The 57,671-nt window shown below is 64.1% G+C and carries 50 protein-coding genes (1 of these 50 running past the window's edge); 33 read left to right on the forward strand and 17 right to left on the reverse strand.

What is annotated here, in order from left to right; genetic code table 11:
• Window positions 1-262 precede the first annotated feature (262 nt).
• Both queF and ilvA read right to left on the reverse strand, forming a co-directional pair.
• Window positions 263-1,099 carry an NADPH-dependent 7-cyano-7-deazaguanine reductase QueF gene (queF, locus tag AC56LY_RS22190; protein WP_499583213.1) on the reverse strand — a complete coding sequence of 279 codons (837 nt, stop codon included), beginning with the start codon at window positions 1,097-1,099 and terminating at the stop codon, window positions 263-265.
• Between the two features lie 12 nt (window positions 1,100-1,111).
• Window positions 1,112-2,650 carry a threonine ammonia-lyase, biosynthetic gene (ilvA, locus tag AC56LY_RS22195; protein WP_499583215.1) on the reverse strand — a complete coding sequence of 513 codons (1,539 nt, stop codon included), beginning with the start codon at window positions 2,648-2,650 and terminating at the stop codon, window positions 1,112-1,114.
• Between the two features lie 183 nt (window positions 2,651-2,833).
• Here ilvA and AC56LY_RS22200 point away from each other — a divergent pair, with 183 nt between their 5' ends.
• The 7 genes from AC56LY_RS22200 (at window position 2,834) to AC56LY_RS22230 (ending at window position 10,303) form a co-directional block, all read left to right on the forward strand.
• A complete protein-coding gene (locus AC56LY_RS22200; protein WP_499583217.1) occupies window positions 2,834-3,337 on the forward strand; it encodes a YqaA family protein in 504 nt (167 codons plus the stop codon).
• Window positions 3,338-3,353: 16 nt separating this feature from the next.
• The gene (locus tag AC56LY_RS22205; RefSeq protein WP_499583219.1) at window positions 3,354-3,662 is read left to right on the forward strand and encodes a DUF1272 domain-containing protein; all 309 of its coding nucleotides are present in this window, start codon (window positions 3,354-3,356) and stop codon (window positions 3,660-3,662) included.
• A gap of 31 nt (window positions 3,663-3,693) precedes the next feature.
• On the forward strand, window positions 3,694-4,266 hold the full coding sequence (locus tag AC56LY_RS22210) for a flavin reductase family protein (RefSeq protein WP_499583221.1): 573 nt from the start codon (window positions 3,694-3,696) through the stop codon (window positions 4,264-4,266).
• 219 nt (window positions 4,267-4,485) lie between these two features.
• On the forward strand, window positions 4,486-8,499 hold the full coding sequence (locus AC56LY_RS22215) for a DUF3683 domain-containing protein (protein WP_499583223.1): 4,014 nt from the start codon (window positions 4,486-4,488) through the stop codon (window positions 8,497-8,499).
• Entirely contained in the window at window positions 8,496-8,927 is a 432-nt protein-coding gene (locus tag AC56LY_RS22220; RefSeq protein ID WP_499583225.1) for an HIT family protein, read from the forward strand. The genes AC56LY_RS22215 and AC56LY_RS22220 overlap by 4 nt, the downstream gene beginning before the upstream one ends.
• Before the next feature lie 13 nt (window positions 8,928-8,940).
• On the forward strand, window positions 8,941-9,381 hold the full coding sequence (locus AC56LY_RS22225) for a gamma-butyrobetaine hydroxylase family protein (protein WP_499583227.1): 441 nt from the start codon (window positions 8,941-8,943) through the stop codon (window positions 9,379-9,381).
• A gap of 190 nt (window positions 9,382-9,571) precedes the next feature.
• Window positions 9,572-10,303, forward strand: coding sequence for an Npun_F0296 family exosortase-dependent surface protein (locus AC56LY_RS22230; protein WP_499583229.1), 732 nt, complete (start codon window positions 9,572-9,574; stop codon window positions 10,301-10,303).
• Between the two features lie 332 nt (window positions 10,304-10,635).
• Here AC56LY_RS22230 and AC56LY_RS22235 read toward each other — a convergent pair whose 3' ends face one another.
• The 7 genes from AC56LY_RS22235 to AC56LY_RS22265 all read right to left on the reverse strand — a co-directional run bounded on the left by AC56LY_RS22235 (window position 10,636) and on the right by AC56LY_RS22265 (window position 18,017).
• Entirely contained in the window at window positions 10,636-10,842 is a 207-nt protein-coding gene (locus AC56LY_RS22235) for a cold-shock protein (protein ID WP_183554103.1), read from the reverse strand.
• A 193-nt stretch (window positions 10,843-11,035) separates the two neighbouring features.
• Window positions 11,036-12,442, reverse strand: coding sequence for a hypothetical protein (locus AC56LY_RS22240; protein ID WP_499583231.1), 1,407 nt, complete (start codon window positions 12,440-12,442; stop codon window positions 11,036-11,038).
• Window positions 12,443-12,479: 37 nt separating this feature from the next.
• The gene (locus AC56LY_RS22245) at window positions 12,480-12,992 is read right to left on the reverse strand and encodes a hypothetical protein (RefSeq protein ID WP_499583233.1); all 513 of its coding nucleotides are present in this window, start codon (window positions 12,990-12,992) and stop codon (window positions 12,480-12,482) included.
• Between the two features lie 9 nt (window positions 12,993-13,001).
• The gene (locus AC56LY_RS22250; RefSeq protein ID WP_499583235.1) at window positions 13,002-13,685 is read right to left on the reverse strand and encodes a C39 family peptidase; all 684 of its coding nucleotides are present in this window, start codon (window positions 13,683-13,685) and stop codon (window positions 13,002-13,004) included.
• 2 nt (window positions 13,686-13,687) lie between these two features.
• Window positions 13,688-14,089 (reverse strand): hypothetical protein, encoded by a 402-nt coding sequence (locus tag AC56LY_RS22255; protein ID WP_499583237.1) that lies wholly within the window; start codon window positions 14,087-14,089, stop codon window positions 13,688-13,690.
• Between the two features lie 99 nt (window positions 14,090-14,188).
• Window positions 14,189-16,306 carry a hypothetical protein gene (locus tag AC56LY_RS22260; protein WP_499583239.1) on the reverse strand — a complete coding sequence of 706 codons (2,118 nt, stop codon included), beginning with the start codon at window positions 16,304-16,306 and terminating at the stop codon, window positions 14,189-14,191.
• Between the two features lie 376 nt (window positions 16,307-16,682).
• A complete protein-coding gene (locus AC56LY_RS22265) occupies window positions 16,683-18,017 on the reverse strand; it encodes a sigma-54 dependent transcriptional regulator (protein WP_499583241.1) in 1,335 nt (444 codons plus the stop codon).
• Window positions 18,018-18,509: 492 nt separating this feature from the next.
• On the opposite strand from AC56LY_RS22265, the gene ubiE reads away from it, so the two are divergent.
• The 12 genes from ubiE (at window position 18,510) to AC56LY_RS22325 (ending at window position 29,459) form a co-directional block, all read left to right on the forward strand.
• Window positions 18,510-19,244: a bifunctional demethylmenaquinone methyltransferase/2-methoxy-6-polyprenyl-1,4-benzoquinol methylase UbiE gene (gene ubiE / locus AC56LY_RS22270; RefSeq protein ID WP_183554091.1), complete on the forward strand. Its 735-nt coding sequence runs from the start codon at window positions 18,510-18,512 to the stop codon at window positions 19,242-19,244.
• A 33-nt stretch (window positions 19,245-19,277) separates the two neighbouring features.
• The gene (locus tag AC56LY_RS22275) at window positions 19,278-20,264 is read left to right on the forward strand and encodes a Tim44 domain-containing protein (protein WP_499583243.1); all 987 of its coding nucleotides are present in this window, start codon (window positions 19,278-19,280) and stop codon (window positions 20,262-20,264) included.
• A 131-nt stretch (window positions 20,265-20,395) separates the two neighbouring features.
• Entirely contained in the window at window positions 20,396-21,085 is a 690-nt protein-coding gene (locus AC56LY_RS22280) for a ubiquinone biosynthesis accessory factor UbiJ (RefSeq protein ID WP_499583245.1), read from the forward strand.
• On the forward strand, window positions 21,082-22,638 hold the full coding sequence (gene ubiB / locus AC56LY_RS22285; RefSeq protein ID WP_499583247.1) for a ubiquinone biosynthesis regulatory protein kinase UbiB: 1,557 nt from the start codon (window positions 21,082-21,084) through the stop codon (window positions 22,636-22,638). The genes AC56LY_RS22280 and ubiB overlap by 4 nt, the downstream gene beginning before the upstream one ends.
• Window positions 22,639-22,969: 331 nt before the next feature.
• Window positions 22,970-23,335 carry an FmdB family zinc ribbon protein gene (locus AC56LY_RS22290; protein ID WP_499583249.1) on the forward strand — a complete coding sequence of 122 codons (366 nt, stop codon included), beginning with the start codon at window positions 22,970-22,972 and terminating at the stop codon, window positions 23,333-23,335.
• A 47-nt stretch (window positions 23,336-23,382) separates the two neighbouring features.
• Window positions 23,383-24,009 carry a DUF502 domain-containing protein gene (locus AC56LY_RS22295; protein ID WP_499583251.1) on the forward strand — a complete coding sequence of 209 codons (627 nt, stop codon included), beginning with the start codon at window positions 23,383-23,385 and terminating at the stop codon, window positions 24,007-24,009.
• 67 nt (window positions 24,010-24,076) lie between these two features.
• Complete coding sequence (gene aspS, locus AC56LY_RS22300; protein WP_499583253.1) at window positions 24,077-25,879, forward strand: aspartate--tRNA ligase; 1,803 nt, start codon at window positions 24,077-24,079, stop codon at window positions 25,877-25,879.
• A 47-nt stretch (window positions 25,880-25,926) separates the two neighbouring features.
• Window positions 25,927-26,382, forward strand: coding sequence for a dihydroneopterin triphosphate diphosphatase (nudB, locus tag AC56LY_RS22305; protein WP_499583470.1), 456 nt, complete (start codon window positions 25,927-25,929; stop codon window positions 26,380-26,382).
• A 355-nt stretch (window positions 26,383-26,737) separates the two neighbouring features.
• Window positions 26,738-26,947, forward strand: a complete 210-nt coding sequence (locus tag AC56LY_RS22310; protein WP_499583255.1) for a hypothetical protein — start codon at window positions 26,738-26,740, stop codon at window positions 26,945-26,947.
• Window positions 26,948-27,080: 133 nt separating this feature from the next.
• Window positions 27,081-27,893 carry an endonuclease/exonuclease/phosphatase family protein gene (locus AC56LY_RS22315; protein WP_499583257.1) on the forward strand — a complete coding sequence of 271 codons (813 nt, stop codon included), beginning with the start codon at window positions 27,081-27,083 and terminating at the stop codon, window positions 27,891-27,893.
• Window positions 27,894-27,897: 4 nt separating this feature from the next.
• Window positions 27,898-29,058, forward strand: coding sequence for a cardiolipin synthase ClsB (gene clsB / locus AC56LY_RS22320; RefSeq protein ID WP_499583259.1), 1,161 nt, complete (start codon window positions 27,898-27,900; stop codon window positions 29,056-29,058).
• Window positions 29,059-29,069: 11 nt separating this feature from the next.
• Complete coding sequence (locus AC56LY_RS22325; RefSeq protein ID WP_499583261.1) at window positions 29,070-29,459, forward strand: RNA-binding S4 domain-containing protein; 390 nt, start codon at window positions 29,070-29,072, stop codon at window positions 29,457-29,459.
• A 12-nt stretch (window positions 29,460-29,471) separates the two neighbouring features.
• Here AC56LY_RS22325 and AC56LY_RS22330 read toward each other — a convergent pair whose 3' ends face one another.
• Window positions 29,472-29,882, reverse strand: a complete 411-nt coding sequence (locus AC56LY_RS22330) for a hypothetical protein (RefSeq protein WP_499583263.1) — start codon at window positions 29,880-29,882, stop codon at window positions 29,472-29,474.
• 349 nt (window positions 29,883-30,231) lie between these two features.
• On the opposite strand from AC56LY_RS22330, the gene AC56LY_RS22335 reads away from it, so the two are divergent.
• The 6 genes from AC56LY_RS22335 (at window position 30,232) to AC56LY_RS22360 (ending at window position 37,577) form a co-directional block, all read left to right on the forward strand.
• On the forward strand, window positions 30,232-30,849 hold the full coding sequence (locus AC56LY_RS22335) for a TetR/AcrR family transcriptional regulator (RefSeq protein ID WP_332530595.1): 618 nt from the start codon (window positions 30,232-30,234) through the stop codon (window positions 30,847-30,849).
• 47 nt (window positions 30,850-30,896) lie between these two features.
• Window positions 30,897-32,687, forward strand: a complete 1,791-nt coding sequence (locus tag AC56LY_RS22340; RefSeq protein ID WP_499500572.1) for an acyl-CoA dehydrogenase C-terminal domain-containing protein — start codon at window positions 30,897-30,899, stop codon at window positions 32,685-32,687.
• 33 nt (window positions 32,688-32,720) lie between these two features.
• Window positions 32,721-35,117 (forward strand): 3-hydroxyacyl-CoA dehydrogenase/enoyl-CoA hydratase family protein, encoded by a 2,397-nt coding sequence (locus AC56LY_RS22345; RefSeq protein ID WP_258837254.1) that lies wholly within the window; start codon window positions 32,721-32,723, stop codon window positions 35,115-35,117.
• Window positions 35,118-35,141: 24 nt separating this feature from the next.
• On the forward strand, window positions 35,142-36,338 hold the full coding sequence (locus AC56LY_RS22350) for an acetyl-CoA C-acyltransferase (protein ID WP_258837255.1): 1,197 nt from the start codon (window positions 35,142-35,144) through the stop codon (window positions 36,336-36,338).
• 113 nt (window positions 36,339-36,451) lie between these two features.
• Window positions 36,452-37,225, forward strand: a complete 774-nt coding sequence (locus AC56LY_RS22355; RefSeq protein WP_499583265.1) for an enoyl-CoA hydratase — start codon at window positions 36,452-36,454, stop codon at window positions 37,223-37,225.
• A gap of 115 nt (window positions 37,226-37,340) precedes the next feature.
• Complete coding sequence (locus AC56LY_RS22360; RefSeq protein ID WP_183554058.1) at window positions 37,341-37,577, forward strand: hypothetical protein; 237 nt, start codon at window positions 37,341-37,343, stop codon at window positions 37,575-37,577.
• A gap of 39 nt (window positions 37,578-37,616) precedes the next feature.
• Here the strand turns inward: AC56LY_RS22360 and AC56LY_RS22365 are convergent, their stop codons facing one another.
• From AC56LY_RS22365 to AC56LY_RS22385, 5 genes are all read right to left on the reverse strand, one after another.
• A complete protein-coding gene (locus AC56LY_RS22365) occupies window positions 37,617-38,063 on the reverse strand; it encodes a phosphate ABC transporter substrate-binding protein (protein WP_499583267.1) in 447 nt (148 codons plus the stop codon).
• Between the two features lie 2 nt (window positions 38,064-38,065).
• Window positions 38,066-39,319: a hypothetical protein gene (locus AC56LY_RS22370; protein ID WP_499583269.1), complete on the reverse strand. Its 1,254-nt coding sequence runs from the start codon at window positions 39,317-39,319 to the stop codon at window positions 38,066-38,068.
• 21 nt (window positions 39,320-39,340) lie between these two features.
• Complete coding sequence (locus AC56LY_RS22375; RefSeq protein WP_499583271.1) at window positions 39,341-40,780, reverse strand: methyl-accepting chemotaxis protein; 1,440 nt, start codon at window positions 40,778-40,780, stop codon at window positions 39,341-39,343.
• Between the two features lie 307 nt (window positions 40,781-41,087).
• Window positions 41,088-41,195, reverse strand: a complete 108-nt coding sequence (locus AC56LY_RS22380) for a PEP-CTERM sorting domain-containing protein (protein WP_499583273.1) — start codon at window positions 41,193-41,195, stop codon at window positions 41,088-41,090.
• A complete protein-coding gene (locus AC56LY_RS22385) occupies window positions 41,196-42,092 on the reverse strand; it encodes a PEP-CTERM sorting domain-containing protein (protein WP_499583275.1) in 897 nt (298 codons plus the stop codon).
• Window positions 42,093-42,576: 484 nt separating this feature from the next.
• Between AC56LY_RS22385 and AC56LY_RS22390 the strand changes: the two genes are divergently transcribed.
• The 8 genes from AC56LY_RS22390 to AC56LY_RS22425 all read left to right on the forward strand — a co-directional run bounded on the left by AC56LY_RS22390 (window position 42,577) and on the right by AC56LY_RS22425 (window position 55,972).
• A complete protein-coding gene (locus AC56LY_RS22390) occupies window positions 42,577-43,932 on the forward strand; it encodes a sugar MFS transporter (protein WP_499583277.1) in 1,356 nt (451 codons plus the stop codon).
• Window positions 43,933-44,008: 76 nt separating this feature from the next.
• Entirely contained in the window at window positions 44,009-46,663 is a 2,655-nt protein-coding gene (locus AC56LY_RS22395) for a TonB-dependent receptor (protein WP_499583279.1), read from the forward strand.
• A gap of 73 nt (window positions 46,664-46,736) precedes the next feature.
• Window positions 46,737-48,458 (forward strand): hypothetical protein, encoded by a 1,722-nt coding sequence (locus tag AC56LY_RS22400; RefSeq protein WP_499583281.1) that lies wholly within the window; start codon window positions 46,737-46,739, stop codon window positions 48,456-48,458.
• 13 nt (window positions 48,459-48,471) lie between these two features.
• A complete protein-coding gene (locus tag AC56LY_RS22405) occupies window positions 48,472-49,716 on the forward strand; it encodes an ABC transporter substrate-binding protein (protein WP_499583283.1) in 1,245 nt (414 codons plus the stop codon).
• A gap of 37 nt (window positions 49,717-49,753) precedes the next feature.
• Window positions 49,754-52,330 carry a family 20 glycosylhydrolase gene (locus AC56LY_RS22410; RefSeq protein ID WP_499583285.1) on the forward strand — a complete coding sequence of 859 codons (2,577 nt, stop codon included), beginning with the start codon at window positions 49,754-49,756 and terminating at the stop codon, window positions 52,328-52,330.
• A 91-nt stretch (window positions 52,331-52,421) separates the two neighbouring features.
• Window positions 52,422-53,810 (forward strand): ABC transporter substrate-binding protein, encoded by a 1,389-nt coding sequence (locus AC56LY_RS22415; protein ID WP_499583287.1) that lies wholly within the window; start codon window positions 52,422-52,424, stop codon window positions 53,808-53,810.
• Window positions 53,782-54,489: a response regulator gene (locus tag AC56LY_RS22420; protein ID WP_183554044.1), complete on the forward strand. Its 708-nt coding sequence runs from the start codon at window positions 53,782-53,784 to the stop codon at window positions 54,487-54,489. Before AC56LY_RS22415 ends, AC56LY_RS22420 begins: the two co-directional genes overlap by 29 nt.
• A complete protein-coding gene (locus AC56LY_RS22425; protein ID WP_499583289.1) occupies window positions 54,452-55,972 on the forward strand; it encodes an ATP-binding protein in 1,521 nt (506 codons plus the stop codon). The genes AC56LY_RS22420 and AC56LY_RS22425 overlap by 38 nt, the downstream gene beginning before the upstream one ends.
• Window positions 55,973-56,011: 39 nt before the next feature.
• Here the strand turns inward: AC56LY_RS22425 and AC56LY_RS22430 are convergent, their stop codons facing one another.
• Window positions 56,012-57,289, reverse strand: coding sequence for a ComEC/Rec2 family competence protein (locus AC56LY_RS22430; protein ID WP_499583291.1), 1,278 nt, complete (start codon window positions 57,287-57,289; stop codon window positions 56,012-56,014).
• Window positions 57,289-57,671, reverse strand: partial view of a TonB-dependent receptor gene (locus AC56LY_RS22435; protein WP_499583293.1) — the final stretch only. 1,972 nt of this gene lie beyond the right edge of the window; 383 of the gene's 2,355 nt are visible here — the last part of the coding sequence; its start codon lies beyond the right edge, outside the window — the gene reads right to left on this strand; its stop codon occupies window positions 57,289-57,291. The genes AC56LY_RS22430 and AC56LY_RS22435 overlap by 1 nt, the downstream gene beginning before the upstream one ends.

The raw sequence follows: 57,671 nt of genomic DNA on the forward strand, positions 1-57,671 counted from the left end.
ACAGTCGCGCGGTACCCGTAAAAACGGGGTGGTGATGGTGTTGATGCTTGTTAAGCCCACCACGCAATTTTTTTAATAAATTGCATGGCGTAGCCAGTAAATACATGCTTGCGCTGAAATTAGCCGATTTTTGCACACGATCTGCTGAAAAAACAAGCAGTTTCAGCAGATCACCATACCGGGGTGTGTGAGACCCTCCAGCGCACGGTTGTCGCCAAAAACGTACAGGCGTGCGAATCGCATCCTGTCAGAAACGCGATATTTACTGGCGCGCGCCACGCAGATTGGGCGGTTTGCCGGTTGAGAAGTTGGCGCGCCATGGGTTGATATCCAGACCGCCGCGCCGGGTGTAGCGGGCGTACACGGCCAGCTTGGTCGGCTTGCACTGGCGTAGCACGTCCATGAAGATGCGCTCGACACATTGCTCGTGAAACTCGTTGTGTTCGCGGAAGCCAATCAGGTATTTCAGCAAGCCTTCCTGGTCGATCTGCGGGCCCACATAGCGGATCTGCACCGTGCCCCAGTCCGGCTGACCCGTGACCAGGCAGTTCGACTTGAGCAGGTGCGACACCAGCGTTTCTTCGACTTGCCCGTTCTCGTGGTCTGCGCTGAGCAGTTCCGGGGACGGCGAATAGCCGTCGATCTCGACATCGAGACGATCCAGCAGCACGCCGTCGAGTTCGCCCATCTTGATCGCACCGAACGCGTCCGGGCTGGTCAGCGTGACGTGGACCGGTGCACCGAAACCGTCCGACAAATCGTCGCGCAGCAGGGCCAGCAGGGCTTCCGGACCGGCCAGGCGGGTCTGGTTGAACGAATTCAGGTACAGCTTGAACGATTTCGATTCGACGATGTTCGGCGAATCGGCCGGGACCGTGATCGTTGCAATCGCCACCTGCGGCTTGCCGCGCATGTTCAGCCACGACAGTTCGTAGGCGTTCCAGATGTCGACACCGAAGAACGGCATGGTGCCGGCATCCGCGAACAGGCCGAGCTCATCGCGCTTTTGCTGGCGCGCGATCGGGAACAGCAGCTCGGGCGCGTACTGGCTCTGGTAGGCGGAAGATTTGCCGAGGGGCGATTGGTCAGGGGTATTCATAGGAGTGGGGCGTCAGGCGCCCAAAAACAATTTATAGACGGGATTGCTGCTTTCATCCCAGTAACGGTAACCGAGCGACGCCAGAAATTGCCGGAACTCGGCCATTTCGGTCGGCGGCACTTGCAGTCCCACGAGAATGCGGCCCACATCGCCGCCCTGGTTGCGGTAGTGAAACAGCGAGATATTCCAGTTCGGCGCCATGCTGTCCAGGAAGCGCATCAGCGCGCCCGGCCGTTCAGGGAACTCGAAACGATACAGCAATTCATCGTGGGCCAGCGAACTTTTGCCGCCGACTAAGTGGCGGATATGCAGCTTGGCCAGCTCGTCGCCGGTCAGGTCGAGCGTCTTGTAGCCATGCTCTTCAAACGTGCGCGCCAATAGCCCGGACTCAGTGCGGCTGCCCACCTGCACGCCGACGAACACGTGCGCTTCGCTGGCATCGCTGATGCGGTAATTGAACTCGGTCACGTTGCGTGGCCCGACCAGCCCGCAAAAGCGGCGGAAGCTCCCGCGCTGCTCCGGCACGGTCACGGCAAACACGGCTTCACGCGATTCGCCCAGTTCGGCGCGCTCGGCAACGAAGCGCAGGCGGTCGAAGTTCATGTTGGCGCCGCAGGCCACGGCCACCAGCGTTTCACCTTTGACCGGCTCGCGGTCCATCTGCGAGCGTTCGATATACGCCTTGGCGCCGGCGATGGCCAGCGCGCCGGCCGGCTCGAGAATGCTGCGCGTGTCCTGGAACACGTCCTGGATCGCGGCGCAGATCGCATCGGTGTCGACCAGGATGATCTCGTCGACCACCTTCTGCGCGACGCGGAAGGTTTCTTCGCCCACCAGGCGCACCGCGGTGCCGTCGGAGAACAGGCCGACATCGTTCAGCGTCACGCGGTGCCCGGCTTTCAGGCTGCGCGCCATCGCGTCCGAATCGAGCGTCTGCACGCCGATGATCTTGATGTCGGGGCGAATCTCCTTGACGTAGGCGCCGATGCCCGCGATCAGGCCGCCGCCACCGATGGCGACGAAGATCGCGTGAATCGGGCCGGAATGCTGGCGCAGGATTTCCATGCCGATCGTGCCCTGGCCTGCGATCACGTCCGGATCGTCGAACGGGTGCACGAAGGTCATGCGCTGTTCTTTTTCCAGCAGCAGGGCGTGGTTGTAGGCGTCGGTGTACGAGTCGCCGTGCAGCACGATCTCGACGCTGGCGCCGCCACGCGCCTTGACGGCGTCGATCTTGACGCCCGGCGTGGTTGTTGGCATCACGATCAGCGCGCGGCAGCCGAGGCGGCAGGCCGACAGGGCTACGCCCTGGGCGTGGTTGCCGGCCGAAGCGCAGATCACGCCGCGGGCGCGCTGCTCGGGCGTCAGGTTGGCCATCTTGTTGTAGGCGCCGCGCAGCTTGAAGCTGAACACGCTCTGCATGTCTTCGCGCTTGAAATAAATGCGGTTGCCCATGCGTGCAGATAGCGTGGGGGCCAGATCGAGGGGCGTTTGTTCGGCAACGTCGTAGACGCGCGCGGTCAGGATTTTTTTGAGATAGTCGGTAGTCATGGTCGAAACACAAGGGTCAGGCCAATGCAACTGGCGGGACGGACGACGCAAACTGTTCCGCTAGGGTGGGTGACCATGGCGCGCAGTACGATCCGGCGCGCTGGGTGACAGGCGATCGTATCGTGTCGTGACGAAAGTTCCGGACCATTATAATGGACGCCTATTTCCCTCGCCTAAGCTCGCATGATCGAAACTGCTGTCCAATGGCTGCTTGACCTCGTTGCGGTGCCGACGGTCGGGCTGACCTCCGTCTTCGTCATCAGTTTTATTTCCGCCACGCTGCTGCCGCTGGGTTCCGAGCCGGCCGTGTTTGCGGTGATCAAGGCCAATCCCGCACTGTTCTGGCCGGCGATTCTGGTCGCGACCCTTGGCAATACGCTGGGCGGCGCGGTCGATTATTTTCTTGGCTATCGCGCCAAGGTGGCGTTTGCCAAAGAGCGCCAGAGCCGCTGGTTCGGCTGGCTCAAGCGTTATGGCGCCAAGACCATGCTGTTGTCGTGGCTGCCGGGCGTGGGCGATCCGCTGTGTACACTGGCCGGCTGGCTGCACCTGCCATTCTGGCCGAGCCTGATGTATATGGCGATCGGCAAGTTTGCGCGCTACATGACCATGACGCTGGCGCTGCTGTACGTGCCGGACAGTTTCTGGAAGTCGCTCGTCGACATGCTGACGCGCATTACCGGATAGACCGAAGGAGTTTGCCATGCTTGAACTGCGTCCTACCTGCGAACACTGCAACGTCGCGCTGCCACCGGCGTCGGAACAGGCACGCATCTGCTCGTACGAATGCACGTTTTGCGCCACCTGTGTCGATACCATTTTGCTGAACGTGTGCCCGAACTGTGGCGGTGGCTTCGTGCCACGGCCCATCCGGCCGGCGCAGGACCGCAAGGATGGCAATTACCTGGCCAACGACCCGGCGGGCACGACGGTGAAACACCGCCCCGTCGATCCGGCCGCGCATGCCGTGTTCGCCGCGCCGCTCACGGACATCCCGCCGGCGCAGCGCTGAGCGCCGGCACCATCAATTCAAGGACTCCGGCATGACTGACCGCGTTCCCGTACCTCTCGCCAAAGCCTACCGCCTGATGAACCACGGCCCGACGGTCCTGGTGTCCAGTCGTCACGGCGACGCCGTCAATGTGATGGCGGCCGCCTGGTCGATGCCGCTCGACTTCGATCCGCCGAAGGTGGCGGTGGTGATCGACAAGAACACACTGACCCGCAGCATGATCGAGGCGTCCGGCGAATTCGCGCTGAACGTGCCGTCGCGCGAGCTGGCGCGCCTGACCCTGCAGGTGGGTTCGACGTCAGGCCGCGAGGCAGACAAGTTCGCGGCTTTCAATGCGGGCGCCTGGACCGGCGAACAGGTCGGTGCGCCGCTGCTCGACGGCTGCCTGGCCTGGCTCGAATGCCGCGTCCTCCCCGAACCGCATATCCAGGACACGTATGACCTGTTCCTGGGCGAGGTCGTGGCGGCTTGGGCCGACCCGGCGGTGTTTGCCGATGGCCACTGGAATATGGCAGCGGGGGGCAAGAAAAGCATTCACTATGTGGCCGGTGGCCATTTCTTCGAGATCGGCGAGGCGTTCGAGGTGCCGGACAGTCCACGATAACGGTGCAAACCAGGCCGGACGACGTATGTCATTCCGGACATCGTGCTTGATAAATGCCGTGTACCGACGTCCGCGGGTGAATAATGTTTGCATACCGTGCACAGTATGAAAATTTTGTTGCGTCTTGCGCAACGGCGGACGGGGCCGCGCCAAGCGTGGTGCAACGCAATACGATAGAATGAACGTCCTTCGGGCCTGTCCGACTGTCGACGAGTATTCATGAACGCCCCCGCACACATCCATACCCTGCTAGCCGATAACGCCCCCGCGCGCCTGCGCGAGATTCCCTACAACTACACCTCGTTCTCGGACCGCGAAATCGTGATCCGGCTGCTCGGTGAGTCGTCGTGGGAGTTGCTGGGCAGCTTGCGCGGCGCCCGCCAGACCGGCCGCTCCGCGCGCATGCTGTACGAGGTGCTGGGCGACATCTGGGTCGTGCGGCGCAATCCGTACCTGCAGGACGACATGCTGGACAACCCGAAGCGCCGGGCCAACCTGATCGAGGCGCTGCACCACCGTCTGGCCGAAGTCGACAAGCGCCGCACGACGGTTGACGCGCAGGATGACGGCGACCCGGCCGTGGCCGCAGCGCGCAGCAGCGCCGTCGAGCAGTTGCTGGCGGCTGCGCGCCGCGCGGTCGACGACTTCGGCCGCGAATTCTCCGAGACGTACGACCTGCGCAAGCGCGCCCTGAAGGTGCTGGGCGCGTACACCGACAAGCGCAATATCCGCTTCGACGGCATGCACCGCATCTCGCACGTGACCGACGCCACCGACTGGCGCGTCGAATATCCGTTCCTGGTGCTGGTGCCGGATACCGAAGACGAGATGGCCGGCCTGGTCAAGGGCTGCATCGAACTCGGTCTGACCATCATCCCGCGCGGTGGCGGCACCGGCTACACGGGCGGCGCGATTCCGCTCACACCCATGTCGGCCGTGATCAATACCGAAAAGCTGATCGGCATCGGCGAGGTCGAAATGACCGCCATGCCGGGCCTGGAACAGGATTACGCGACCATCCACACCTATGCGGGCGTGGTCACGCAGCGCGTGTCGCAGGCGGCCGAGAAGGCTGGCTTCGTGTTCGCGGTCGATCCGACGTCGGCGCACGCGTCCTGCGTGGGCGGCAATATCGCGATGAACGCGGGCGGCAAGAAGGCCGTGTTGTGGGGCACTGCGCTCGACAACCTGGCCTCGTGGCGCATGGTCGACCCCAACGGCGACTGGCTCGATGTCACGCGCATTGCCCACAATCTGGGCAAGATCCACGATGCGCCGCAGGCCGAATTTTTGCTGGAATGGACGCATCCGTCGGTCAAGGGCGCACCGAAAGGCGCGCCGTTCCGCACCGAGACGCTGACCATCGACGGCAAGCGCTTTCGCAAGGAAGGCCTGGGCAAGGACGTTACCGACAAATTCCTCTCGGGCCTGCCGGGCATCCAGAAAGAGGGCACCGACGGCCTGATCACGTCGGGCCGCTGGATCCTGCACAAGATGCCGAAGTTCACGCGCACCGTGGCCCTCGAATTCTTCGGCCAGGCGCGCGACGCGATTCCGTCGATCGTCGAGATCACGAATTACCTCAATGGCTTGCCGAAGAACGGCGACCCGGCGTTTTCCACGCTGCGCCTGGCGGGCCTGGAACACCTGGACGAGCGCTACCTGCGCGCGGTCGGTTACGCCACCAAATCCAAGCGCGGCGTGCTGCCGAAGATGGCGCTGTTCGGCGATATCGTCGGTGACGACGAAAACGCGGTGGCGCTGGCTGCCTCGGAAGTCGTGCGCATCGCGAATACCCGCGTGGGCGAAGGCTTTGTCGCCGTCAGCCCCGAAGCGCGCAAGAAATTCTGGCTCGACCGCGCCCGCACGGCGGCCATCGCGCGCCACACCAACGCCTTCAAGATCAATGAAGACGTGGTCATTCCGCTGCCGCGCATGGGCGAATACACCGACGGCATCGAGCGCATCAACGTCGAGCTGTCGATCAAGAACAAGCTGCAGCTGGCCGACGGCCTGCGCGACTACCTGGCGAGCGACCATCTGCCGCTGGCCAAGAGCGACGATGCCAGCAGCGGCGAAGGCGTCGAGCGCGACGAGATCATGGGCGACCGTCCGCTGCAGGCGCGCGCGCTGGTCGACCTGGTGACCAAGCGCTGGAGCTTCATCCTGGCCAACCTGGATGCGCCGCTGGCGGACGTGCGCGAGGGGCTCGAATCGCTCGGGCTCGATCATCTGTCGGCCGCCTTCGATGCGCGTCTGGCGATCCAGCCCGATGCACGCCTGTTTGACCTGGTGCAGGACCACACGGTGCGCATCTCCTGGAAGCAGGAGCTACGTTCCCCGCTGCGCCAGATCTTCAACGGCAGCGCCTATACCTGCATCCTCGACGAGAGCACGGCGATCCACAAGCGCATCCTGCGTTCGCGCGTGTTCGTCGCGCTGCACATGCACGCTGGCGACGGCAACGTCCACACCAATCTGCCGGTGAACTCGGACGACTACGACATGCTGCAGGATGCGCACAAGGCGGTCGAGCGCATCATGAAGCTGGCGCGCTCGCTCGACGGCGTGATTTCGGGCGAACACGGGATCGGCATCACCAAGCTCGAATTCCTGAAGGACGAAGAAATCCAGGAATTCCGCGACTATAAAATCCGCGTCGATCCGGAAGGGCGCTTCAACAAGGGCAAGCTGCTCAATCTGGAAGGCGCCCACGCCGACCTGCGCAACGCCTATACGCCGTCGTTCGGCCTGATGGGCCACGAGTCGCTGATCATGCAGCAAAGCGATATCGGCGAGATCGCCCACAGCATCAAGGACTGCCTGCGCTGCGGCAAGTGCAAGCCCGTCTGCACGACCCACGTGCCGCAGGCGAACCTGCTGTATTCGCCGCGCGACAAGATCCTGGCCACGTCGGCGCTGATCGAAGCGTTCCTGTACGAAGAGCAGACCCGCCGCGGCGTCTCGATCCGGCACTGGGAAGAGTTCGAGGACGTCTCGGACCACTGTACCGTGTGCCACAAGTGCGTCACGCCATGCCCGGTCAATATCGACTTCGGCGACGTGTCGATGAACATGCGTAACCTGCTGCGCAAGATGGACAAGCGCAGCTTCAAGCCAGCCAACCGCGCGGCGATGTTCTTCCTGAACGCCACCGATCCGACCACCATCAATGCGACGCGCAAGGTGATGGTCGATTTTGGCTTCAAGGCGCAGCGCTTCGGTAACCGCATGCTCAAGGGCTTTGCCAAGCCGCAGCTGGCGGCGCCCGCGCCGACGACCGGCAAGGCGCCCGTGCGCGAGCAGGTCATCCACTTCATCAACAAGAAGATGCCGGGGAACCTGCCGAAGAAAACGGCGCGCGCGCTGCTCGATATAGAAGACGACAAGATCGTCCCGATCATCCGCAATCCCAAGAAGACCAATGCCGACACCGAGGCCGTGTTCTACTTCCCGGGCTGCGGATCCGAGCGCCTGTTCTCGCAGGTGGGCCTGGCCACGCAGGCGATGTTGTGGGAAGTGGGCGTGCAGACCGTGCTGCCACCGGGTTACCTGTGCTGCGGTTATCCGCAGCGCGGCGCCGGCCAGTTCGACAAGGCCGAGAAGATGGTGACGGACAACCGCGTGCTGTTCCACCGGATGGCCAACACGCTCAACTACCTGGACATCAAGACGGTGCTGGTCTCGTGCGGCACCTGCTATGACCAGCTCGCGACGTACCAGTTCGAGAAGATCTTCCCGGGCTGCCGCATCATGGACATCCATGAATACCTGCTCGAAAAAGGCGTCAAGCTCGAAGGCGTGAACGGCACCCGCTACATGTACCACGAGCCGTGCCACACGCCGATGAAGCTGCAGGATTCGATCAAAACGGTCAACGCGCTGGTCTCGACGGTGGACAACGTGAAGATCGAGAAGAACGACCGCTGCTGCGGCGAGTCGGGCACGTTTGCCGTTTCGCGGCCGGATATCGCGACCCAGGTCCGCTCGCGCAAGGAAGGCGAGATGGTCAAGGGCGCCGACAAGCTGCGCGAAGACGGCTTCAAGGGCGACGTCAAGATTCTCACCAGCTGCCCGTCGTGCCTGCAGGGTCTGAGCCGCTACAACGACGATTCGGGCACCACTGCCGATTACATCGTCGTCGAAATCGCCAAGCACCTGCTGGGCGAGAACTGGCTGCCCGAGTACGTCGCACGCGCCAATGCGGGCGGCATCGAGCGGGTGCTGGTATGACGGCGCTGCGTGAACCGGGTTGCGAGCTGTGCGACCTGTTGCTGCCTGCTGTCTGGGCTGGCGAGAAGTTCAGCGTCATCGTCGTCGACGACGCCAATTATCCCGGCTTTTGCCGCGTGATCTGGCACGACCATGTGCGCGAGATGAGCGACCTGTCGGCGGACGATCGCTTCTTGATCAACGACGCCGTGTTCCAGGTGGAGACGGCGGTGCGTGAGGTGATGCAGCCATTGAAGGTCAATGTGGCCAGCCTCGGTAACGTGGTGCCGCACCTGCACTGGCACATCATCCCGCGCTACGCCGACGATGCGCATTTCCCGGCGCCTGTATGGGCGCAGGCGGTGCGTGCGACGGAACCTGCTATCCTCGCGGCGCGTCGTGCGCTGCACGACCAATTGGGCGCTGCCATCGCGCGCCGTTTTTCCTGATATAGAGAGTCCCATGCCACATCCAACCGAATTGACTGTCCACCAGAAATCGCGCGTGCTCGACGTTGCCTACGACGACGGCAGCGCCTTTTCGCTCCCGTTTGAATATCTGCGCGTGTATTCGCCATCGGCCGAAGTGAAGGGCCATGGCCCGGGCCAGGAAGTGCTGCAACTTGGCAAGCGCGAAGTCGGCATCGCCGATGTCGAGCAGGTCGGCAACTACGCGATCAAGCCGACCTTCTCGGACGGCCACGACACCGGCATCTTCAGCTGGGATTATCTGTATGAGCTGGGCCGCAGCCAGGAATCGCTGTGGAAGCAGTACGTGGCGCGCCTGCAGGCGGCTGGCTACGATGAAGAGAGCGGCCGCGCGCCGGTGACGCAGTTCGCAGAAGTGGCGGCGTCAAAGAAGTCGGGCGGCGGCGGCTGCGGCTCGGGTAGCTGCGGCTGCTGATCCGGCGGCTGACCTGCTGTCTGCGGGACCGGCATGGAGGCAATGTAACAGCAAGTATGTAACAGTAATATACTGTCGATAACAATTACGTTTCCGCAAAGATTTATCGCTAAGTAATTGTTTATCATAGGTTTTTACCGGTGGCATGGTTAATGCTAATTACCAAGTCTCAACCCACCGGAGACCTATCATGAAAAAAGCATTGGTTCCTTGTCTGGCATTGGTATTGCTGATGTCGGCTTCCGTGACAAACGCAGTAGAAATCACGTACGCATCGGGAGTTGCCGCAGACGGGTCTGGCAAGACCAGTCTGCAAACGAACAACGTGTTCGTCGAAACGTTCGATGCGCCTGGTGGGGGAGCAACGATGCCCGCTGATATGGTCGCTATCTCGACCGTGTCAGGCGGCGCGCTCGGCTATGCGCAAGGGCACCTCCCGGGCGTGTATGCGGCTCCGGCCAACGACACGACCTATTTTGCCTACGGCCCCAGCGTCGGCAGCGGCACGACCAGTTCGGAAATCAATTTCAACTATACGGGCCTGCTGAACGCTCTCGGCAACGGAGCGAGCCTGAATTACCTCGGCCTGTATTACGGGTCGATCGATACCTACAATGACCTGATCTTCTACAACGCTGTCGGCGCCATCATCCAGACGGTGACGGGGGCTTCGCTCATCGACATGTTCCATGGCGAGCCGGGTAACCAGAACGCGGATACCTCAAACATCTATGTCAATCTGTTCTTCACGCCGGAAGAAGAGTTCACGTCGTTCAGTTTCCGGACCACCGCCCGCGCGTTCGAGATCGATAACCTGGTGGTTGGCTACAACGTTGCGCCGGTCCCTGAACCGGCCTCGCTCGCATTGCTCGGGCTTGGCCTGGCGGGTCTCGGCGCGATGCGTCGTCGCAACCGCAAATAACCTCGCCGTCACCGGTATGGAAAACCTCCCTCACGGGAGGTTTTTTTTCGTGAAGCACGCAAGCGCGGACCCACAGCCGGGGTCAGGTCTGACATTCAGACACGACCTCAACCTTAACCACTTCCACTGGTGCCTCGCCAAATGTCAGCATACCCCGGTTCCAGCTGGTTCCAACTAACCGACTGTCGAGACCGTGTCCAAATGTCAGACCTGACCCTCGCTTTTTTTTTTGGGCATGCAAGTGCCGGCAAAGGTGGCCCCCAAACGACAAAGAGCACATCCGAAGATGTGCTCTTTTGTGTTGCGTGCCCGCCGTAGCGGGCCAGCGGACCTTAAGCTTGCGGCTGGATGTTCGAAGCCTGCTTGCCTTTAGGACCGGTGGTGACGTCGAACGTCACGCGCTGGTTTTCTTGCAGCGACTTGAAGCCGTTGGCGTTGATCGCCGAGAAGTGCGCGAACAGATCTTCGCCACCGCCGTCAGGCGTGATGAAACCGAAACCTTTTGCGTCATTGAACCACTTAACAATGCCAGTCGCCATTTTTATTCCCTCAAAAATTAATTTTACGTTGATGCCCTGTTTGCGTACCTAGGACAAAAACCAGGGTGACGCCTTACATTGCGAATCTGATTATAGGGCAAACTCTTAAATTGGAAGCAAGATTTTTCAATCGTCTCCGTATTTACCACAAGTTATCCCCGCTGCATCACCGATTTCGATTATAAATTTCCGCTCAGAAAGTCATTGGTAAACGCAGCGTCAATGTCACGTCCGGCGTGTCGCGCGTGACGCCAGCGCCGACCGCGATATTGAGCGAGCGCTTCGCACTCAGGCGATAAGAGTAGCCCAGCAGCAGTGTGCCCAGCTGTGTGCGCACCGAGCCGATCGAGGTTGCGCCGTTCTGGCGCATGCGTCCAATCGTGCTGTGGTCGTATCCCAGGCTGAGCGAAGCCTTGTCGTTCAGCGCCAGGCCCATGCCGAAGTTAAAGCCCAGCACGGCGCCCGGTTGCAGCGAGCCGAGCGGTTCGCGCTCGCCATTGCGCACCAGGCGCGTCACGTCGTCGCGCTTGAAGTTGTGCACGTAGCTCAGGTTACCGAAGAACACGGCCGGATCGGATGGATACAGCCAGGTCAGCGTGGCTTGCAGCGAGTGGAAGCCCGAGCCGGTGGGCAGGTCCAGTGGCAGGCCGGTGCCGGTGACGTTCTCGCCGATGCAGCGGCGCTCGCAATCGGTGACGACCTCGAACGGGTCGCGCCCGGTGCGGCTCTTGTAGCGCAGGCCGGCGATGTAATAGCCCTTGTCGGCGCCGCCGTTATTGAGCTGGTAGCGGCCGGCGACTTCGACGTCGCCCATGCCCTTGCCGGTCGTATCGAACACGCGCTCGACCGCCGTGCCGGTGAATATTTCCCGGCTGACGGTGGCGTCCGAGCGGTACACATACGGCACCTTGACCTCGACTTCCATCCGGTTGTTGATGCCGGTGCGGCCGGTGATCGCGGTGGTGAAGGTATTGCGCTTGATTTCACGCACGTCCACCAAGCCGATCAGCAGGGCCGGAATCACCGTGTAGCCGACCAGGGCCACGCGGTTGCTCGACGAGTAGCCGTATTGCATCGATGGCTCCAGCACGTAGGTGCCGCGCGCCGTGAGCACGCCCGGCTGGTCGCCGATCGGTGCGACTTCCGGCGGGCGGTTCGGTTGCTCGCGGGCGGTATTTTGTGCCTGCGCCGGTGCGCTGGGGCGGGCTGGCGCCGGGACGGGCACGCCGGGCTGGTCCGGGCGCGGTTGCGGTGGCAGCGGCGCCGGCACGCCGGTCACCGCCGGCGGCAACACGGGCGGCTCGGCCACCGGGGCCTGGCCGCTCATCGCGCCGCCCATGCCGCGCTGCTGCGACAGCAGCATGCCATCGGTGGCGGTTCCCAAGCGCTGCAATTGCTCGCGCTGCGCCTGCACTTCCTGCAGCAGGCGATTGACCAGCGCACGCTGCTGCGCCAGTTCGTCCTTCAACTGCGACAGTTCGGTATGGGATGGCGGTGTGCCATTGTTCGACAGGGTGGCAACCTGTTGAGCGAGAACGGGCGGTGCCAGAAAGGCAGCCGCCAGGCCCGCAGCGCCGAGCCGCGCAACGTGTGGATGCATCCAGATCTCCAGAGTGATGGTTGGTGGTGTGAAACGTTCATAGTCCGCCCGGCGAACGCACGACGGCGTCACGGATCGTCGACTGGAAATTGATGTCCTTGATCAGCGACATGCTGTTGACCGTCGACGAAATGGTGGTCGCGGTACGGATGTCCTGGCCGCTGAGCGTGTTCTGGAGCAGCGTTGCGCCGTTGGGCAGGTTGAGGTCGGCGGCAGCATAATTGTTGCCGCCGATCTGGATCATCCGCGCGGCGCCCAGCGCATCCTGGGTCAGGCGCGCCTGCTCGGCCGTCATGGCCGCCAGGTCAGGGATGGCGATATTCGTGCGTGCCATGATTTCGCCATTGACCGAGACAACGCGCTCGATGCCGAGCGACAGCGACAGGCCGCCGGCCACCTCGAAGCCGCCACGGGCGGCGTCCAGGGCCGCGGCGGCCACAGGGGTGCCGAACACCGGTACTGCCGGTTCGGCGGCCTGCGCGAGCGGCAGGGTGCTTGCCAGCACGCCCATCAGGGCAATCTGCAAAGGGTAGGGTGGAAAGCGCATCATCGGTCCCCGTTAAAAATCGCCCGGCCCGAACTTGGGCAGCGTCGCGCTGAGCTGGTCCTGGTGCATGCCGGTACCCAGCGGCGCACGCGGCGCGCCGCGCCAGTCTTCCGGCGTGTTGAAGGCAACCTGGTCCTTGTGGCTGTGGATCACGAACAGAATCTTGTTGCGCCAGATTTCCTGGAACCGTTCCATGCTCACGACGCGGTTGCCGGTGGACGGATCGCCAATCAGGATGCGGCCGTCTTCGGCGCCCTTGACGACGACGAAATGGTTGAAGCCGCGGTCGGTGATCAGGACGATGGCCGGCAATTGTTCGGCGATCAGTTTTTCAATCGGCAGCCTGAAGCCGTCGGCGCGAAAGCCGCGCGTGGCCAGAAAGCGCTGCATGTCGAGCAGCGAAAACCCTTCCTTGTGAATCTTGGCCTGGTCACCGCTGGCGTACATCTGCTGGAACACGTCCTGCTCGGGCGTGGGCGTGTGATAGTGGTGCGACAGCAAGGTGGCCAGCGCGGCCGCGCCGCAGCTGTAGTCGTACTGCTGGCGCAGCGTGCGCTGGAACTTGATGTCCTTGAGACTGGTCACCGGCACGTTGACGCGTCCGACCCCGGCCAGGTCAAGCGCATTCGCACCCTGCGGCGCCAGCAGGGCGCCGCACAGTGCGAGAAGCAGCATCAAGGGCAGGCCTGGTGTCATGCTTATTGCAGTTGCAGGTTGATGACGGTCGCGTTCTGGATCAGGACGTTCGCGCCGGAATTCTGGATCACGACCGGCAAGCCCGATGCATTGGCGAACGAGCCGCCAGTGATCACGTTCATGCCGGTGGTCACGTTGGTGGCCGTGTTGTTGCCGACCGTGCCGCCCAGCGTCGCTTCGGTGGTGATGATGTCGGTGCCGCCACGCAGGTCGCTCAGGACCGCAGCGTCGGTGGTCTTGCCCCAGCCACTCGCGAGATCGTCGCCGGCGGCCGGCGTCACGTGCACTGTCGACAGCAAGGGCACCGCCACCGGCAGTCTGGCGGGCTCGGTAACCTGGGCGGCCGCTGGCAGGGCAGCGCCTGCCGTCAGCAAGAGAAATCCGATATGGTGTAAGAGTTTCATGATGCCTCGCCCGAAAGAGCCGCCATGCGGGCAAAGCGCCGCACGGCGGGAGCGCAGAGCGCGCAGCGTAATGGCTGCGCGCCCCGGCCCATTGCCTGATTACTGGCCTGCGCCGCCGACGTTCATGTTCGACTGCACGTTGACGCTTTGCTGGATCAGCGAGGAGAAGCCGTTGTTCTGGCTGATGATCGAGATGCCGGCTGCCGACTGGGCGATGTTGTTCATCGAGTTCGACATGTCGAACGAGCCCGAGCTGACGTTGTTGGTGCCGCCATTGCCGCCCGTGCCGGCGCCGCCGAAGCCGCCGGTACCTGCACCGGCCGTCATTTCGCCGCCCGAGCCACCTGCGCCGGACGTGGTCGCACCGCCTGCACCGCCGCTGCCGCCAGCCCCCGAGCTTGCATCACCCGAGGTGGCCGAGCCCCCCGTGGCCGAACCGCCCGTGGCCGCGCCGCCCGCGCCGCTGGCGCCGGTCGAGGCGGTCGCTTCCGCGCCCGAACCGCCCATGCCGCCTGCGCCGGCCGTGCCGCCCTGGCCGGCGCCGCCCGCGCCGCCGGTGCCGGTTGCACCGCTGCCGCCCATGCCAGCCGTGCCTGCTGCGCCCGAACCACCGGCGCCTGCCGTGCCGGTGGCGCCGGCGCCGCCCGTGCCGGCCAGTGCCGCGCCTGCGCCACCGGTGCCGCCGGTCGAGGTGCCGCCTGCCGCGCCGCTACCCGAGGTATTCGACGAGGCAGCGCCCGAACCGCCCGCGCCGCCAGCCGAGCCGGCACCACCCGTACCGGCCATCGAGTCGCCTGCGCCGTTGGTGCTGGCGCCGCTGGTCGGGTTGCCGGCCGTGCTGGTGCCGCCGGTGTTGGTCGACGCGCCGCTGGCGCCGCCGGCCGCTGCCGGATCGCTGCCCGGCGTGCCGCCGGCACCCGTCGATGCCATGGCATCGCCAATGCTGGCCGAGCCGCCGCTCGCGCCGTTCGAGGCATTCAGGCTCGAGCCTGACGAGGTGCCGCCCATGCCGCCAGCGCCGCCCATGCCGCCTGCACCGCCTGCGCCACCCCATGCCGAACCGGTGTTGCCACCCGCTCCGCCTGCGCCGCCTGTCGCCGAACCGGTGCGGCCGCCATTGCCGCCAGCCAGCGAGCCGGTCGAGCCGCCTGCGCCGCCGGTGGCTCCGCCACCTGCCGCGCCCGAGCCGCCATTGGCCGCGCCACCCTCTGCACCTGCACCACCCGTGCCGACGCCGCCTGCTGCACCGTTGCCGCCGGCAGCGTAGCCGCCCATGGCGCCGGAAGCACCTGCGCCGCCCGTGGCGCCCGCAGCACCCGTGGCGCCGCCTCTGCCGCCAGCGGCGTTACCGACGCTCGACGAGCCGGTCGAGGCCGTGCCAGCAGCAGCGTAGCCGCCCGCACCGCCTGCCGCGCCGGCGGCACCCGAGGCTGCGCCGCCGGCTGCGCCGGTACCGCTGGCCGAGCCGCCATTGCCTGAACCGCCTGTGGCGCCGTAACCGGCTGCGCCGTTGGCGCCGCCGTTGTTCTGGGCGGTGTTGCCGATGTTGCTGATGGTGTTGCCGCTGACGTTGCCGGTCAGGGCGCTGGTCGACGTTGCCGACGAGGTGTTGAACGAATTGGCCACCGACGAACTCGCGGTGCCGCCGTTGTTGGCCGCTGCAGCGCCGGCCACTTCGGCAGTGGCGTCACCCGAGCTGTTGTTCTGGCCCGAGCTGTCACGGCTGCTGTCGCTGGTGTTGGAGGTCGTGTTGCTGGTGGTCGACGTGTCGTTGCTGTCGACCTGCATGGTGCGGGTGTCGGACTGGTTGCTGGTCTGGCTGTTGTTGTTGGTCGTCGTGTTGTTCGTGACGCGGTTGTCCGAGTTGTCCACCTGGTTGTTGGAGGTGGTCGTGTTGGTGCGCTGGCTGTTGTCGGTCTGCGTGTTGGTGTTCGTGTTGTTATTCGTGGCCGTGTTGTTGCTGTCGGTCTGGCTGTTGTTGGTATTGGTCGCAACGTTGTTGCTGTTCGCCTGGCTGTTGTCGGTATTCGTGGTGTTGGTGGTCGCAGTGTTATTGCTGTTGCTGGAGTCCGTCAGCGTGCTGCTGTCCGTGTTGGTGGTATTGGTGATCGTCGACGTCTGGGTATTGCCGCCACGGACGTCGTTCACGGTGTTCTCTTGGGCTTGGGCCATGCTGAAAGCCAGGGCGATCGCGGTTGCCAGGATAGTGCGCTTCATTATTGCTCCCCTAATATCACGGTTTAAGTATCCCGAGGTCTCGTGACGCCCGGTCCACTTCGGTATTAGCAGGTCTTGTGCCAGCACAGGCCGCTTGAGCAAGTCCTTGATTTTGTAGGACTAATTTGATGAGTTCGCAAGGTGGATCACAGAACGATGAAAGACACCAATAGCTGAAACGACAAGTGTCTCTGTCCTGTTACACAGTTGTAGAATTGATCAGGAAACTGTATCAAATTGCAACCGAAAGACCGGGTTTACAGAGTGAACAAGGCACATCAGCGTGCTGCCTGTTGGCAAGCACGCTGCATAAAAACCCTGTGAATTCAAGGAGAAGCGCGGTAGGACGAGGCCGACGCCGGGCGAGGAATGACGCCTACACCGAAATCTCGTGCTTGGCCATCAGGCGATACAGCGTCATGCGCGATACACCCAGTTCGCGCGCTGCCCGGCTGATGTTGTTGCCGCTGCGGGCCAGGCTCTCGCCGATGGCCACGCGTTCGGCGCTCAGGCGCGATGTGCCCAGCCCAACGCCGTTCGGGCAGATGGGACCGACCCCCGGCAAATCGAGGTCTTCCGGCATCACGAGGCGATGCTCGGCCAGGACCATGGCGCGGCGCAAGCGGTTGATCAGCTCGCGGACATTGCCGGGCCAATCGTAGCGCGTCATGGCCTGCAAGGCTTCGCGGCTCACGCCCTTGAGTTGCGGGCTGCGTTCGCTGGCGAACTTGTTGAAGATGAGGTCGGTCAGCAGCGGCAAGTCTTCCTTGCGTTCCCGCAGCGCCGGTACGCGGATGGGAAACACGCTGAGGCGGTAGTACAAATCTTCGCGGAAGCGGCCTTCGGCCACGGCCTGGGGCAGGTCGACGTGGGTGGCGGTGATCACACGTGCATCGACCGCGATGGTGCGCGTGCCGCCGACCCGGTAGATCACGCGCTCTTGCAGGAAACGCAGCAAGCTTGCCTGGAGGTCCAGCGGCAGGTCGCCGATCTCGTCGAGGAAAATGCTGCCCCCCGATGCCGCTTCGAGCAGGCCCTGCTTGTCACGCATGGCGCCGGTGAAGGCGCCCCGTTCGTGGCCGAACAGTTCCGAGTGGATCAGCGCCGGCGCCATGGCTGCGCAATTAATGGCGATGAACGGGCCGGTGGCACGCGGCGAGCGCAGGTGGATTTCCTGCGCGGCCAGCTCCTTGCCGCTGCCGCTCTCGCCGCAGATCAGGACCGGCGCGTCGACGGCGGCGATCTTGTCGATGTGCGAGCGCAGGCGGGCGATCGCGGCCGAGGTGCCATCGATGTGGCTCACGCGCAGTGCGCCCTCGTGCGGCGCCGGCCGCGTGGCCATGGACGCCATGCCGTGGGCGTGGCCCAGCGAGTGCTGCAGCCGCAGCGTATCGACCGGCAGCGTATGAAAGTCGACCAGATGCGCCGCGATCAGTTCACGCAGGGCCGGCTGGACGAGGCGGTGCGCGTCGAACACGCCGACCCAGCGCACATGGTGGTGCTGGTGCAGGAAACGTTCGAGCTCGGCATCGTCTGCGCTGTCGCTGCTGTCGAGCACCAGGCCGACGCCGTAGTGTTGCTCGGACAAGACCTTGCGCGCCGCCGCCAGATGCTCGACGACGCAGACGTCCCAGCCGGGCAGGGCACCATGGCAGGCACGGGCGTGCGCACTGCCTTCACGTGTAATGCAGATAAGACGTTTTACAGGCACCGGTATCCTCATCAGACTGGTTGGCACCCGCTACGCTGTGATGCATCCCGGCACACCATGGGGACCATGCAACGTCGATGGGCGCAACGACCGGCGTTTGCCGGCTGAAAGATCGTGTCAATTAAACCAAAAACGCGGCACGCATGGCGCACGGCTATTGATAAAAATCTAATGAGAAATGCAATATTGAATCGAAAGTTTGAGTTTTCGCATAATTATTTGAAAATAGAGTTTGTCTGTTGCTAATGATCTTAGTCGCGGCGAGCGGCTTGGAAAAGAGGCACGTGCGATGATTCTGGCCTAATTGCACGCTGTCGGGCAGATGCGTTGTGGGTAACCAACAAGCGCAAAAAGTTGAATCCAAACGGGCGCAGGGCGCGTAATTGGCCTTGCTGGCGCCTGTGTGGAACCCATTGGCGGGAGTCAGCTCAGCGGCGCGGCCCTCGCGCCGGGTCCTTGTATAATGTGGCAACCCCCAACCTGCATGCCACTATGACAAACACCACCCACTTCGGCTACAAGACCGTCGCCGAGGACCAGAAGGTCCAGGAAGTCGCCAAGGTCTTCCACTCGGTCGCCGCGAAGTACGATGTCATGAACGATCTGATGTCGGCCGGCCTGCATCGCGCCTGGAAACTGTTCACGATCGCGCAGGCGGGCGTGCGGCCCGGCTTCAAGGTGCTCGATATCGCTGGCGGCACGGGCGACCTGGCCAAGGCCTTCGCAAAGCAGGCCGGCAAGACGGGCGAAGTCTGGCTCACCGACATCAACGAGTCGATGCTGCGCGTTGGCCGTGACCGTCTCTTGAATAAAGGACTTGTCACCCCAACCATGTTGTGTAACGCCGAAAAGTTGCCGTTCCCGGACAATTACTTCGACCGGGTCAGCGTTGCCTTCGGCCTGCGCAACATGACGCACAAGGATCAGGCGCTGGCCGAAATGCGCCGCGTGCTCAAGCCGGGCGGCAAATTGCTGGTGCTCGAATTCTCGAAAGTGATCGCGCCACTGCAAAAGCCGTATGACGTGTATTCGTTCTCGGTACTGCCGTGGCTGGGCCAGCGGATTGCCGGCGATGCCGAAAGCTATCGCTACCTGGCCGAATCGATCCGCATGCATCCCGATCAGGACACCCTGAAGGGCATGCTGGAAGACGCGGGACTGGAGCGGGTCCAGTATTTCAACCTGACGGCGGGTGTGGCCGCTTTGCACACCGGTATCAAGCTGTAGTTTTAACTGAAGTTCCAATCAAGGACGGAGACAATGAAAAAATTCCTGGTCACGACGCTTCTGGCAGTCACCGCATTCTCGATGGTGGCCGAGGCCTACGCACGCCCGATGGGCGGCAAGCGCTCGGTCGGCCGCCAGTCGCAGGCCGTGCGCCAGATGCCGGCACCGGCACCGGCGCCCGCACAGAGCATGCAGCGCCAGACCCCGAATCAGGCCGCACCGGCCGCTGGCGCAGCTGCAGGCGCTGCAGGTGCCGCTGTCAAGAAGCCAAGCATGATGCGCAACATCCTCGGCGGCGCACTGCTGGGCCTTGGCCTTGGCATGCTGCTGTCGCACCTGGGCATTGGCGGCGCGATGGCCAGCATCATCGCGGGCATCCTGATGTTCGCGCTGTTCGGCCTCATCATCCTGTTCCTGGTGCGCATGTTCCGTCGCAAGGACACGCCGGCCAATCCATCGGCAGCCGGTTTCGGCGGCTTCCAGCCGCAGGCGTCTGGTGCCGCTGGTACGCCTGAAATCGGTTCGGGCCTGCGTCCGCAATCGACGGCATTCCAGGGTGGTGTCGCGTTGGAAAAAGACCGGAGCGGTCTGAATTCGACGAATTTCGGTAATGCTGCAACCCCGGCAGCGCACCAGCAATGGGGCGTGCCGGCCGACTTCGACAGCGAGAGCTTCCTGCGTCACGCCAAGTCGTCGTTCATCCGCATGCAGGCGGCCTGGGATCGTGGCGATGCCAACGATCTGCGCGAATTCACGTCGCCTGAAGTCTTCGCTGAACTCAAGCTGCAGATCCAGGAACGTGGCGCGGTCGCTGATTTCACCGACGTCGTCAATGTCGATGCGCAGTTGCTGGGCATCGAGCAGACGGCCACCGATTACCTGGCCAGCGTGCAGTTCAATGCCATGATCCGCAGCGCGAAAGACGCATTGCCAGAGCCGTTCGTCGAGGTCTGGAACATGTCCAAGCCGCTGTCGGGCGCGGGTGGTTGGGTGCTGGCCGGCATCCAGCAGCCGAACTAAGTACGCCGCAGGCGAACCGGAATTATTTTGTTTGCCGATTCCGTAACACCGGGTGCATGCCCGGCGAACTGGTAAGATCAAAACCGCCCGAATCACTCCGGGCGGTTTTGTTTTTTGAGGGTAGTCCTGCCATGTTTCCGAATCTTCCATCCCTGTCGACCTTGTCACCACAGCATGCGCTGACCGTGCCTGCGGTTGCCGCGATCAATCATCTGCTGGCCCAGGAAGCCTGGGCCCGGGCCGCGCTCGCGCGCCATGTCGGCAAGCAGGCATGCATCGATGCCGGCGTAGCCCAGCTGCGCGTGCTGGTGGCGCCTGACGGCCTGTTCGAGGCCAGCCAGGATGCAGCGCCGGCCAACGTCACCATCCGCATCAAGCCGGCCGATCTGCCGCTGATCGCGCAAGACCGCACACGCGCGCTGTCGTACGTGAAGATCGAGGGCGATGCCGAATTTGCCAACGTGATTTCGCAACTGGCCAACGGCCTGCGCTGGGATGCCGAATACGACCTCGAGCGCGTGGTCGGGCCGGTCGCCGCCTACCGCCTGCATCAGGGTGCGCGCCGCACGGTGGGTGGCCTGGGCGAAGCAGGGCGCCGCCTGGCCGAGAACCTCGCCGAATTCCTGGCCGATGAGCGCCCGGTGCTGGTGCGGCCGGTCCAGCGCGACGCCTTTGCCGCCGATGTCGTGCGACTGCGCGACGACGTCGAGCGCAGCGCCAAGCGCATTGCGCGGCTCGAGGGGGCGCTGGCCCAGCGCAGCGCCGCCAAACCTTCTTCCCCACTTGCTTCAAGCGCAGACCAGAACCCGGATCGTCGATGATATTGAAATTCCTGCGCCTGCTGCGCATCCTTACCGTTTTCACCAAGTACGGCCTGGACGAAATCGCCGTCACCAGCATCAACGCGCCGCGCACCGCGCGCCTGATGAACACGTTCTTCTTCTGGCGCACGATCACGTCGCCGCGCGCCGTGCGGCTGCGCCAGGCGCTCGAAGAACTGGGCCCGATCTTCGTGAAGTTCGGCCAGGTGCTGTCGACCCGGCGCGACCTGGTGCCGCCCGATATTGCCGATGAACTGGCCATGCTGCAGGACCGGGTGCCGCCGTTCGGCTCCGACCTGGCGGTGGCGCAGATCACGCGCTCGCTCGGCACCCATCCCGACCAGCTGTTCGCCCACTTCGAGCGCGAGCCGATCGCCTCGGCGTCGATCGCCCAGGTCCACTTCGCTACGCTCAAGAACGGCAAGGAAGTCGCCGTCAAGGTGCTGCGCCCGGGGATGAAGAAGCTGATCGATGAGGACATGGCGCTGATGCGCCTGGCTGCGAACCTGATCGAAAAGGTCTGGAGCGAAGCGCGGCGCCTGAAGCCGCGCGAAGTCGTGGCCGAATTCGACAAATACCTGCACGACGAGCTCGACCTGATGCGCGAGGCCGCCAACGCCAGCCAGCTGCGCCGCAACTTCGCCGATTCGACGCTGCTGATGGTGCCCGAGATGTACTGGGACTATTGCTCGAGCAGCGTGATTGTCATGGAGCGCATGCACGGCTTGCCCGTGTCGCAGATCGACCGTCTGGCCGCCGCCGGCGTCGACCTCAAGAAGCTGTCACGTGATGGCGTGGAGATTTTCTTCACGCAGGTGTTCCGTGACGGTTTCTTCCACGCCGACATGCACCCAGGGAATATCCTGGTCTCGACCGCGCCGGAAACGCTGGGCCGCTATATCGCGCTCGACTTCGGCATCGTCGGCACGCTGACCGACTTCGACAAGGATTACCTGTCGCAGAACTTCCTGGCCTTCTTCCAGCGCGACTACAAGCGCGTGGCCGAGGCCCACATCGAATCGGGCTGGGCGCCGCCGAGCACGCGTGTCGATGAACTCGAGTCGGCCGTGCGTGCCTGCTGCGAGCCGATCTTTGACCGCCCCCTGAAAGACATCTCGTTCGGCCAGATCCTGCTGCGCCTGTTCCAGACCTCGCGCCGCTTCAATGTCGAAGTGCAGCCGCAACTGGTGCTGCTGCAAAAGACGCTGCTCAATATCGAAGGCCTGGGCCGCCAGCTCGACCCCGACCTCGACCTGTGGAAGACGGCCAAGCCGTACCTGGAGCGCTGGATGGCCGAGCAGGTCGGCTGGCAAGGCCTGGTCGAGCGTTTGAAGGCCGAAGCGCCGCGCTACGCCCAGATCTTCCCGCAACTGCCGCGCCTGGTGCATCAGGCGCTGGAGCGCGAGTCGAAAGGCCAGCACCCGCACATCGCCAACAGCGAGATGATGGCGATGCTGGTGGTGGAGCAGCGCCGCACCAATCGCATGCTCACGTTCCTGACCTTGCTCGCGACGGGCGCCTGCACCGCGCTGGCTGCGCTGTACTTCCTCTGACGAGCCCAAGAAAAAAGCCCGCGTGAGCGGGCTTGATAAGCTGTGTTCTTTTATGGGCTGCGCTGATACGAACATCTCGCAGCCTTCTGTTTCTTGTGTTCTTGCAGTGGCAGAAATTTCCTGCAACCAACATTCGATGAAGAAGCCGTATTAAATCACCGATGCTGCGCACGAGCAAACAGTTCGCCTGCTGAGGTGGTGAAAAACAACACGATGCTGCTGCCATTTGCCGATCGCGGCGCTGTCGTGCGACCGGGCCACCGCAATGACGTAAATGCTGCGGCAAAAGCTTTATAATTCAGGGTTTTGAAGATTTTTGCGGAGCACCAGAATGCCGATTTATGCCTATCGCTGCGAAGAATGCGGTTTTTCCAAAGATGTACTGCAAAAGATATCGGACCCGGTCCTGACCGTCTGCCCGTCCTGCGCCAAGCCATCGTTCAAGAAGCAGGTGACTGCGGCCGGTTTCCAGCTCAAGGGCTCGGGCTGGTACGTGACCGATTTCCGTGGCGGCACACCGCCTGCTACCGGTACGGCAGCAGGCACGGGCGGCGCTGATGCAGGCGCAGCAGCCGCGCCGGCCGCCGCCGCACCTGCAGCCGCTACACCGGCGCCTGCCGCGCCTGCTACGGGCAACAGCAATGGTGGCAATAGCGGTGGCAGCACCAGCGGGAGTGGCGACAAGAGCAGCACCTGAGCCTGGCGCGTCCCTGCGCCGTGCCAACAAGAATAACGGGATATCCGATGCGTAAATATTTCATCACCGGCCTGCTGGTGCTGGTGCCCCTGGCGATCACGGCCTGGGTCCTGAGCCTGATCATCAGCACGCTCGACCAGTCGCTGATGTTCGTGCCGGCCGCCTGGCAGCCGCGCCAGTTCATCGGCATGGACGTGCCGGGCATCGGCGCGGTGCTGACGCTGGCCATCGTGTTCGTCACGGGCCTGCTCACCAACAACCTGGTCGGCAAGTACATCGTGCGCGTGGGCGAGCGCCTGCTCAAGCGCGTGCCGGTGGTCAGCTCGCTGTACGGCAGCGTCAAGCAGGTGTCCGACACGCTGTTCTCGTCGTCCGGCAATGCCTTCCGCCAGGCGGTGCTGATCCCGTACCCGCACGCCGACTCGTATACGATCGCGTTTCTGACCGGCGTGCCGGGCGGCGACGTGACCAACCACCTGGTGGGCGACTTCGTGAGCGTGTACGTGCCCACGACGCCGAATCCCACCTCGGGCTTTTTCCTGATGATGGAACGCAGCCGCGTGAAAGAGCTCGACATGACGGTCGACGCGGCGCTCAAGTACATCGTCTCGATGGGCGTGGTCGCACCGAGCCATGTGCCGCCCGGTGCCGCCAATCCTGCGGCAATCAAATAACGCATCACAGAATCTGGGCCGCCCGTGACGGTGGCGCCGACAAATCAATCAACCTGGAACGAAAACTATGTCCACCATGCGTACCAATTACTGCGGCCTCGTCACCGAGGAACTGCTGGGCCAAACCGTCAACCTGTGCGGCTGGGTGCATCGCCGCCGCGACCACGGCGGGGTGATCTTCATCGACCTGCGCGACCGCGAAGGCCTGGTGCAGGTGGTCTGCCATCCGGACAACGCCGCCGTCTTCAAGGCAGCCGAGCACGTGCGTAATGAGTATTGCCTGCGCATCGTCGGCACCGTGACCAACCGTCTGGCCGGCACCGTCAATGCCAACCTGGCCTCGGGCAAGATCGAAGTGACCGCAACCGAAGTCGAAGTGCTCAACGCCTCGGTGCCGGTGCCGTTCCAGCTGGACGACGACAACCTGTCGGAAACCACCCGCCTGACGCACCGCGTGCTCGACCTGCGCCGCGGCCAGATGCAGCACAACCTGAAGCTGCGCTACAAGGTGTCGATGGAAGTGCGCAAGTACCTCGACAACCTGGGCTTCATCGACATCGAAACCCCGATGCTGACCAAGTCGACCCCGGAAGGCGCGCGTGACTACCTGGTGCCGTCGCGTGTCAACGCGGGCAACTTCTTCGCACTGCCGCAGTCGCCGCAGCTGTTCAAGCAGCTGCTGATGGTCGCCAACTTCGACCGCTACTACCAGATCACCAAGTGCTTCCGCGACGAAGACCTGCGTGCTGACCGCCAGCCAGAATTCACCCAGATCGACTGCGAAACCTCGTTCCTGACCGAACAAGAGATCCGCGACATGTTCGAAGAAATGATGCGCGTCGTGTTCAAGAACACGACCGGCATCGAACTGCCGAACCCGTTCCCGGTGATGGACTTCGCCACCGCGATGGCCATGTACGGTTCGGACAAGCCGGACATGCGCGTCAAGCTCGAATTCACCGAACTGACCGAGCTGATGAAGACGGTCGAGTTCAAGGTGTTCAACAGCGCCGCCAACCTGCCTAACGGCCGTGTGGTCGGCATGCGCGTGCCGCAGGGCGGCTCGATGCCACGCTCGGAAATCGACGCGTACACCCAGTTCGTCGCGATCTACGGCGCCCGTGGCCTGGCGTACATCAAGGTCAACGAGAAAGCCAAGGGCCGTGACGGCCTGCAGTCGCCGATCGTCAAGAACCTGTCCGACGAAGTCCTGGCGCACATCCTGGAACTGACGGGCGCGCAGGACGGCGACCTGATCTTCTTCGGCGCCGACAAGGCCAAGGTCGTCAACGACGCCCTGGGCGCGCTGCGCGTGAAGATCGGCCACTCGGAGTTCGGCAAGAAGGCCGGCCTGTTCGACGACGTCTGGTCGCCGCTGTGGGTGATCGACTTCCCGATGTTCGAGTACGACGAAGACGGCGATCGCTGGACCGCGACCCACCACCCGTTCACGGCCCCGAAAGACGGCCACGAAGACATGCTCGAGACCAATCCTGGCGCCTGCATCGCCAAGGCCTACGACATGGTCCTGAACGGCTGGGAGCTGGGCGGCGGTTCGATCCGTATCCACCGCGAAGAAGTCCAGAGCAAGGTGTTCCGCGCGCTGAAGATCGACGCCGAAGAAGCCCAGCTCAAGTTTGGCTTCCTGCTGGATGCGCTGCAATACGGCGCGCCGCCGCACGGTGGCCTGGCCTTCGGCCTGGATCGCCTGATCACACTGATGACCGGCTCCGAGTCGATCCGCGACGTGATCGCGTTCCCGAAAACGCAGCGCGCACAGTGCTTGCTGACCAATGCACCGTCGGAAGTCGACGAGAAGCAATTGAAAGAGCTGCACATCCGCCTGCGTAACGAGCCAAAGGTCGCGTAATGGCGGGCGGGGGAGGTGGCCTGGCTGCCAACCCCGCTCTTCCTGTCATGCAAGCCTACAAGATCCCCGAATCGGTGCTGGTTGTCATCCACACGTCCGACCTGGACGTGCTGGTGATCGAACGCGCCGGTCAACCGGATTTCTGGCAATCGGTCACCGGCTCGCTCGACCGTCTCGACGAGCCGCTGCTGGAAACGGCAGCACGCGAACTGTTCGAAGAGACCGGCATCCGGGTCGACGGCGAACGGATTGTCCTGTGTGACTGGCAGTTATCCAACATCTACGAGATCTACCCTGTCTGGCGCCACCGCTACGCCCCCGGCGTGACGCAGAACACCGAGCACGTGTTTTCCGTCTGCGTGCCGCGTGACACCCCCATCACTCTCAGTCCACGCGAGCATGTTGCCTACGCATGGCTGCCCTACCTGGAAGCAGCCGATCGCTGCTTCTCATCCTCGAACGCAGAAGCCATTCTTCAACTGCCTCGCCAGTTGGTACGATGATTTCTAAAAGAAAATAAAATTTCTCTAAAGAAGCACATTTGCAGTAAATCATCATTGAATATTGCTCCTTCAAAGCAATAAAATGACGTTTTACAGCAAAAGTACGTAAGTGCTTTTTTTAATTTCGCTCTGTTCGCTGGCACTCACATACGCGTCAAAAAGTGAACTTCCTCCTATGAAGATACATTTGGCGACATGTGACGGCATGTTTCAGGAGTGAATTAAATATGGTTGACCAGCCAAGGGCACCATATATTCCACGGTTGACAGTCAGAAATCAGTAGACTAAGGTCAACAGTTCACCCAGTGTGAATTTTTGATCTGCAACTTTTAAGTGGATGATTCTGAGAGAAAAATGGATAACTTCAAACTGAATAGCGACAAGAAAGTAAAAGCAATCACACTCGGCGACGACTGCATCTATATCGACCTGATGGATGGTCTGCGCCTGTGTGGTCCGATGGCGCCGCGCTCGCAAAAAGACGAGGGGGCTGCACATCGCCCACGCCGCATGATTGTCTCGGGCCACGAAGCGGTGTACGACAAGGCACATGCCATCGCCTGAGTCTGGTTTGTTACTGTTGGTTTCGAAAAAGAGTGCGAGGGTCAGCAACCTGCCGAACGCGCCAGCGCCCCACGAGGCGCACGATTGGGTCCGTTTCACAAGAACGGCGGCCCGATCCGGGTAGAATGTTCCCATGAAAATTCGTGTGGCTACCTACAACATTCACAAGGGCGTCTCTTCGCTGCGCAGCACGCCCCGCGTGATCGCACTGAAGAAAGCGATCGCTGAATTCGACGCCAACGTCGTCTTCCTGCAAGAAGTCCAGGGCCGGCACGACCGGCACCAGGCACGCTTCGGCAAGGAAGACCGTGGCCATCGCCACTGGCCCGAAACGGCCCAGTACGATTACTTCGCCTCTGAACTGCACCACACGGCCTATGGCATGAACGCGGTCTATGACCACGGTCACCACGGCAATGCGCTGCTCAGTACGTACCCCATCGAAAACTCGCACAACCACGACGTCTCGGACCATGCGTACGAGCAGCGCGGCATCCTGCACTGCGTGCTGGGTACGCCCGAGTGTCCGGTGCACTGCTATGTGGTGCACCTGGGCCTGTTCGAAGGCGGGCGCGGACGCCAGACGCAGTCGCTGATCGACGCCGTCAATTCGTCGGCGCCGAACGGCGAGCCGGTCATCATCGCGGGCGACTTCAACGACTGGCGCAACACCCTGAGCGACAAGCTGCGTGCCGGCCTGGGCGTGTGCGAAGTCTTCGACGAACTGGGTCCGCGCTCGCCGATGGGCGACATGGTGCGCGGCTGGGCAGGGCGCAAGCCGCGCCTGGCGCCGGCGCGCACCTTCCCGGCCATGCTGCCGTGGTTCCGTCTCGACCGCATCTACGTGCGCGGCTTCAAGGTCAACTCGGCGCAAGTGATGCACGGTCCGTTGTGGGCCAAGCTGTCCGACCACGCACCGATCGTGGCGGAACTCGAGCTGGCCTGAGGCCATGCGCAGCGTTACCTTCGTCGACGATAACGACATCACGCTGTTAGAGAGCGGCGTCGCGTTCTTCCCGGCGCTGATCGCCGCGCTCGACGCTGCCCGTCACGAAGTCCTGTTCGAAACCTATATTTTTGCCGAAGACGAAACGGGTGACGCCGTGCGCGATGCGCTCGCGCGTGCGGCCAAACGCGGCGTCAAGGTGCGGGTGCTGGTCGACTGGTTCGGCACCGGCCACCGCGTCACCTCCCGGCTGGGCCAAGTGCTGACCCAGGCCGGCGCCCAGTACCGCGTCTTCAATCCGCTATGCAAGCGTGGCATTGCGCGCTCGCACCGCAAGATCACCGTCATCGACCGCGAAGTCGCCTTTGTCGGCGGCATCAATGTCAACGACGACTGGCTGTGCGACCACGCCGACGGCCGTCGCCTGCCGGCGCCGCGCTGGGATTTCACGGCGCGGCTGCGTGGGCCGATCGTCGCGCAAATCCACCACGAGGCGCAAGGCCAGTGGACCCGCACGGGCCGCCTGCGGCTGCGCAAGCGCCTGGAACTGTTCCGCGAAATGCGCAAGCAGCCGCCGCCATCGTGCGCCAGTCCCGCGCGCGCCGCGTTCGTCGTGCGCGACAACCTGCGCAACCGCACGACGATCCAGCGCGCCTACCTGCAGGCGCTGGGCCATGCGCGCCACAGCGTGCTGCTGGCCACGCCGTACTTCGCGCCGGGCCGCAAGTTTCGCAAGGCGCTCGCGCATGCGGCGCAGCGCGGCGTCGCTGTCACCCTGCTGATCGGGGTGGGCGAGTTCGCGATCCAGGATGCGGTCGCGCAATCGTTCTATCCGAAACTGCTGGCCGATGGCATCCGCGTGGTCGAATACCGCAAGACACAACTACATGCCAAGGTGGCGGTGGTGGATGAGCACTGGGCCACGGTCGGCTCGAGCAACTGCGACGGCCTGTCGCTGTTCGTGAACCAGGAAGCCAATATCGTCGTGGACGATCCGGTGTTTGCCGCGTCGATGCGCGCGCACATTGAACGGGGTATCGCGGACGGGGTCGAAGTCTGTCCGCAGGAATTTGCCGACATCGGCTGGCTGCGCCGCGCCGTCAACGGCTGCGCGTATGTCGGCTACAAACTGGTGATGCGCGTGTGCGCCATCGGGTATGCATGATCAAGGATGACATGATGGACAAAGACAAAGAAAACGTCCGGCTGGACAAATGGCTGTGGGCAGCGCGCTTTTTCAAGACGCGCTCGCTGGCCCAGGATGCGGTCGAGCGGGGCAGGGTGCGGATCGACGGCGAGCCGCTCAAGCCGGCGCGCACCGTCAAGATCAACGACAAGATGCTGATCGATAACGGCTCGGATCGCTGGGAGATCATCGTCGCCGCCATTTCTGGCGCACGCGGCGGCGCCCCGGTGGCGCGCACGCTGTATTTCGAAACCGACGAAAGCATCGCCAAGCGCGAGAACGATAAAGTCGCGCGGCGCCTGTATCCGGAACCGAGCCTGGAAATCAAGGGGCGGCCGACCAAGCGCGATCGCCGCGCCATGGAGCAGGCAGGCGAATAGACGTGGCGGGCGTTAGCGCATGACCAGCAAGGCCACGACCAGCGCGACGACCACCAGCACGATGGCGAAGACCCGGATGCTCTTGCTGGAGCGGGGCCGCACCTGCTGCGCAAGTGGCGCGCTTTCCAGCGCCCGGTTCGACGCGACGACATCGACGGCCTTGTCGACGACGACCTGCGCCGTGTCCCGGTCCAGTCCGCGCCTGACCAGGTCAGCAATCGCGTCGTCCGCCGTTGCGCCGCTGTCCAGCCGTGCACACGCATGGCCGAGCAGTACCAGAAAGTGCTGCATCGAATCCGCGCCGCTCGTTGCTGCCTGAGCAGGCTCGGCGCCACCTTCCTGCAGCGAGAAGGCGCGAATGGCCAGCTGCAGTTCGCTGTCGTCCGGTTCGACGACCTGTTCAATCTGATAGTTGCCGCTCATGCTGTAGACCTTTCGTCTGCGCTGGATGTTGCCGGGCTTATTGCCGGGTTTATTGCCTTATTATTAATGGTAACAGTCAAGCTGCATCGAGGTGCGCCGTGCTCGTAAATGACGCACCGGACACCCCCAAAATGCTGTACCTTTAGCAGATGAAACAACTGTTTTCTGCCGCTCGCCTGCAAGCAGGGCCGTCAGCAAAAGGCGCTTTCTCCGGGTGTCGCGGGTTGTTTTTCATCAATAGAACCGCACCTCTAAGTTCCCGTTTGACATTCCAGGCCCGATAGATAATAGTACGAGCGTTCGGATTTTTTCGAGACCAGGGGAAGCTATCAGTACTTCAGCAAAATTCATGCGCAAGGGCGAGCAGACGCGGGCGGCAATTCTCGACGTCGCGCTCGAGCTCGCCAGCCGCAACGGCCTCGAAGGCTTGACGATCGGCCTGCTGGCCGACCGGATGAGCATGAGCAAGTCCGGCGTGTTCGCGCACTTCGGTTCGCGCGAAGACCTGCAGCTCGAGGTGGTCAAGCTGTACCACCACCGTTTCGAGCAAGAGGTCTTTTACCCGAGCATCAAGGAAACCCGCGGTCTGCCGCGCCTGGTGGCGATGTACACGCGCTGGGTCAAGCGGGTGTCGGTCGAGATCGCGTCCGGGTGCATCTATATCAGTGGCGCCGTCGAATACGACGACCGCGAAGGCCCGATCCGCGAAGAGCTGGTGTCGATGGTCCGCGCGTGGCAGGGCGCCTTGCTGCGCAGTGTCGAGCAGGCGATCGAACTGCGGCACCTGCACACCGGTTTCGATGCCGAGCAACTGGTGTTTGAGATGCACGGGCTGATCCTGGCGCTGCACCACGATGCGCGTTTCCTGCGCAATCCGGGCGCTGTCGAACGGGCACGGGCCGGCTTTGAACGCCTGATCGAGAATTACCGCAATTCCCAACAATCGCAAGACCACCAGGCGGCATAAGGCCGCCTGTCACGTCCAACAATCGTCACACTCTTCAGGAGAAAACCATGGGTCAGTACGTCGCGCCAATCCGGGATATGCAGTTCGTTCTGCACGAGTTCCTCAATGTCACCGAAGAATTCAAGAATCTGCCGAAATACCAGGAAATCGATACCGACATCATCAACCAGGTACTCGAAGAAGGTGCAAAATTCACCCAGGAAGTGCTGTTCCCGCTGAACCATTCGGGCGACCGCGAAGGCTGCACCTTCAATGCTGCCGACAAGAGCGTGACCACGCCTAAGGGCTTCAAGCAGGCGTATAAACAGTATGTCGAAGGCGGCTGGGCTGCGCTGGCATGCGATCCGGAATATGGCGGCCAGGGCCTGCCGATCACGCTGAACAACTCGTTCTACGAGATGCTCAATTCGTCGAACCAGGCCTGGTCGATGTACCCGGGCCTGTCGCACGGCGCCTACGAGTGCCTGCTCGAGCACGGCACCGACGACCAGAAACGCCTGTACCTGCCAAAGCTCGTCTCGGGTGAATGGACCGGCACCATGTGCCTGACCGAAGCGCACTGCGGCACCGACCTGGGCCTGTTGCGTTCGAAAGCCGAACCGCAAGGCGACGGCACTTACCTGATCACCGGCTCGAAGATCTTCATCTCGGCCGGCGAACACGATATCTCGGACAACATCGTCCACCTGGTACTGGCACGTCTGCCGGATGCACCGGAAGGCTCGAAAGGCATCTCGCTGTTCCTGGTGCCGAAGTTCATGCCGAACGAAGACGGCTCGATCGGCGAGCGCAACGGCATCGCCTGCGGCGCCATCGAAGAAAAGATGGGCATCCACGGCAACTCGACTTGCCAGATGAACCTGGACAACGCACGCGCCACGCTGATCGGCCAGCCGCACAAGGGCCTGCAGGCGATGTTCGTGTTCATGAACGCGGCCCGCCTGGGCGTGGGCATGCAGTCGCTCGGCCTGACCGAAGTGGCGTACCAGAACGCACTGGCCTATGCAAAAGACCGCATCCAGATGCGCAGCCTGTCGGGCGTGAAAGCACCGGACAAGCCAGCCGATCCGATCATCGTGCACCCGGACGTGCGCCGCATGCTCTTGACCGCAAAAGCCTTCGCCGAAGGCGGCCGCGCGTTCTCGTCGTACGTCGCGCTGCAGATCGACCGCGAACTGAACCACACCGATGAAGACGTGCGCAAGGAAGCCGCTGACGAAGTCGCGCTGCTGACCCCAATCATTAAGGCCTTCATCACCGACAACGGCTGGATCGCGACGTCCGAAGCGATGCAGGTCTACGGCGGCCACGGCTACATTGCCGAATGGGGCATGGAGCAGTACGTGCGCGACGCACGCATCAACATGATCTACGAAGGCACCAACACGATCCAATCGCTGGACCTCCTGGGCCGCAAGATCCTGATGGACAACGGCGCCAAGCTGCGCAAGTTCGGCGAGAAGATCAAGAACTTTGTTGAAGACAATGGCCTGGACGAGAACATGTCCGAATTCGTCACGCCGTTGGGCGAGCTGGGCGACAAGGTCACCAAGCTGACGATGGAAATCGGCATGAAGGCGTTCCAGAATCCGGATGAAGTGGGCGCTGCCGCCGTGCCTTACCTGCGCGTGGCCGGTCACCTGGTCTACAGCTACCTGTTCGCGCAGCAAGCCAAGATCGCACTGGCCAAGCTCGATTCGGGCGACCGCTTCTATGAATCGAAGCTGGCGACGATCCGCTTCTACTTCGCACGTCTGTATCCGGAAACCGCGATGCTGATCCGCCAGGCACGCTCGGGCGCCGCGAACCTGACGGCGCTGGACGCCGACCTGTTCTAAGCACTCACGCCCAACCCAACAAGGAAATCTTACATGTCCAATTTCATCGTCAAGAAAGTCGCCGTGCTGGGCGCCGGCGTGATGGGCGCGCAAATCGCCGCCCACTGCGTGAACGCCAAGGTGCCAGTCGTGCTGTTCGACCTGCCGGCCAAGGAAGGCCCGAAGAACGGCATCGTCCTGCGCGCTATCGAGAACCTGAAAAAGCTCTCGCCAGCCCCGCTGGGCAACAAGGATGACGCGGCCCTGATCGAAGTAGCCAACTACGAAGACAACCTCGACGTGCTGGCCGGCTGCGACCTGATCATCGAAGCCATCGCCGAGCGCATGGACTGGAAACACGACCTGTACGCCAAGGTCGCGCCGCACATCGCGCCGAACGCGATCTTCGCGTCGAACACGTCGGGCCTGTCGATCAACAAGCTGGCCGAAGGCTTCGACTCGGAGCTGAAGGCACGCTTTTGCGGCGTGCACTTCTTCAACCCGCCGCGCTACATGCACCTGGTCGAACTGATCCCGACCACGGACACCCGTCCTGACATCCTAGACCAGCTCGAAACGTTCCTGACGTCGACCCTGGGCAAGGGCGTCGTGCGCGCGAAAGACACGCCGAACTTCATCGCCAACCGTGTCGGCATCTTCGGCATGCTGGCCACGATCGTCGAAGCCGAGAAATTCGGCCTGTCGGTGGACGTGGTCGATGACCTGACCGGCGCCAAGCTGGGTCGCGCCAAGTCAGGCACCTTCCGCACCGCGGACGTGGTCGGCCTGGACACGATGGGCCATGTGATCAAGACGATGCAGGACAACCTGAAGGACGACCCGTTCTTCAGCGTCTACAAGACGCCGGACATCCTGGCCAAGCTGATCGAAAAAGGTGCGCTGGGCCAGAAATCCGGCGCCGGCTTCTACAAGAAGGTCGGCAAGGAGATCCAGCGCCTGGACTTCGCCACGGGTGAGTACGTCGCCGGCGGCGCCAAGGCCGCCGACATCGTCGGCCGCATCCTGAAAGAAAAAGACCCGGTCAAGAAGTTCAAGGCCATGCGCGAATCGACCAACCCGCAGGCGCAGTTCCTGTGGGCGATCTTCCGCGACGCGTTCCACTACATCGCCTTCCACCTCGAATCGATCGCCGACAACGCGCGCGACATCGACTTCGCAATGCGCTGGGGCTTCGGCTGGAGCGTCGGCCCGTTCGAAACGTGGCAGGGCGCCGGCTGGACGCAGATCGCCCAGTGGGTCAAGGAAGACATCGACGCCGGCAAGGCGCTGTCGACTGCACCGCTGCCAGCCTGGGTGTTCGAGGGTTCGGTCGCCGAGAAGGGCGTGCATACCCCTGAAGGCTCGTACTCGGTTGCCAAGAGCGGCTATGTGCCCCTGTCGGATCTGCCGGTGTATCAGCGTCAGCAGTTCCGCGCACCGGTCGTGGGCCTGGGCGGCGCCGATCCGAAGACCGCCGGCACCACCGTGTTCGAAGACGAATCCGTGCGCCTGTGGCACTCGGACGACGAAGTCCTGGTCGTCTCGCTCAAGACCAAGATGCACGTCATCGGCGATGGCGTCATCAAGGGCCTGCAGCGCGCGCTGAAAGAAGCCGAAGCCGGCTTCAAGGGAATCGTGATCTGGAACACCGACGCAGCCGAAGGCGGCGCGTTCTCGGCCGGCGCCGACCTGCAATCGGCCCTGCCAGCCTTCATGGCCGGCGGTGCGAAGGCGATGGAGCCGATCGTGCGCGAGCTGCAGGACACCTTCATGGCGCTCAAGTACTCGAACGTGCCGGTCGTCGCCGCAGTGGCGGGCCTGGCGCTGGGCGGCGGCTGCGAGCTGGCGCTGCATGCCAGCAAGCGTGTCGCGTCGATCGAGTCGTACATCGGCCTGGTCGAAGTGGGCGTGGGCCTGGTGCCTGCTGGCGGCGGCCTGAAGGAAGCAGCGCTGCGCGCGGCAACCGAAGCCAAGGGCAACGACATCCTGCAATTCCTGAAGAACGGTTTCATGAACGCGGCCACCGCGCAAGTGTCGAAGTCGGCGCTGGAAGCCAAGGCCATGGGTTACCTGAAAGAAGACGACGTGATTGTCTTCAACGCCTACGAACTGCTGCACGTGGCGAAAACCACGGCGCGCGCCATGGCCGATGCTGGCTACCGCGCACCGGCGCGCCGCACGTTCCCGGTCACCGGCCGTTACGGCTGGGGCACGATCCGCGGCCAGATGGTCAATATGCGCGACGGCGGCTTCATCTCGGCCTATGACTACCAGCTGGGCGACACCATCGCCGAGATCGTCACTGGCGGCGACATCGACCAGGGCAGTGTGGTCAGCGAGCAGTGGATCCTCGACCTGGAACGCAAGGCCTTCGTGGCGCTGCTGAACAATCCGAAAACGCAGGAACGCATCATGGGCATGATGCAGACCGGCAAGCCAGTGCGCAACTAAGCGTCGACAGAACAGGACACTGACATGAGCAAACAACTTCAAGACGCATACATCGTCGCAGCGACCCGCACCCCGATCGGCAAGGCGCCGCGCGGCATGTTCAACAAGACCCGCCCGGACGACCTGCTGGTGCACGCGATCCGCGGCGCCATGGCGGCCGTGCCGAACCTGGACCCGGCGTTGATCATCGATGCGATCATCGGCTGCTCGTTCCCGGAAGCCGAGCAGGGCTTCAACATCGCCCGTAACTCGGTGGTGCTGGCCGGCTTGCCGAACACCGTGGGCGGCGTGACGGTCAACCGTTACTGCGCCTCGGGCATCACCGCACTGGCGATGGCCGCTGACCGCATCCGCGTGGGCGAAGCCGACGTGATGATCGCCGGCGGCGTCGAATCGATGTCGATGGTGCCGATGATGGGCCATCACCCGTCGATCAATATGGACACGTTCAAGGACGAAAACGTGGGCCTGGCCTACGGCATGGGCCTGACGGCCGAGAACGTCGCCAACCAGTGGAAGATCTCGCGCGAAGACCAGGATGCCTTCGGCCTGGAATCGCACCGCCGCGCCATCGCCGCGCAGCAGGCCGGCCACTTCAAGGACGAGATCACGCCGGTCGACGTCATCACCCGCACGCCGAACCTGGCCACGGGCCAGATCGACGTCAAGACCCGCACGGTCGACACCGACGAAGGTCCGCGCGCCGACGCCAGCATGGAAAGCATGGGCAAACTCAAGCCCGTGTTTGCGGCCAAGGGTTCGGTCACGGCCGCCACGTCGTCGCAGATGTCGGATGGCGCCGGCGCCCTGATCGTCGTCAGCGAAAAAATCCTGCGCGAGCACAACCTGACGCCGCTGGCCAAGTTCTCGTCGTTCGCCGTGCGCGGCGTGCCGCCGGAAATCATGGGCATCGGTCCGAAGTTCGCGATTCCTGCAGCGCTGGCCGCCGCCGGCATCACGCAGGACCAGCTGGACTGGATCGAGCTGAATGAAGCCTTCGCCGCGCAGGCGCTGGCCGTGATCCGCGACCTGGGCCTGGATACCAGCAAGGTCAACCCGCTGGGCGGCGCGATCGCCCTGGGCCACCCGCTGGGCGCAACCGGTGCGATCCGCGCCGCGACCGTCGTGCACGCGCTGCGTCGCAATAACCTGAAGTACGGCATGGTGACGATGTGCGTCGGCGCCGGCATGGGCGCTGCGGGCATCATCGAACGCGTCTAAGCCAGCCAGTACGACCACCGCGTGGGCGGGAGACCGGGCCATCCTCTCGTAGGGTGGGCGGGTCTCCCGCCCACGCGTCCAACCAGCCCAAGAATAAACGGGAGACAACCACCATGAGCATCCTCACCACCACCGCCGACGGCATCCTCACGCTCACCTTCAACCGCCTCGAACGCAAGAACGCGATCACCGGCGCGATGTACCAGACGATGGCCGACGCCTTGCGCGCCGCCGAGCAGGACACGACGGTCCGCGCCATCCTGATCGCGGGCCAGCCCGAGATTTTCACCGCCGGTAACGACCTCGACGATTTCTTGAACAACACCGGCGAAGGCGCGATGACGCCGGAGCGTCCGGTATTCCAGTTCATGCTGGCGCTGGAAGGCTGCACCAAGCCGGTGGTCGCGGCCGTGGCCGGCGCCGCCGTCGGCATCGGCACCACGCTCCTGATGCATTGCGACCTGGTCTACGCGGCCGACAACGCCAAATTCTCGATGCCGTTTTCGCAGCTGGGTCTGTGTCCTGAATTTGCCTCGTCGCTGCTGGTCGCGCAGTCGGCCGGCTACACGCGCGCCGCCGAAAAGCTGATGCTGGGCGAGCCATTCCTGGCCCAGGAAGCGCTGGAGATGGGCATCGTCGCGCGCGTGCTGCCGGCAGCGGAACTGCTCGCGTTCGCGCAGGCGCAGGCGGCCAAACTGGTCAAGCTGCCCCCAGCCTCGATCCGCACGACCAAGGCGCTGATGCGCCGCGCGCGCACCGCGCACGTCCGGGACACCATCGCGGCTGAAAACGAACAGTTCAGCGCGATGCTGGGCGGCGCCGAAGCGAAGGAAGCCTTCACAGCGTTCTTCGAGAAGCGCAAGCCGGATTTCAGCAAGTTCGACTGAAGGCGAGGCGGCACCGGGGCGCACCCCCACTGCCGTTCGCCGGTATCATGTGCCGAACCGTGCCCGCCAACGATCATGATGTTCATGGGGCGGGCGCTCGCTAAAAAAGGGTGATATGAGAACGACGGAAAATACTGCGGTCGCCGAGTTGGCGTTTGAACTTGGCAAGGTAACGCGCAGAGCAATCGATGGCAGTTATGGCAAGGCCGATCCGGTCGAACTGTCGCGGGTGGCCAATGCGCTGCTCGAAGCAGGCCAGGAAAAAATCCTGAATGATGTGCTGCTGGTGTTTGTCGCCGGCTTCGAAGAGGGCGACCCGCCGGAACGGCGTGCCGATCCCGAAAATCGCTGAAACTCGCTGACAGGACAGGCGGCGTGCGCTGGCATGCCGTCAGGGCACGATCAGCACCGCGCGCACGCTGGAATCCAGTGCCGTGCGCTCGACATAGCCGATCATCCCCGGATTCTCGGCGATCATCCTGCGCATGGCGGCATTGCCATCGACCTCGGCTGGTGGCTGGCCCCGGCCAGTGAAAATCAGTCTGGCCCAGTGGGCCTTTACCAACGCCGGGGTACGGTGCGTGACTTTGCTGTAGAACTCGTTACGTAGCGGCGAGCCCAGATCCTGATCGATGGGCACCACTTCATTGCCGTTCGGGAAGCGGTTGGTCTGGAACAGGAAGATCTCGGCGACCTGGTCGGCACTGAGCATACTGATGTTGCTGCGCGCCGAGACGATCACGGCCAGCTCTGCTGCCGGAGCAGCGCCGGGCACCAGCGCAAGTGCGGGACCCAGGCACAGGGCCAGCAGCAGTGTGGGAAGCAAACGGTTCATCATGGTCAGAAAACGACGTCCATGCCAAGGCTGATGACGTTGAACGCCTGGCCGGAACGGAACCCCGGCTGGACGTTGATCAGGGTGCCGATCGAGCCGCCGCGCGGCTTGACGCGGTCGAACTGCCCCTTGAGGGCAATGTTCGGCGCGACGTCCCAGCGCACGCCGACGCTGGCCGTGTCCTGCACGCCAATCTGGCGCAGCTGGTCATTCAATGCATTGTTCAACAAGCCCGCCACCGCCGCCGCTTCGGGCGGCAAGCCGTCCAGCGGCAGCCCGGCTGTCTGCGTGGCGAGGTTGGCGACCAGGCGCGCATAGGTGACATAGGGCGCCACATTGCCGAAGCGCCGGCCGGCTGACAGATACGAGGCGGTCTGGTCGCCCAGGAGCGAGCCGGTGTTGATGCGGCCGCTCTCGCCCGTGATGAACCAGTCGCCCGGATCGTAGTTGAAGCCGGCGCTGAACACGCGCACATGGCGCTTGGCGATATCGTAGCGGTCTGCCAGCACCTCGCCCGGCGGGCCGAAGGCGCGCAAGCCGTCGAACAGCGCTTCCGCGCCCGGCACCACCAAGAGCGCCTGGGCCGCCGTGAAGCGCACGGTCAGTGCGCCGGCGGTCGCGCTCTCGGTGAGGCCGACGATGTTGCGGGCCTTGCCAGTGAGGTCCTTGTTCAGGCGTGCGGCCGCATGGCCGAGCGAGAGCGTGGTCTCGTGCTTGACCGGCCCGGTATGCCAGCGGTACGAGGCGTCGACGCCGTCGCTGTAGGAAATCGGTATCAGGCTGTACAGTTCGACGGGCGCGCGCATCCAGGGCAGGGCGTAGCCCACCTTGCGATAGTCGGCGGCCAGGAACAGCGGCAGCGCAATGCGTCCGGCGCGCAGCGACAGCTCCGGCGTTGCCTGGAACTTCACGTTGGCCCAGGTAAGGTAGGTCTTGTACGAATTCTCGATGCTTTTTTCCTGCGTCGCCTGCACCACGGCCGACCAGCGCTTGTCGAACCGGACATCGAGCTGCGCACCGGCGCGGCTATCGACGTCGAACGCCCACGCTTTGGAGTAGCCCGCCTGACCAGGCGAGTTGGGGTTGACCGTGTAGTCGGCCTGGTCCTGCGTGGCATGGACGGCGGCGACGGTGCCGAACCCGGTCACCTTCCACGTTGCCTGCGCGCGCGCATCGCCCTGCGGCCAGGCCAATAGGCAGAGCAGCAGGGCGACGGGGGTGACGCCACGCGCCGCCGGGGTAGTCAATATGAATGGCATGACGTCGTCATTGTATTGCGCTCAGGTTAGTGCCAACTGCGCCGTGCCTGGCGTGTCGAGCCGGAAGATGCGCACGATCTGCGCCAGGCCATGGGCCCGCTGCTGCAGCGAATCGGCCGCAGCGGCGGTCTTGCTGACCATCTGGGTATTGTGCTGCAAGGACCTGTCCATGGCGCCGATGGCGTCGGCCACTGCCTCCACACGTACGGCCTGATCGTCGCCAGCCGCACTGATCCGGCCGACCATGCCGGTTACGTCGGTTACGCTTTGCACGATGTTGTCCATTGTGCGTCCGGCTTCCTGGGCCAGCGCGCTGCCGGCGCTGACCTGGCGCACCGATTCCTCGATCAGGCCCTTGATTTCGCGGGCGGCGGCGCCCGAACGCTGGGCCAGTTGGCGCACTTCGGCAGCGACGACCGCGAAACCGCGTCCCTGTTCGCCGGCCCGGGCGGCTTCCACCGCAGCGTTGAGGGCCAGGATATTGGTCTGGAACGCGATGCCGTCGATGACGGCGGTGATCTCGGCGATCTGGCGCGACGACGTGTCGATCAGGCCCATGCGCTCGACGACCGCACTGACCTGGCGCCCGCCGACGGCGGCAATCCCCGATGCCTGCGTCGCCAGCGCATTGGCTTGCCGGGCGTGCCCGGCGTTGGCGCGGATGATGTCGCCCAGTTCGTCGATGGAGGCGGCGGCGCGGCCAAAGGCCTCGGTCTGGTCCCGCGAGTGTTCGAACAGCAGCGCGCTGCCTTCGGCAATGTCGCTGGCGGCGCCGCGCGTGGTCTCGACCGTGTCGCGCACCTGGCCAATCGCGCTCTGCAGCGTGTGCAGCACGTCGCGCAGGGCGCGGCCGCTGCTGCTGGTGACCGGCGCCAGCGAGCGCAGGTCGATGATCCCGTGCTGGGCCTGCAGCATCGAGACGCTGGCGCGCAGTTCGGCCGAGCGCAGTGCTTCGCGTTGCAGCACCAGCGCGATGTAGCACAGCACCATCGTTTCGACGATGACGTAGCCGGCGTGGATGAAGACGATCGCCAGTCCTGGCCGGGTCAGGCAAATGACGCCGTAGCCCAGCTCTTGCAGGTAGTTGAAGCTGAAGTGGTGCACGGCGGTCAGACCCGCCGCGAACAGGATCACGCGCCAGTCGCGGTAGCACAACAGGATCGCCAGCGAGACGAAGATCCCGAAGTGCAGTTCTTCCCGGCCGTTACCTTGATGGATGTGCAGCGCGCACATGGCCATCAGCGCGCCGGCATTGACCAGCCGGCTCGTGAGCGTGCCGCTGGCCAGGAACGTGACGCCGCTTGCGATGGTAACGATCGGCAGGCCGACCAGCAGCGACCATGTCATGGTGTCGTGCATGCCGGTCAATGCCAGCGAAAAGCCCAGCATCGCCCACAGCACGATGATCAGCAAGCGGTCGGCATGGCGGTAGACAGGCAGCAGGTTGGGTTGGGTCGGCATCAGAGTCTCGCATAGTGATTTTTCACCATTTAACCTGAAAAATATAGATTCAGAGAAACTGTTGGCGACGTTCAATATCTTTCCTTATTGAAAGTCGACCGGATCGTGCGCCTTCTTGCCATTCTTGTATCTACTGGCAGACCTGAGATCGGTAAATTTGATGAGAAAAGTGAGAAAGTGTGAGTAATTTCCAAACGAAAATTTGGTAGAACCTGCAGTACGGACATGTCTGACTGTCGCATCGTGCAAATCGGCCAGAACTTATGGCAATTCGTACAGACATGGCGGCCAGTGTCGCAATCAGGTGCTACGCGGCTGCGGCGTGGCGTGCCTTTGCATTGCCACGACGACGGCGCACGGCGACCAGCAAGCCGCCGACGGTCGCGAACATGGCCAGCATGCCAGGCTCCGGCATTTATTCTGCCTCCAGCTGCGCGGCGGCGAAGCCTTGCAGGGCCAGCGCAGTCGCCACATTGATGCCGAGGTCGCGGGCGACGTAGTCGTTCGCGCCCAGCGAGCGTGGATCGAGGCCGGTGACGTTGCCGAAGATGGTCAGCGCTTCCAGGTAGTAGCCGTAGTTGCTGCCGTGGTAGGAGTCCGGCGCCCACAGGTTGATCTGGCCGGCGCCGATGCCGTCGTACGGGTTGGCGTCGGCCAGGCCGCCTGCAATGGCCTGGTTCCAGGCCTGGCCCACGGGGATCACGCCATTGATGATGCTTGAGGCCGAATCGGCGGCGTCGTAGCCGGCGCGCACGTCTTGCGCCATCGCGTAGACCGGCTTGCCGTACCACGGGCTATTGGCGTTCTGGTACGTCAGGTCGGCGCGCGACCAGGTCGACGTCAGGCGCACGTCGACATCCGGATTCTGTTTGCGAAACGCATTGGCCAGCAGGCCGGAATAGCGGATCAGCGTTTCCGGGTTGCCCGGCTTTGCGCCGTCGAGCGTGCTGTAGCTTTGCAGCAGCACCATGTCGAACGGTTTCACGATCTTGTTGAAGCGGTTGTTGTAGTGAAAATCCAGGCCCGAACCGGGCTCGGTCTCCAGGCTGACCTGGTAGTTCAGGCCGGCCTGCATCGTCATGGCCTTGAACAGTGCCGGTACGCCACCGATCCCCAGACCGTTCAGGTCGGTCACGGTATCGGGACGGTAGTTCTGCACGAGCGGCGGCTTGGCGCCGGCCGGATCGCCGTAGGTGAAGCTGTTACCGACGAAGAGAATCGTCGTGGCGGAGGCGGGCAGGGCCAGGCCGCCCAGTGCGAATGCGGCGAAGAGTGCGGTGCCGGAACGGCACAGGCTGCAAGGAATGGTCATCAAAGTCTCCAGTGTGTTTTTCATTTGGTGTTCAAAATCAAGCAAGTCGCATGCCGATAACGGATGTTACTGAATAATCAGTCAGTTATAGATGCCTGCTGCATACGACGCTGCCAAGGTGTAAAGCAGGCCCACACCGCACGTCGCTGTCGATAAACCCGCCTTCATGTGGCGCTGACGTCACACTCCTGTAATTTCTCGCGTCGTTTTGTAAAGTTTTGCAAGCAAGCACCGCGCATTTCCCGCGACTGGCAGCGTCAGGGCGCCCCGTTTGTAAAGAAGTGTGAGCAACAGCGGCAGGTGAGCAACTAACAATTCAATAAAATCATGAGGTTATGCGTTTCCTGGCAGCTGGTAGTCGCCCGCTGGCGCCGCTGCTAGCATGAATCATCGATAACACGAGGACATTCATGCAACAGTTCAAAACGCTCCCGCACCGCTTGTCGTGCGCACTGTTGGCAGCCATCGACGCAGGTAGCGCACCATGGCTGTGACCCTCGCCAGCGCGCCGGTTGCCGGCAATTCCAGGCGCGACGTTGTCCTCGGCATGGCGTTCGTCGGCCTGCTGTTCTTTATCCTGGGCTTTGTCACCTGGCTCAATGGTTCGCTGGTTCCCTTTTTGAAGATCGTCTGCGGCCTGAACAACTTCCAGGCCCTGTGGGTGACCTTCGCGTTCTACATCGCCTACACGGCCATGGCCCTGCCATCGGCTGCGGTGCTGGTACGCACCGGCTACAAGAAGGGCATGACGATCGGTCTGGGCATCATGTGCGCGGGCGCGCTGCTGTTCATCCCGGCGGCGCAAAGCGCGCGCTATGAACTGTTCCTGGTCGCATTGTTCACGCTCGCCAGTGGCATGACGCTGATGCAGACCGCGATCAACCCCTACATCGTCTGCCTTGGCCCGCGCGAGAGCGCCGCCATGCGCATCAGCATCATGGGCCTCTTCAACAAAGGCGCCGGGGTCGTGGTGCCGCTCGTGTTCTCCACGCTGATGCTGGCCGACATCGACAGCTTCTCGCACACGGCGCTCGAAGCGCTCGACCCGGTTGCCCGCAGCGCTGCGCGGGCCGGCCTGTCCGAGCGGCTGGTGCTGCCGTACATCTGCATGGCTGCGGTGCTGTTCGTGATCATGGTCTTCATCCATTTTTCGAACCTGCGCGATATCGAGCCCGAGGCCGACACGCCCGAGGCTGGCGTCGAGCGCACCGGCGTGCTGCAGTTCCCGCAACTGGTGCTGGGCGCGACGGCGCTGTTTGCCTACGTCGGCGTAGAAGTTATCGCGGGCGACACCATCGGTCTGTATGGGCATGAACTGAACGTGGCCAATTTCGGCGTGCTGACGTCCTACACGATGATGTGCATGGTGCTCGGCTACCTGATCGGCGTGGTGGCGATTCCGCGCTACCTGTCGCAACAGCGCGCCTTGCTGCTCTCGGCCGTGGCCGGCCTGCTGCTGACGATCGGCGTGGCCACCGGCTCGCCCACTGACAGCGGCGTCTCGCAAGCCCTGATCGGCTGGGCTGGCGTGCCGACGGTGCCGGACACGGTCATGTACCTGGCGCTGCTGGGCCTGGCCAACGCCATGGTATGGCCGGCCATCTGGCCGCTGGCACTGCAGGGCCTGGGCCGCTACACGGCAAGCGGCTCGGCGCTGCTGGTCATGGCGATCTCCGGTGGCGCGGTGCTGCCGCTGCTGTACGGCCACTTCGCCGACCTGAACACCTCGCGCAGCGCTTACTGGATGCTGTTGCCGTGCTACGGCCTGATTCTCTGGTACGCGGCCTACGGCCACAAGATCCGCCGCTGGCGCAATCCGGGCGCAGCCGCCCGACCCTGATTTCCACCCCACAGGACTTGTCCGCACGGCGCTGCTGCGCGGTCCATCGTTTTTCATTTCATACCAGGAGCACCGGATGTCTCTACTGAAACCACATAAAACGCTGATCAGTGCGGCTGTCGCCAGCGCCTGCATCGCCATGCCGGCCCTGGCGCAGGACACGCCCCCGGCGGCGACGCCCCGGCAAAACACCGGTGAAGCGATCGCCGAGGTGCGGGTGACGGCCACCCGCCATTCGACGTCGCTCTTGCGCACCCCGGTGTCGGTGACTGCCGTCGGCCAGGAAGAGCTGACCCGCAAGGGCATCACCGACGTGCGCGGCCTGAGTGGCGAAGTGCCCAATCTGCAACTGGGCAGTGCGACCGATGGGAGCTCGGGCGTGAAGATTTCGGTGCGCGGCGTGAGCAGCAACGACTTCACCGAGATCGGCAATCCGGCGGTCAGCCTGAACGTCGACGGCATCTACACGCCGCGCCCGCAATCGGCGCTGGCGCTGCTGTTCGACCTGGAGCAGGTTGAAGTGCTGCGCGGTCCGCAGGGCACGCTGTTCGGTCGCAATGCGACGGGCGGCAGCATCAACATCATCCCGAACAAGCCGCAATTCAATTCGACCGAAGGCAATGCGGGCCTGACACTCGGGCGCTACAACCTGCGCCAGGTGACGGCCGTGCAGAACATCCCGGTCAGCGACAACTTCGCGATGCGTGCCACGATGATGGTCATCAAGCGCGACAGCTACCTGAACCAGGAGCAGGATTTCTACGCCGCGAACTTCCCGGAATTCGGCGTGACGCCGGCGCGCGATGCGGCCGGCAACGTCATTCCCGATGTCGACCAGCGCTACAACCGCAAGGTCGGCGCCAGCGATGCCTATGGCAACAAGGACGAATGGGCGGCGCGCCTGCAGGGCCGCTGGAAGATCCGCAACGATCTCGAATGGCTCGGCGCCTACGAGCGCTACACCAACAAGGGCGCCGGCGACATCGCGCTCAAGGATTGCACGATGGCGGCCGGCACGGCCCACGCCTGCCCGGGCGGGCAGTGGGACGTCAAGATCAACCGGCCGGGTGAACTCGACTGGAACATCGACACCTTCCGCAACCGCCTGACCTGGAGCGTGAACGACCACACGACCGTCGAATACAACGTGTCGTACTCGGAGCAGAACCGCCGCCAGATCCGCGACGGCGACTCGGGCTACCAGCCGCTGGCCGAAGACATCAACATCTACGGCGGCTTCGTCAACGATTCGGCCGGCTTTACCAATTCGTCCAAGTTCAAGACCACGGTCCAGGAACTGCAGCTGCGCGGCGAGCAGGGCAATCTGCGCTACGTCACGGGCCTGTTCTGGATGCACGAAAAGAACGCGATCGAGTTCGGCGAAGACTCGATCTCGGCGATGGTCAATGCACCGGGCGCGCCGTACTACGCGCTGTACGACCAGACCGACCGCCAGTCCGAATCGATGGCCGCCTTCGGCCAGGTCGACTGGGCCTTCGCGCCGAAATGGAACCTGACGGTCGGCGGGCGCATGACGCGAGACGAGCGCGAAGACAAGAACGGCAAGTTCTACGATTCGGGCACCACGGGCGATCCGTACTCGTACTTCCAGGGCCAGTACACGCCGATCCCGGGCCGCTTCTTCAACAGCAGCGACCTGAAACCCGGCATGGGTTCGTACTACGGCGTGGCGGGCATGGCCGGCATCACGCCTGACGTGAGCAGCAACCGCGATTCGTGGAACAAGTTCACCTGGCGCCTGGGCCTGAGCTACCAGGTCACGCCGGACGACTTCGTGTTCGGATCGCTCTCGACCGGCTACAAGGCTGGCGGCTTCAGCGACAAGCAGAACATCTGCGCGCGTGGCCTGGGCGGCAACTGCGCCGATCGTGAGCCAGGCCCGCACTACACGTTCCTGCCATGGAAGCCTGAAACACTGACCAACTTCGAGGTCGGCTACAAGGGCCGCATGCTGGACAACCGCCTGTCGTTCTCCGCCACCGCCTTCCACAGCCGCTACAAGGACATGCAGATGACCGGCGCGGTCGAGATGGGCAAGATCATCCCGGCGATCCCGTGCACCGCGGCCAATCCATCGTGCGATTCGGCGGTGTTGTACGGCACCACGAATGCGGCCGAAGCGAAGATCTCGGGCCTGGAACTGGAAGGCAAATACCGTCCGTGGGCGGGCGCCGAAGTCAATTTCCAGTACTCGCATCTGCGTGCCAAGGTGGTGTCGTACCCGGATTACACGCAGACCTGGCGTGACGTGCCGTGCGGCCCGTTCCGCGCTACCTACGGCGTCGAGCCGTGCGTGCGCTACACGGGCCCGAACCAGGCGCTGGTCGGCCGCTTCCCGGCGAACGTGGTGGGTAATGACTTGCCGAATGCGCCACGCAATTCGGCCCGGATCGAAGTCTCGCAGCGCTTCATGCTGACGGGTGACTACGAACTCACGCCGCGTCTGTCGGCACGCTGGCAGGACAAGATGTACTTCAGCATCCAGAACCTGGACAACGCCCACGTCGGCAACCAGCAGGGCGCCTACGCGACCTACGACGCGTCGCTGCGCTTGACTGCACCAGGCGGCAACTGGCGCGCCGAGGTGTACGTGAATAACCTGAACGACGTGCTTGCCAAGAACAATGCCCGCATCGTCGACCCGGGGTATGTCATTGGCCAGTACAACGAGCCGCGCATGTTCGGCGTGCGCGTGGGCGTGGACTGGTAATGCGGTGATCATCCGGTCGCCGCCCGGCGGCCGGACAGCAACTTGTCAGCAGTGTGTCCTTCAGGAGAATGCGATGCGTGGTGCGAACAATGGTCTGGGTAGTGTGGCAACGGCGGTAGCAACGGCGCTGGCGGGCTCCGGCGTACTGGTGCTGGCGGGTTGCGGTGGCAATGCGACAGATAGCAGCGCCGGAGTCTCACGGCAGTTGTCGGCGGCGCCCGTCGCCATGGCTGCCGCGTCACCGTGGCCCGTCTGGTCCGGGTGGGATTTTCCGTACAATGAACCGCCGCTGGCCACCACGCCGGCGGTGGCGTTCGGCATCTCGCAACTGACGCAGTCGGCCACGCAGACCGTGTTCCGCGGCGCGCATGCGCTGCCGGCAGGCAGCGTGCAGAACTATCGGCTGGGCGTGTTCATCCACCACGACGTGTTCTATTACCAGGCCGATGCGAGCGCCGTCATCAACGCCGACGGCACGTTCACGCTGACCCTGCCACGTTCGGTGGGCAGCGCCGACCGCGCCGTGCTGGTGCTGCACCCGGCGTCGTACGATCCGCTCTCGGGCCCCAACTGCAATGCGGCTGGCGGCTTTTGCAGCGGCCAGATCACGGGCACGACCAAGCTGTCGCTGCCAATCGATCCGGCGGCGGTCACGGCCTACACCGCTGCTTATTTCCCGGCGCCGGCAACATCCGCCAACGCGCAGATCGCCGCACTGCAGCGCATGATGAATACGCCGCAGGTCACGGGTGGGCCATATGGCGCAGGGCGCCTGATCCGCAGCTTCCACGACATGGATTCGGCCTTCCTGTACGACCAGGCGCTGGCCGTGATTGCCTTCAGCCTGGCCGGCGAGCAGGCCAGCGCCGAGCAGATCATCAACGCGCTGGCCAGGTCGCAGACAGCGTCCGGCGCCTGGGTGTTTGCCTATCTGGCCGATGGTGCCGACGCCAATCCCGGCGTGGACATGCGCATCGCCGGCGCCAACGCCTGGTTCGGCATGGCGCTCAACGCCTACCAGAAAGCCTTTGGCAGTACGAAGTACCTGGCCATGTCGGCCCGCCTGCACGACTACCTGCGCGCCGAAACCGTGGCCGTGACGATCAATGGCGTGGGCCGCCGCGGCCTGCGCTTTGCGCCGACCAACTACGTGGCGGGGCGCACCGGCATCTTCGCGCTGGAGCACCAGCTCGATGCCTACGCCAGCCTGCACCAGTACCACGCGCTCAATGGCGGCAGCCAGTACCTGACCGCCGCCACGCAACTGCGGCAGATGGCGGAAAGCCTGTGGAACGGCACGCGCTTTTTGGGTGGCTACGACGCCAATACCGGCACCCTGAATACCGGCGAGCGCTATCTCGATACCTATTCGTGGTCGGTGCTGGCGCTGGGGAACACGGGCAGCGCCGGGCAGAACTTCGCCGCCGCGCTGCCGGGGATGTGCGATTATTTCAATACCGCCGGACGCCTGGACTACCCGTCGCGCAACGTGAGCGGCATCGTCGGCTTCTACGACGTCATCTACGACAACGTGCCGTCCAGCGCGCCGTTCGTCTGGAGCGAGGGCAGCCTGGGCGCGATCATGGCGATGCGCCAGGGCGCGCCCACCTTGCAGTGCGCGGGCAACGGGGCCAGCCAGATGCTGGAGTCGCTGAACTACATGGTCGACAAGCTGGGCAGCATGCCGTACGCGACGCGTAATACCAATGCGGACTTCACCAGTTCGGGCAGCGTGGCAGGCACCGCCTGGCTGTACTACGCGAACCGGAACAAGAATCCGTACGCGCATTACTGAGAAGGGCAGGTCGATGCACTTTGCCGGATGGATGCTGTGCGCACTCTTGACCCTTGTGGCGCCGCTCGCGCATGCCGGCACGCTCGTGATCGAGAGCTGGCGCGTGGACGACAAGGCGCTCTGGGAAAAGGTGCTGATCCCCGCATTCCAGCGCAGTCATCCCGGCATCGACGTCAAGTTCGCACCAACCGCGCCCACCGACTACGATGGCCGCCTCGCGGCGCGCCTGGCCGATGGCAGCGCCGGCGACCTGGTTGCATGCCGGCCGTTCGACGCGTCTTTGAGCCTGTACGCGCAGGGGCATCTGGAGCGCCTCGATGGCAAGCCCGGCATGCAGTATTTCGAGCCGGGCGCGATGGTGGCCTGGCAGACGGCCGGCGGCAAGGAAGCCTTCTGCATGCCGGTGGCGTCGGTGATCCACGGCTTCATGTACAACAAGGCGATCTTCCGCAAGTACGACCTGCAGGCGCCGCGCACGGTGGATGAATTCTTTCGCGTGCTCGATGTGCTCAAGAAGAACGGCGTCGCGCCGCTGGCGCTCGGCATGGCAGATGGCTGGGAGGCGAGCCAGCTGGTATTTACCAATATCGGGCCCAATTTCTGGCGCGGCGAGGCTGGCCAGAAGGCGCTGGCCGACGGGCGCGCGCGCCTGACCGATCCGCCGTTTGTCGAAGCGCTGCGCTTCGGTGCCCGCATGGGCGCCTATCTGCCCGCGGGCGCCGCCACGCAAACCTATGGCCAGAGCCAGGCGATGTTTGCTACCGGGCGCGCGGCGATCTATCCGGCCGGTTCCTGGGATATCGCGCGTTTCAGCAGCGCGCCCGGCCTGGAGCTGGGCGTGTTTGCCGCGCCGGTAAAACGGCGGGGCGACGCCTGCTTTATCTCGGACCACATGGACCTGGGGCTGGGCGTGAACCGCGCATCGAAGAACAAGCAGGACGCTTTCAAGTTCCTGGCCTGGGTCGGCTCGCAGGAATTTGCCGACATCTACAGCAACCGGCTGACCGGCTTTTTCACGCTGTCGAATCACCTGATTGCGATGCGCGATCCGGTCGCCAAGCAGATGGTCGAGTGGCGCAACAGCTGCGCGTCGACCGTGCGCCTGAATGCGCAGGTGCTGCACCGCGGACAACCCAGCATGGAAAGCGTGCTATGGCGCGTCAACGCCGACGTGCTGAAAGGGACGCTGGCGCCCGAACCTGCGGCCGCCAGACTGCAACGCGATTTCGACCGGTGGTACAAGCCCCCGCAACCCTGAACGACGAACCCACTTTTTGGCTGGATTGGAGACACTCTTGGATACCACACACCTGGTTCGACGCTGCGCTCTCGCGTCACTGCTGCTGGCTGCGCCGCTGGCTGGCATGGCTGCTGCACCGGCTACCCCGCTGTCAGCGCCCGCTGCGGCCGGCATGGAGGGCGTCGCCAGCGGCGCCCGGCTGCAGATGCGCTGGGAACTGCTGCGCAACGAGTACACGCCGCAGATGCCCGAGGGCCGCGCCAAGGCGCGCATGATCCTGACCAACAACGACAGCCAGCGCCTGCCGGCCAAGGGCTGGACGCTGTACTTCAACAGCATGGACGGCGTCGTGCCGGGGGCGGTGACGGGCAATCTGCGCATGGAGCAGGTTGCCGGCAATCTGTACCGCCTGCGCCCGCAAGCAAACTTTGCGGGCCTGGCGCCGGGGCAGTCGCTCGACATCGATTACTACCACCCGCAGGTGATCATCAAGATGGCGCGGGCGCCGATCGGGCCTTATCTGGTGTACGACGCGCAGCCCGAGGTCGGTGTGGCGATCAGCGATTTCGCGCTGCTGCCGGTGACGCGCCCCGAGCAGCTCGACAAGGGCGATACGGGCGCCCGGCCCGTGGTCACCGCTGCCGATACCTACCGCAGCAACCAGCGTGCCGACCTGCTGCCGGCGAGCGCCGTGCCCCTTGTGCTGCCGACGCCCCTGCAACTGACGCAGGGCAGCGGCAAGCTGCGCCTGACGGGCAAGCCATCGGTGAGCGCATCAGCGGCGCTGACAGGCGAAGCGGACCTGGCGCGCTCGCTGTTCCCGGCATCGTTGCAGGGCAGCGGGCCTGCGCTGCGCCTGAGCGTGGGCAAGGTCGAAGGACAAACGTCGCCCGAAGCGTACAGCCTTGCGGTGCGCGCCGGCAGCGGTGGCGCTATCACGATCGTCGGCAACAGCCCGGCGGGCGTGGCGTATGGCCTGCAGACCCTGCGCGACCTGCTGCCGTTGCCCGGCGCTGCCGACCAGTCGTTGCCCGAGGTGACGATCGTCGATGCGCCGCGTTTTGCCTATCGCGGCTTCATGCTCGACGTATCGCGCAACTTCCACACCAAGGAAACCGTGTTCAAGTGGCTCGACCTGATGGCGCGCTACAAGATGAACAAGTTTCACTTCCACCTGACCGAAGACGAAGGCTGGCGCCTCGAAATCGCCGGCCTGCCCGAACTGACGTCGATCGGCGCCGTGCGCGGGCACAGCGCCAAGCCGGGCGTGCGCCTGCAGCCAGCCTACGGCTCCGGGCCCGATCCGCGCGATCCGGGCGGCAGCGGGTACTACACGCGCGCCGACTACATCGAGATCCTGCGCTACGCGGCGGCGCGTCACATCGAAGTGATTCCCGAACTCGAAATGCCGGGCCACGCGCGCGCCGCCGTGCAGGCGATGGAAGCGCGCTACCACCGCCTGAAGGCAGCCGGCGACAAGGACGCGGCCAAGTACCTGCTCAATGATTTCGCCGATCGCTCGGTCTACAAGTCGCCGCAGCTGTACAACGATCACGTGCTCAATCCGGGCCTGGAATCGAGCTTCACGTTCGTCCAGCACGTTGTCGATGAAGTAGTGAAGCTGCACCGCGAAGCCGGTGCGCCGCTGCACACGATCCACATGGGCGGCGACGAACTGCCGAACGGCGCCTGGGAACAATCCCCGGCCAGCCGCGCCACGATGGCGCGCGAACACCTCGAATCGACAGCCGACCTGTGGGATTATTTCTATGAACGGGTCGACGGCATGCTGCGCAAGCATGGCCTCTACACGTCGGGCTGGGAAGAACTGGCGGCGCGCAAGACCACGCTGCATGGCAGGAACAAGCTGATCCCGAATCCCCGCTTCACGCAAAAGGGTTTTCTCGCCTGGGTCTGGAACAATACCGAAGGCGCCGAAGACCTGGCCTATCGACTGGCCAATGCCGGCTACGACATCGTGCTGGCACCCGTGACCAAGATGTACATGGACATGGCCCACAACGCCAACCCGGAAGAACCGGGTGTGAACTGGGGCGACTACATTGAACTTGACACCCCCTATGACTTCATCCCGTTCGATTACCTGAAGAACGCGACTGAGGCTGCGCGCGTGGGCAAGGACGGCCTGACCGATTTCGGCAAGCGCCGCGTGCGTGGCCTGGAAGCGACCTTGTTCACCGAGACCGTACGCGACCCGGCCCGCATCGATTACCTGGTCATGCCACGCCTGCTGGCGGTGGCCGAACGGGCCTGGGCGCCGGATCCGGCCTGGGCCACCGAGCCCGATGCCACCAAGGCAGCAGCGCTGCACCGCACGGCCTGGTCGGGCTTCGTCAATGCGCTGGGCCAGCGCGTGCTGCCGCGGCTCGACCTGGATCGCACCGGCGTTGCATATCGCATTGCGCCGCCCGGCCTGCTGCTCGACGGCGACAAGGTTCTGGTCAATCACGTGCTGCCGGGGATCGCGCTGCGCTATACCGTGGACGGCAGCACGCCGACCGCCAGCAGCCGGGCGGTGACGGGGCCGATCACCGAGCGGGGGCTGATCCAGGTCGCGGCCTTCGACCGCAATGGCAGGCCGGGACTGGTGGCGCGCATCGACCGGCGCTGACGGCGTGGCCAAAATGCCTGCTGGGTAGCGGAACACGGGGCTATAATCAGCGTTTTCTGCGGGATACCGGGTGAGAGCGTCGATCGGAAAAGTGGCAGGACGTTGGTGCGACTGGCGACGCCTGCGGCTTGGCGCCATCCTGGCCGTCCTGGCCGCAGGCGCCTTCCACGGCGCCGTGCAGGCGGCGGCGCCGATGCTGGCGATCGTGCCACCGGCGCCCGCAATGTCGTCTGCAGCGTCGTCCGCAGCGCCATCGTCCGGCCTGCAGGTGCTGCACTGGTGGACCTCGGCCAGCGAACGCCGCGCGGCCGACCTGCTGGCGCAGCGCCTCGGCAAGGAAGGCGTGCAGTGGGAGGACGCCGCGATTCCCGGCGGCGCCGGCATCGGCGCGGGCAAGGTGCTCAAGGGCAGGGTGCTGGCTGGCGACGCGCCCGAAGTCACGCAGATCATCGGCGTATCGGTGGCCGAATGGGCCGAGATGGGCCTGCTGCTCGAACTGGACAACGTGGCCGTTGCCGACAACTGGCGCGGCGTGCTGTTCCCCACGGTCCAGAACCTGATCCAGTACCGCAAGCACACGATGGCCGCGCCGCTCGGCATACACCGCGTCAATACGCTGTTCTACAACCGCGCGCTGTTCGCCCGGCTCAAGCTCACGCCGCCCACCACCTGGACCGAATTCGACGCCGTCGCTGCGCGCCTGCTGGCCGCGGGCGTGCAACCGCTGGCGCAAAGCAGCGAAGCCTGGCAGGTGGCGGCGCTGTTCGAGAACCTGGTGCTGGCCGAAAGCGGGCCGGCCTTCTATCGCGCATTGTTCGTGCGCCGCAGTCCGGCCGCTGCTTTTGATGCGCGCACCGCGCACGCGCTGCAGCGCCTGCGCACGATCAAGGGCTGGGCCGGCGGCCAGCTAGCCGAGCGGCCCTGGACCGAGGTCGTACGCCGCTTCGCCGCCGGCCAGGCCGGCATGATGATCATGGGCGACTGGGCCAAGCCCGAGCTGGCCGAACACCGGATGGTGCTGGACCAGGACTACGGCTGCGTCGGCGCGCCGGGTACTGGCGCGTATCACCTGTACAGTGTCGACACGCTGTCGATGTTCGCCGGCGACTACCGGCACCGGGAAGCCCAGGAAAAGATGGCGCGCCTGCTGCTCTCGCCGTCGATCCAGGCCGACTTCAATCTGCTCAAGGGCGCGGTGCCGGTGCGGCGCGATGCCGAGCCGGCGCGCATGGACAGTTGCGCGCGGGCGTCGTGGACGACCTTCGCCGGCGGCGAGGCGGTGCAGGCGCCCAGCCTCGTGCACCGCATGGCGACCGATGAAGCCAGCCGCGACGCGATCATCGCCGAGGTGCATCGCTACCTGCTCGACGACGCCGTGCCGGTGGCGGTGGCGCAGCGCCGCCTCGCCGCCTTGTTCCGACTATTCAATCTAACCAGCCAGGGGACGCCGGGTGCGCAAGATACTGATCGTAGACGATGACAAAAAAACCTGCGTGCTGCTCAAGACGTATCTGGAGAAAAACCAGTACGACGTGATCCTGTCGCACAACGGCGAGAGCTTCCTGGCCGAATTCCATGCGCACCTCGAGACGCTGTCGATGGTGATCCTGGACGTGATGCTGCCCGATACCGACGGCTTCGCGCTGTGCAAGCAGGTGCGCCAGCGCTCGAATGTGCCGATCATCATGCTCACGGCCAGCTCGGATGAAACCGACCGCATCGTCGGCCTCGAGCTGGGCGCCGACGACTACATCGCCAAGCCCTATAGCCCGCGCGAGCTGCTGGCGCGCATCAAGGCGATCCTGCGCCGCGCCGCGCCCGAGACGCCGTCGGTGCGCTACCACCGGTTTGTCGGCTTCACGCTCGACCTGATGGAGCGCACAGTGACCGACAGCGCCGGCAATCCGGTGGCGCTCACGGGACTCGATTTCCAGCTGCTTAAATACTTCACCGAACATCCCGGCAAGATCCTTGACCGCGGCCTGCTGTGCGAAGAAACGCGCGGGCGCGACGCCGGCCCGCTCGACCGCTCGCTGGACGTGCAGATCAGCCGCCTGCGCCTGCGGCTGAACGACGACGGCAAGCAGCCGGCGCTGATCAAGACCGTGCGTGGGGCCGGCTATGTGTTCTCGGCCGACGTCAGCGTGTCCAGTGTCTAGCCGCAGCAGCAACCCGCTCGCGCGCATGCTGCATCAGCCGCTGCAGCGCTGGTTGCCGGCGTCGCTGCTTGGCCGCCTGACGCTGGTGATGGTGGCCGGGGTGCTGGTGACGCAGCTGGCGGCCAGTGCGATCTGGGCCAGCCAGCTGCGCGCCAAATCGCAGGTCGAGGCGCAGTCGTCGGCCCAGTACGTGGCGCACAGCGCGGCCGGCGCGATCCGCTTCTTTCGCAGCCTGCCGCCGGCCTATCGCCTGCTGATCATCCAGCAGTTGCGTGAAATGGGCGGCACGCGCTTTTTCGTCAACCTCAATCATGCCTATGTGCCGATCGAGCAGATCGCGCCGCACCCGCTTGCGCAAAGCGTGATTGCCACGGTCGACGCCACGCTCCGGAGCGACCTGCCGCATTCGCCGGGCTTCCGGCTCGCGTTTGCCCGGCCTGACCGGCTGGTGGTGGCCGAACACGATGTGCGCCTGGACGACCTGCCCAATGCCTGGGTCCAGCATGTGCTGCTGCTTAAGCCCGATCCGGCCCCGATCCTCGTGATCCAGACCGAGATCGAGCCCGGCAACTGGCTGTACATGGCGGCGCTGATGCCGAACCCGTATTTCCTCGACAGCAGCGACCCGTTCGCGTGGGATCGCCTGATGCCGCAGATCCTGTCGCTGGCCGTGGTGCTGCTGCTTTGCCTGCTCGTCGTGCGCTCGATCACGCGACCGCTGGCCGCGTTGTCCGATGCCGCGTCGGCGCTGGGCCAGGGCCATGACGACGAGGCGCGTCCGCTGCCCGAAACCGGCAGCCGCGAATTCATCAACACCGCGCGCGCCTTCAGTGCGATGCGCGAGCGCATCGGGCGCTATATCGACGACCGCGAGCGCCTGTTCATTTCGATTTCGCACGACCTGCGCACGCCGATCACGCGCCTCAAGCTGCGCGCCGAACTGCTGGACGACGAAGCCCTTCGCGACGAATTCGAGGAAGACCTCGATGAACTCGACATGATGGTCAAGGGCGCGCTGCAATGCGTGAAGGACAGCGACATCCACGAAAATCCGACCGAGATCAAGCTCGATACGATGCTGGGCCGCATGGTGCGCAGCGCTGAACTGGCGGGGCACGCGGTGGCCTGGCAGCCGTCCGGCGTGACGGTGCGCGGCAAACCTCTGGCGCTCAAGCGTGCGCTTGGCAACCTGCTCGACAACGCGCTGTTTTACGGCGCGCGCGCCGAGATCAGCGTGCGCCAGGAGCCTGGCTGGGTGCTGATCTGCCTGCGCGACCACGGGCCTGGCGTACCCGATGAAGCGTTTGCCAGCCTGTTCGACCCGTATGTGCGGCTGGCGCATGGGCGCGAGCAGAATGATGGCGGCATGGGGCTGGGCCTGGGCATCGCGCGCGGCGTGATCGAGGCGCATGGCGGCCGGCTGGTACTGTCGAACCATCCCGAGGGCGGCCTGAATGCGGTGGTGCACTTGCCGGTGGCTTGAGCCTCGCGCGCCTGATCGGGCAATGGGGTGTGCCGCACCTCATGCGGCAAACTGCTCCGTGACCATTCTGACGCTGTCATGTTCATCGGCATTGCCGGTGACGGCCACATAGAAACGATCGCCGCCCGGCGGCACCCGCACCACCACGTGGCCGTCGTGGCTGAGCAGCTTGCGCGTCAGGCGGCCGTTGGCGAGCAGGTTTTCGCGCATCACCGTGGTGGCAAATACCGCGCGCGGTCCTGGATACAGCCGCTCGCTGAACATGCGTTCGAGTTGCAGCATGTCCGGATGCGCGATGTGCCAGGACGGGATGATCCAGGCGCGTGGACGCAAGGTCCGTACGACCTGCGCGCTCAGACCGTCGAACATGCCGTGGTGGTCGGCCGTCGCTACGGACACCGGGCCGGCGGCGCGCGCGGCCGGGCCGAGTACATCGTGCCAGGGCAGGGCGCCATCCTGGGTGTAGCTGGTCAGGTCGCCGGCGGTGAAGTAGCTGAAGCGCCCGCTCGCGATGCGCACTGCGGCCGAACACTGGTTTTCGTTTGGCCAGTCGGCACGGGCGACTGACGCCAGCGGCGGGAACAGCGTGCGTGTGGCGCTGCCCTGGCCGGTCCAGACCTCGCCATTGGCTGCGATATTGCGCACCTCGAAACCGGTAGCAGCCGACCGGTGCCCGCGCGCCACGATCTGGGCGGCACTGCCGACCACAAAGGCCTCGACGCGCTGCCCTGCCTTGCGTCGCGCGGCGATCCAGGCGCGGTAGTTGTTTGCGAAGGGGGCATCGACGCGCAGCGGAACATCGTAGTCCGGGAACCCGCGGTCAATGACGGCGTGAATCGGAATCTGCTCGGCGACATCGGTCACGCCGCCCAGGCGCCAGGCGCCAGCCGCCGCCAGCGGCGAGGCGGCATCGACATCGCCCGTATGGTCCGGGTGCAGGTGGGTGGCCAGCAGGTAGTCCAGGCCCGCCAGTCCGGCGCGTCCGAGATGGCGGCGCAGGTAACGCGCGATCCATTCGCCCGGACGGCGGCTGCCATCGGGCCGGGGCGCCACCGAAACATCCAGGCCATTGAGCGAGGCGCCGGCATCGATCAGAAGGCTGGTACCGTCGGGGAACATGACGAAGGTCGCGTTGCCGCGGCCGGTCGCGATGTGGTGAATATCGAGCCAGCCGGGCTGCCAGGCGGCGAGTGGTGCGCCTTCACGCTCGGGCGCAGGCGCCACCAATGCGCGCAGCGGCGCTGCACCGGCTGATGCTGCCGCCAGCGGCAGCAGCGCGCCGAGCAGCCGGCGACGCCTGTCGTTCGGCGCCGTCATCAGAAGCGTCCCGTCAGGCTCAGGCCGAAAGTACGCGGCTCGCCCACGTAGCGCGCACGCACGACCTGGGTCGAACGGGTCAGGAGGTAGGCGGTGTCGTTGGCATTCTTGACCCAGGCCAGCAGGCGCCAGGTGCCATCGGGCGATTCGACGCCGGCGGAAAGATTGGCCAGGCCGAAGGCGGGCAATTGCAGGTTGGGGTCGTTGGCCGCGCCCGTGTTGTAGCTGTCCTTCCAGGCATAGCTGGCCGCGCCGACCAGGTAGCCGAACGGGACCGGATAGCGCAGGTCGGCGGCGATGCCGGCCTGGCGGCGCGGTGAATTCGACATCGGGTTGCCGCTGTTGTTGACGGTGCCGACGACGAAACGGTCATAGCGCCCGT

It is taken from the genome of Telluria sp. ZT3P25, assembly GCF_059685895.1.

Coding starts and splice junctions, on each gene's coding strand:
- ilvA (WP_499583215.1), bottom strand. CDS start 2,650: ATGACTACCGACTATCTCAAAAAAATCCTGACCGCGCGCGTCTACGAC.
- AC56LY_RS22200 (WP_499583217.1), top strand. CDS start 2,834: ATGATCGAAACTGCTGTCCAATGGCTGCTTGACCTCGTTGCGGTGCCG.
- AC56LY_RS22230 (WP_499583229.1), top strand. CDS start 9,572: ATGAAAAAAGCATTGGTTCCTTGTCTGGCATTGGTATTGCTGATGTCG.
- AC56LY_RS22310 (WP_499583255.1), top strand. CDS start 26,738: ATGGATAACTTCAAACTGAATAGCGACAAGAAAGTAAAAGCAATCACA.
- aspS (WP_499583253.1), top strand. CDS start 24,077: ATGTCCACCATGCGTACCAATTACTGCGGCCTCGTCACCGAGGAACTG.
- AC56LY_RS22275 (WP_499583243.1), top strand. CDS start 19,278: ATGAAAAAATTCCTGGTCACGACGCTTCTGGCAGTCACCGCATTCTCG.
- AC56LY_RS22360 (WP_183554058.1), top strand. CDS start 37,341: ATGAGAACGACGGAAAATACTGCGGTCGCCGAGTTGGCGTTTGAACTT.
- AC56LY_RS22220 (WP_499583225.1), top strand. CDS start 8,496: ATGACGGCGCTGCGTGAACCGGGTTGCGAGCTGTGCGACCTGTTGCTG.
- AC56LY_RS22370 (WP_499583269.1), bottom strand. CDS start 39,319: ATGCCATTCATATTGACTACCCCGGCGGCGCGTGGCGTCACCCCCGTC.
- AC56LY_RS22390 (WP_499583277.1), top strand. CDS start 42,577: ATGGCTGTGACCCTCGCCAGCGCGCCGGTTGCCGGCAATTCCAGGCGC.
- nudB (WP_499583470.1), top strand. CDS start 25,927: ATGCAAGCCTACAAGATCCCCGAATCGGTGCTGGTTGTCATCCACACG.
- AC56LY_RS22255 (WP_499583237.1), bottom strand. CDS start 14,089: ATGAAACTCTTACACCATATCGGATTTCTCTTGCTGACGGCAGGCGCT.
- AC56LY_RS22400 (WP_499583281.1), top strand. CDS start 46,737: ATGCGTGGTGCGAACAATGGTCTGGGTAGTGTGGCAACGGCGGTAGCA.
- AC56LY_RS22375 (WP_499583271.1), bottom strand. CDS start 40,780: ATGCCGACCCAACCCAACCTGCTGCCTGTCTACCGCCATGCCGACCGC.
- AC56LY_RS22380 (WP_499583273.1), bottom strand. CDS start 41,195: ATGCCGGAGCCTGGCATGCTGGCCATGTTCGCGACCGTCGGCGGCTTG.
- AC56LY_RS22405 (WP_499583283.1), top strand. CDS start 48,472: ATGCACTTTGCCGGATGGATGCTGTGCGCACTCTTGACCCTTGTGGCG.
- AC56LY_RS22335 (WP_332530595.1), top strand. CDS start 30,232: ATGCGCAAGGGCGAGCAGACGCGGGCGGCAATTCTCGACGTCGCGCTC.
- AC56LY_RS22395 (WP_499583279.1), top strand. CDS start 44,009: ATGTCTCTACTGAAACCACATAAAACGCTGATCAGTGCGGCTGTCGCC.
- AC56LY_RS22315 (WP_499583257.1), top strand. CDS start 27,081: ATGAAAATTCGTGTGGCTACCTACAACATTCACAAGGGCGTCTCTTCG.
- queF (WP_499583213.1), bottom strand. CDS start 1,099: ATGAATACCCCTGACCAATCGCCCCTCGGCAAATCTTCCGCCTACCAG.
- ubiE (WP_183554091.1), top strand. CDS start 18,510: ATGACAAACACCACCCACTTCGGCTACAAGACCGTCGCCGAGGACCAG.
- AC56LY_RS22260 (WP_499583239.1), bottom strand. CDS start 16,306: ATGAAGCGCACTATCCTGGCAACCGCGATCGCCCTGGCTTTCAGCATG.
- AC56LY_RS22245 (WP_499583233.1), bottom strand. CDS start 12,992: ATGATGCGCTTTCCACCCTACCCTTTGCAGATTGCCCTGATGGGCGTG.
- clsB (WP_499583259.1), top strand. CDS start 27,898: ATGCGCAGCGTTACCTTCGTCGACGATAACGACATCACGCTGTTAGAG.
- AC56LY_RS22330 (WP_499583263.1), bottom strand. CDS start 29,882: ATGAGCGGCAACTATCAGATTGAACAGGTCGTCGAACCGGACGACAGC.
- AC56LY_RS22280 (WP_499583245.1), top strand. CDS start 20,396: ATGTTTCCGAATCTTCCATCCCTGTCGACCTTGTCACCACAGCATGCG.
- AC56LY_RS22385 (WP_499583275.1), bottom strand. CDS start 42,092: ATGACCATTCCTTGCAGCCTGTGCCGTTCCGGCACCGCACTCTTCGCC.
- AC56LY_RS22425 (WP_499583289.1), top strand. CDS start 54,452: ATGTGTTCTCGGCCGACGTCAGCGTGTCCAGTGTCTAGCCGCAGCAGC.
- AC56LY_RS22250 (WP_499583235.1), bottom strand. CDS start 13,685: ATGACACCAGGCCTGCCCTTGATGCTGCTTCTCGCACTGTGCGGCGCC.
- AC56LY_RS22205 (WP_499583219.1), top strand. CDS start 3,354: ATGCTTGAACTGCGTCCTACCTGCGAACACTGCAACGTCGCGCTGCCA.
- AC56LY_RS22430 (WP_499583291.1), bottom strand. CDS start 57,289: ATGACGGCGCCGAACGACAGGCGTCGCCGGCTGCTCGGCGCGCTGCTG.
- AC56LY_RS22325 (WP_499583261.1), top strand. CDS start 29,070: ATGATGGACAAAGACAAAGAAAACGTCCGGCTGGACAAATGGCTGTGG.
- ubiB (WP_499583247.1), top strand. CDS start 21,082: ATGATATTGAAATTCCTGCGCCTGCTGCGCATCCTTACCGTTTTCACC.
- AC56LY_RS22295 (WP_499583251.1), top strand. CDS start 23,383: ATGCGTAAATATTTCATCACCGGCCTGCTGGTGCTGGTGCCCCTGGCG.
- AC56LY_RS22235 (WP_183554103.1), bottom strand. CDS start 10,842: ATGGCGACTGGCATTGTTAAGTGGTTCAATGACGCAAAAGGTTTCGGT.
- AC56LY_RS22290 (WP_499583249.1), top strand. CDS start 22,970: ATGCCGATTTATGCCTATCGCTGCGAAGAATGCGGTTTTTCCAAAGAT.
- AC56LY_RS22215 (WP_499583223.1), top strand. CDS start 4,486: ATGAACGCCCCCGCACACATCCATACCCTGCTAGCCGATAACGCCCCC.
- AC56LY_RS22365 (WP_499583267.1), bottom strand. CDS start 38,063: ATGATGAACCGTTTGCTTCCCACACTGCTGCTGGCCCTGTGCCTGGGT.
- AC56LY_RS22355 (WP_499583265.1), top strand. CDS start 36,452: ATGAGCATCCTCACCACCACCGCCGACGGCATCCTCACGCTCACCTTC.
- AC56LY_RS22225 (WP_499583227.1), top strand. CDS start 8,941: ATGCCACATCCAACCGAATTGACTGTCCACCAGAAATCGCGCGTGCTC.
- AC56LY_RS22350 (WP_258837255.1), top strand. CDS start 35,142: ATGAGCAAACAACTTCAAGACGCATACATCGTCGCAGCGACCCGCACC.
- AC56LY_RS22345 (WP_258837254.1), top strand. CDS start 32,721: ATGTCCAATTTCATCGTCAAGAAAGTCGCCGTGCTGGGCGCCGGCGTG.
- AC56LY_RS22240 (WP_499583231.1), bottom strand. CDS start 12,442: ATGCATCCACACGTTGCGCGGCTCGGCGCTGCGGGCCTGGCGGCTGCC.
- AC56LY_RS22340 (WP_499500572.1), top strand. CDS start 30,897: ATGGGTCAGTACGTCGCGCCAATCCGGGATATGCAGTTCGTTCTGCAC.
- AC56LY_RS22210 (WP_499583221.1), top strand. CDS start 3,694: ATGACTGACCGCGTTCCCGTACCTCTCGCCAAAGCCTACCGCCTGATG.